This window comes from Halalkalibacter suaedae (assembly GCF_017939705.1).
GTDB lineage: Bacteria > Bacillota > Bacilli > Bacillales > Bacillaceae_D > Halalkalibacter > Halalkalibacter suaedae.
This window is the reverse complement of record NZ_JAGKSQ010000001.1, coordinates 230687-288357: the sequence shown is the minus strand read 5'-3', so window position 1 is coordinate 288357 and position 57671 is coordinate 230687. Positions and strand designations below refer to the sequence as shown.

Annotated in this window: 55 protein-coding genes and 1 other annotated feature (2 of these 56 running past the window's edge); of the genes, 49 read left to right on the top strand and 6 right to left on the bottom strand. The window is 39.2% G+C overall.

The features are described from left to right. The 8 genes from J7W16_RS01385 to J7W16_RS01350 form a co-directional block, all read left to right on the top strand. Nucleotides 1-806, top strand: the 3' portion of a protein-coding gene (locus J7W16_RS01385) for an acetate kinase (protein WP_210595140.1). Its footprint begins 382 nt before the window's first position; the window shows 806 of its 1188 coding nt (coding positions 383-1188); the start codon falls outside the window, past its left edge; the stop codon is at nucleotides 804-806. A gap of 135 nt (nucleotides 807-941) precedes the next feature. Next, the gene (locus tag J7W16_RS01380; RefSeq protein ID WP_210595139.1) at nucleotides 942-1907 is read left to right on the top strand and encodes a 3'-5' exoribonuclease YhaM family protein; all 966 of its coding nucleotides are present in this window, start codon (nucleotides 942-944) and stop codon (nucleotides 1905-1907) included. Continuing rightward, nucleotides 1900-2718, top strand: a complete 819-nt coding sequence (locus J7W16_RS01375) for an EcsC family protein (protein ID WP_346726887.1) — start codon at nucleotides 1900-1902, stop codon at nucleotides 2716-2718. The genes J7W16_RS01380 and J7W16_RS01375 overlap by 8 nt, the downstream gene beginning before the upstream one ends. A 272-nt stretch (nucleotides 2719-2990) precedes the next feature. Further along, nucleotides 2991-4202, top strand: coding sequence for an argininosuccinate synthase (locus J7W16_RS01370; protein WP_210595137.1), 1212 nt, complete (start codon nucleotides 2991-2993; stop codon nucleotides 4200-4202). Further along, nucleotides 4202-5572 (top strand): argininosuccinate lyase, encoded by a 1371-nt coding sequence (gene argH, locus J7W16_RS01365; protein WP_210595136.1) that lies wholly within the window; start codon nucleotides 4202-4204, stop codon nucleotides 5570-5572. The genes J7W16_RS01370 and argH overlap by 1 nt, the downstream gene beginning before the upstream one ends. A gap of 76 nt (nucleotides 5573-5648) precedes the next feature. Further along, the gene (locus J7W16_RS01360) at nucleotides 5649-5798 is read left to right on the top strand and encodes a hypothetical protein (RefSeq protein WP_210595135.1); all 150 of its coding nucleotides are present in this window, start codon (nucleotides 5649-5651) and stop codon (nucleotides 5796-5798) included. A gap of 133 nt (nucleotides 5799-5931) precedes the next feature. Beyond that, nucleotides 5932-6690, top strand: a complete 759-nt coding sequence (locus J7W16_RS01355; protein ID WP_210595134.1) for an SDR family oxidoreductase — start codon at nucleotides 5932-5934, stop codon at nucleotides 6688-6690. A gap of 51 nt (nucleotides 6691-6741) precedes the next feature. Then, nucleotides 6742-7113: a hypothetical protein gene (locus tag J7W16_RS01350; RefSeq protein WP_210595133.1), complete on the top strand. Its 372-nt coding sequence runs from the start codon at nucleotides 6742-6744 to the stop codon at nucleotides 7111-7113. Between the two features lie 81 nt (nucleotides 7114-7194). Here J7W16_RS01350 and J7W16_RS01345 read toward each other — a convergent pair whose 3' ends face one another. Then, a complete protein-coding gene (locus J7W16_RS01345; protein ID WP_210595893.1) occupies nucleotides 7195-8292 on the bottom strand; it encodes a M24 family metallopeptidase in 1098 nt (365 codons plus the stop codon). 1184 nt (nucleotides 8293-9476) lie between these two features. On the opposite strand from J7W16_RS01345, the gene J7W16_RS01340 reads away from it, so the two are divergent. Both J7W16_RS01340 and J7W16_RS01335 read left to right on the top strand, forming a co-directional pair. After that, a complete protein-coding gene (locus J7W16_RS01340; RefSeq protein WP_210595132.1) occupies nucleotides 9477-10160 on the top strand; it encodes a metal-dependent hydrolase in 684 nt (227 codons plus the stop codon). A gap of 181 nt (nucleotides 10161-10341) precedes the next feature. Beyond that, on the top strand, nucleotides 10342-11649 hold the full coding sequence (locus J7W16_RS01335; protein WP_210595131.1) for a DRTGG domain-containing protein: 1308 nt from the start codon (nucleotides 10342-10344) through the stop codon (nucleotides 11647-11649). 64 nt (nucleotides 11650-11713) lie between these two features. On the opposite strand, the gene J7W16_RS01330 is transcribed toward J7W16_RS01335, so the two are convergent. Beyond that, nucleotides 11714-11998, bottom strand: a complete 285-nt coding sequence (locus J7W16_RS01330) for a YtpI family protein (RefSeq protein ID WP_210595130.1) — start codon at nucleotides 11996-11998, stop codon at nucleotides 11714-11716. Nucleotides 11999-12095: 97 nt separating this feature from the next. Between J7W16_RS01330 and J7W16_RS01325 the strand changes: the two genes are divergently transcribed. Continuing rightward, entirely contained in the window at nucleotides 12096-13019 is a 924-nt protein-coding gene (locus J7W16_RS01325; protein WP_210595129.1) for a DHH family phosphoesterase, read from the top strand. A 13-nt stretch (nucleotides 13020-13032) separates the two neighbouring features. On the opposite strand, the gene ytrI is transcribed toward J7W16_RS01325, so the two are convergent. Together ytrI and ytrH are read right to left on the bottom strand one after the other, a co-directional pair. Continuing rightward, nucleotides 13033-13539 carry a sporulation membrane protein YtrI gene (gene ytrI, locus J7W16_RS01320; protein WP_210595128.1) on the bottom strand — a complete coding sequence of 169 codons (507 nt, stop codon included), beginning with the start codon at nucleotides 13537-13539 and terminating at the stop codon, nucleotides 13033-13035. Then, the gene (gene ytrH / locus J7W16_RS01315; RefSeq protein WP_210595127.1) at nucleotides 13536-13874 is read right to left on the bottom strand and encodes a sporulation membrane protein YtrH; all 339 of its coding nucleotides are present in this window, start codon (nucleotides 13872-13874) and stop codon (nucleotides 13536-13538) included. The genes ytrI and ytrH overlap by 4 nt, the downstream gene beginning before the upstream one ends. A 116-nt stretch (nucleotides 13875-13990) precedes the next feature. Between ytrH and dnaE the strand changes: the two genes are divergently transcribed. From dnaE to J7W16_RS01160, 31 genes are all read left to right on the top strand, one after another. Further along, on the top strand, nucleotides 13991-17320 hold the full coding sequence (gene dnaE, locus J7W16_RS01310) for a DNA polymerase III subunit alpha (protein ID WP_210595126.1): 3330 nt from the start codon (nucleotides 13991-13993) through the stop codon (nucleotides 17318-17320). 244 nt (nucleotides 17321-17564) lie between these two features. Continuing rightward, on the top strand, nucleotides 17565-18230 hold the full coding sequence (locus J7W16_RS01305) for a FadR/GntR family transcriptional regulator (protein WP_210595125.1): 666 nt from the start codon (nucleotides 17565-17567) through the stop codon (nucleotides 18228-18230). A gap of 75 nt (nucleotides 18231-18305) precedes the next feature. Continuing rightward, complete coding sequence (accD, locus tag J7W16_RS01300) at nucleotides 18306-19169, top strand: acetyl-CoA carboxylase, carboxyltransferase subunit beta (protein ID WP_210595124.1); 864 nt, start codon at nucleotides 18306-18308, stop codon at nucleotides 19167-19169. Further along, nucleotides 19159-20136 (top strand): acetyl-CoA carboxylase carboxyl transferase subunit alpha, encoded by a 978-nt coding sequence (gene accA / locus J7W16_RS01295; protein WP_210595123.1) that lies wholly within the window; start codon nucleotides 19159-19161, stop codon nucleotides 20134-20136. Before accD ends, accA begins: the two co-directional genes overlap by 11 nt. Before the next feature lie 230 nt (nucleotides 20137-20366). After that, complete coding sequence (pfkA, locus tag J7W16_RS01290; RefSeq protein WP_210595122.1) at nucleotides 20367-21326, top strand: 6-phosphofructokinase; 960 nt, start codon at nucleotides 20367-20369, stop codon at nucleotides 21324-21326. 37 nt (nucleotides 21327-21363) lie between these two features. After that, entirely contained in the window at nucleotides 21364-23118 is a 1755-nt protein-coding gene (pyk, locus tag J7W16_RS01285) for a pyruvate kinase (protein ID WP_210595121.1), read from the top strand. A 74-nt stretch (nucleotides 23119-23192) separates the two neighbouring features. Continuing rightward, nucleotides 23193-23588, top strand: a complete 396-nt coding sequence (locus tag J7W16_RS01280) for an FxsA family protein (protein WP_210595120.1) — start codon at nucleotides 23193-23195, stop codon at nucleotides 23586-23588. 226 nt (nucleotides 23589-23814) lie between these two features. Continuing rightward, nucleotides 23815-24930 carry a citrate synthase gene (gene citZ, locus J7W16_RS01275; RefSeq protein WP_210595119.1) on the top strand — a complete coding sequence of 372 codons (1116 nt, stop codon included), beginning with the start codon at nucleotides 23815-23817 and terminating at the stop codon, nucleotides 24928-24930. A gap of 94 nt (nucleotides 24931-25024) precedes the next feature. After that, entirely contained in the window at nucleotides 25025-26293 is a 1269-nt protein-coding gene (gene icd / locus J7W16_RS01270; RefSeq protein ID WP_210595118.1) for an NADP-dependent isocitrate dehydrogenase, read from the top strand. Between the two features lie 27 nt (nucleotides 26294-26320). After that, on the top strand, nucleotides 26321-27262 hold the full coding sequence (gene mdh, locus J7W16_RS01265; RefSeq protein ID WP_210595117.1) for a malate dehydrogenase: 942 nt from the start codon (nucleotides 26321-26323) through the stop codon (nucleotides 27260-27262). Between the two features lie 185 nt (nucleotides 27263-27447). Continuing rightward, on the top strand, nucleotides 27448-28170 hold the full coding sequence (locus J7W16_RS01260; RefSeq protein ID WP_210595116.1) for a response regulator transcription factor: 723 nt from the start codon (nucleotides 27448-27450) through the stop codon (nucleotides 28168-28170). Then, nucleotides 28163-29932 (top strand): two-component system histidine kinase PnpS, encoded by a 1770-nt coding sequence (gene pnpS, locus J7W16_RS01255; protein WP_210595115.1) that lies wholly within the window; start codon nucleotides 28163-28165, stop codon nucleotides 29930-29932. Before J7W16_RS01260 ends, pnpS begins: the two co-directional genes overlap by 8 nt. Before the next feature lie 595 nt (nucleotides 29933-30527). Continuing rightward, nucleotides 30528-31478, top strand: coding sequence for an FtsH protease activity modulator HflK (hflK, locus tag J7W16_RS01250; protein WP_210595114.1), 951 nt, complete (start codon nucleotides 30528-30530; stop codon nucleotides 31476-31478). Beyond that, nucleotides 31478-32413: a protease modulator HflC gene (gene hflC / locus J7W16_RS01245; protein WP_210595113.1), complete on the top strand. Its 936-nt coding sequence runs from the start codon at nucleotides 31478-31480 to the stop codon at nucleotides 32411-32413. Before hflK ends, hflC begins: the two co-directional genes overlap by 1 nt. A gap of 103 nt (nucleotides 32414-32516) precedes the next feature. Continuing rightward, nucleotides 32517-35162, top strand: a complete 2646-nt coding sequence (polA, locus tag J7W16_RS01240; RefSeq protein ID WP_210595112.1) for a DNA polymerase I — start codon at nucleotides 32517-32519, stop codon at nucleotides 35160-35162. 12 nt (nucleotides 35163-35174) lie between these two features. Beyond that, on the top strand, nucleotides 35175-35999 hold the full coding sequence (mutM, locus tag J7W16_RS01235) for a DNA-formamidopyrimidine glycosylase (RefSeq protein WP_210595111.1): 825 nt from the start codon (nucleotides 35175-35177) through the stop codon (nucleotides 35997-35999). 65 nt (nucleotides 36000-36064) lie between these two features. Next, complete coding sequence (ytaF, locus tag J7W16_RS01230; protein ID WP_210595110.1) at nucleotides 36065-36700, top strand: sporulation membrane protein YtaF; 636 nt, start codon at nucleotides 36065-36067, stop codon at nucleotides 36698-36700. Nucleotides 36701-36716: 16 nt separating this feature from the next. Further along, nucleotides 36717-37313: a dephospho-CoA kinase gene (coaE, locus tag J7W16_RS01225; protein ID WP_210595109.1), complete on the top strand. Its 597-nt coding sequence runs from the start codon at nucleotides 36717-36719 to the stop codon at nucleotides 37311-37313. A 213-nt stretch (nucleotides 37314-37526) separates the two neighbouring features. Next, nucleotides 37527-37907, top strand: a complete 381-nt coding sequence (speD, locus tag J7W16_RS01220; RefSeq protein WP_210595108.1) for an adenosylmethionine decarboxylase — start codon at nucleotides 37527-37529, stop codon at nucleotides 37905-37907. A gap of 680 nt (nucleotides 37908-38587) precedes the next feature. After that, nucleotides 38588-38989: a DUF1499 domain-containing protein gene (locus tag J7W16_RS01215; protein WP_210595107.1), complete on the top strand. Its 402-nt coding sequence runs from the start codon at nucleotides 38588-38590 to the stop codon at nucleotides 38987-38989. A 71-nt stretch (nucleotides 38990-39060) separates the two neighbouring features. Next, entirely contained in the window at nucleotides 39061-39519 is a 459-nt protein-coding gene (gene nrdR / locus J7W16_RS01210; RefSeq protein WP_210595106.1) for a transcriptional regulator NrdR, read from the top strand. A 74-nt stretch (nucleotides 39520-39593) separates the two neighbouring features. Then, entirely contained in the window at nucleotides 39594-41018 is a 1425-nt protein-coding gene (locus tag J7W16_RS01205; RefSeq protein WP_210595105.1) for a replication initiation and membrane attachment family protein, read from the top strand. A 14-nt stretch (nucleotides 41019-41032) separates the two neighbouring features. Beyond that, nucleotides 41033-41962, top strand: a complete 930-nt coding sequence (gene dnaI, locus J7W16_RS01200; protein ID WP_210595104.1) for a primosomal protein DnaI — start codon at nucleotides 41033-41035, stop codon at nucleotides 41960-41962. Nucleotides 41963-42066: 104 nt separating this feature from the next. Beyond that, on the top strand, nucleotides 42067-43176 hold the full coding sequence (mqnC, locus tag J7W16_RS01195; protein WP_210595103.1) for a cyclic dehypoxanthinyl futalosine synthase: 1110 nt from the start codon (nucleotides 42067-42069) through the stop codon (nucleotides 43174-43176). A gap of 202 nt (nucleotides 43177-43378) precedes the next feature. Further along, nucleotides 43379-44239, top strand: a complete 861-nt coding sequence (gene ytxC / locus J7W16_RS01190) for a putative sporulation protein YtxC (RefSeq protein WP_210595102.1) — start codon at nucleotides 43379-43381, stop codon at nucleotides 44237-44239. Between the two features lie 347 nt (nucleotides 44240-44586). Then, nucleotides 44587-46518, top strand: coding sequence for a threonine--tRNA ligase (gene thrS / locus J7W16_RS01185; protein ID WP_210595101.1), 1932 nt, complete (start codon nucleotides 44587-44589; stop codon nucleotides 46516-46518). Nucleotides 46519-46773: 255 nt separating this feature from the next. Then, nucleotides 46774-46892, top strand: a sequence feature (ribosomal protein L20 leader region). Between the two features lie 80 nt (nucleotides 46893-46972). Next, nucleotides 46973-47476: a translation initiation factor IF-3 gene (gene infC, locus J7W16_RS01180; protein WP_210595100.1), complete on the top strand. Its 504-nt coding sequence runs from the start codon at nucleotides 46973-46975 to the stop codon at nucleotides 47474-47476. Between the two features lie 43 nt (nucleotides 47477-47519). After that, nucleotides 47520-47720 (top strand): 50S ribosomal protein L35, encoded by a 201-nt coding sequence (rpmI, locus tag J7W16_RS01175; RefSeq protein WP_210595099.1) that lies wholly within the window; start codon nucleotides 47520-47522, stop codon nucleotides 47718-47720. A gap of 31 nt (nucleotides 47721-47751) precedes the next feature. Further along, a complete protein-coding gene (gene rplT / locus J7W16_RS01170; RefSeq protein WP_210595098.1) occupies nucleotides 47752-48111 on the top strand; it encodes a 50S ribosomal protein L20 in 360 nt (119 codons plus the stop codon). A 74-nt stretch (nucleotides 48112-48185) separates the two neighbouring features. Further along, nucleotides 48186-48455: a DUF1294 domain-containing protein gene (locus tag J7W16_RS01165; protein WP_210595097.1), complete on the top strand. Its 270-nt coding sequence runs from the start codon at nucleotides 48186-48188 to the stop codon at nucleotides 48453-48455. A 197-nt stretch (nucleotides 48456-48652) separates the two neighbouring features. Then, on the top strand, nucleotides 48653-49225 hold the full coding sequence (locus J7W16_RS01160) for a TVP38/TMEM64 family protein (RefSeq protein ID WP_210595096.1): 573 nt from the start codon (nucleotides 48653-48655) through the stop codon (nucleotides 49223-49225). A gap of 24 nt (nucleotides 49226-49249) precedes the next feature. Here the strand turns inward: J7W16_RS01160 and J7W16_RS01155 are convergent, their stop codons facing one another. Then, nucleotides 49250-49633, bottom strand: a complete 384-nt coding sequence (locus tag J7W16_RS01155) for a sigma-w pathway protein ysdB (RefSeq protein WP_210595095.1) — start codon at nucleotides 49631-49633, stop codon at nucleotides 49250-49252. Between the two features lie 154 nt (nucleotides 49634-49787). On the opposite strand from J7W16_RS01155, the gene J7W16_RS01150 reads away from it, so the two are divergent. Next, on the top strand, nucleotides 49788-50276 hold the full coding sequence (locus tag J7W16_RS01150; RefSeq protein ID WP_210595094.1) for a dUTP diphosphatase: 489 nt from the start codon (nucleotides 49788-49790) through the stop codon (nucleotides 50274-50276). A 61-nt stretch (nucleotides 50277-50337) separates the two neighbouring features. Then, a complete protein-coding gene (locus J7W16_RS01145; RefSeq protein WP_210595093.1) occupies nucleotides 50338-51414 on the top strand; it encodes a M42 family metallopeptidase in 1077 nt (358 codons plus the stop codon). Nucleotides 51415-52180: 766 nt separating this feature from the next. Here the strand turns inward: J7W16_RS01145 and sspI are convergent. Further along, nucleotides 52181-52387, bottom strand: coding sequence for a small acid-soluble spore protein SspI (gene sspI, locus J7W16_RS01140; protein ID WP_210595092.1), 207 nt, complete (start codon nucleotides 52385-52387; stop codon nucleotides 52181-52183). Nucleotides 52388-52514: 127 nt separating this feature from the next. Between sspI and J7W16_RS01135 the strand changes: the two genes are divergently transcribed. The 5 genes from J7W16_RS01135 to J7W16_RS01115 all read left to right on the top strand — a co-directional run. Then, on the top strand, nucleotides 52515-53270 hold the full coding sequence (locus J7W16_RS01135; protein WP_210595091.1) for a TrmH family RNA methyltransferase: 756 nt from the start codon (nucleotides 52515-52517) through the stop codon (nucleotides 53268-53270). Nucleotides 53271-53616: 346 nt separating this feature from the next. Further along, nucleotides 53617-54651 (top strand): phenylalanine--tRNA ligase subunit alpha, encoded by a 1035-nt coding sequence (pheS, locus tag J7W16_RS01130; RefSeq protein ID WP_210595090.1) that lies wholly within the window; start codon nucleotides 53617-53619, stop codon nucleotides 54649-54651. A 14-nt stretch (nucleotides 54652-54665) separates the two neighbouring features. Next, nucleotides 54666-57095 (top strand): phenylalanine--tRNA ligase subunit beta, encoded by a 2430-nt coding sequence (gene pheT / locus J7W16_RS01125; protein WP_210595089.1) that lies wholly within the window; start codon nucleotides 54666-54668, stop codon nucleotides 57093-57095. A 148-nt stretch (nucleotides 57096-57243) separates the two neighbouring features. After that, a complete protein-coding gene (gene zapA / locus J7W16_RS01120) occupies nucleotides 57244-57504 on the top strand; it encodes a cell division protein ZapA (RefSeq protein WP_210595088.1) in 261 nt (86 codons plus the stop codon). A gap of 1 nt (nucleotide 57505) precedes the next feature. After that, on the top strand, nucleotides 57506-57671 hold the 5' end (the start) of the coding sequence (locus tag J7W16_RS01115; RefSeq protein ID WP_210595087.1) for a CvpA family protein. The gene runs 374 nt beyond the window's last position; the window shows 166 of its 540 coding nt (coding positions 1-166); the start codon lies at nucleotides 57506-57508; its stop codon lies off the right edge, out of view.

Sequence of the window (57671 nt, the reverse complement as noted above, 5' to 3'; positions counted from 1 at the left end):
GAATTAAAGCATTTAAAGATGTGTTACCAAATGTTCCAGCAGTGGCTGTTTTTGATACTGCTTTTCATCAGACGATGCCAGAAGCATCTTATTTATATAGCTTACCTTATGAATACTATGAGGACTATGGTATTCGCAAATATGGTTTCCATGGTACGTCACATAAATATGTTTCAGAGCGTGCGGCTGAATTACTAGGTCGTCCAATTGAACAGCTACGTCTATTATCTTGTCATTTAGGTAATGGTGCAAGTATCGCTGCAATTGAAGGTGGAAAGTCAATCGATACATCAATGGGTTTCACACCACTTGCAGGTGTAACAATGGGTACGCGCTCAGGTAATATTGACCCAGCACTTATTCCATACATTATGGAGAAAACAAATCAAGATGCATATCAAGTACTTGATACACTTAATAAGAGAAGTGGTTTACTTGGTGTTTCAGGGTTTTCAAGTGACTTAAGAGATATTGTGAGTCAGGCTGAAGCTGGCAATTCTCGTGCTCAGCTTGCACTCGATGTCTTTACTTCAAGAATTCATAAGTATATTGGTTCATACGCTGCACGAATGAGTGGAGTTGATGCGATTATTTTCACGGCTGGAATCGGTGAGAATAGTGATGTGATCCGTGAACAAGTGTTAAAAGGACTTGAATTTATGGGCGTGTACTGGGATCCAGCCTTAAACAAAGTACGTGGAAAGGAAGCATTCATTAACTATCCACATTCACCTGTTAAAGTACTAATCATTCCAACAAATGAGGAAGTAATGATTGCCAGAGATACTGTAAGATTATCTCAGTAGTGTATTCTAAGTTAAAAGGATGTCCTAAAAGGCAAAGAATAGCCACTAGGGACATCCTTTTTTCATTTAAGTCTTGTCATTCCGGACAATATGTATAGCATAGAGTAGAGAGAGAGCTTAAGGGGGGATGATTTGATGCAGTCTATTCTGGATGTTAGTGAGGGAGACGTCGTTACTGATTTCTTTTTTATTCGTGAAAGAGAGATAAAACAAGCATCAAACGGAAGCGACTATGCTACTTTCTTATTAGAACGTAATCTTGAGCACATACAAGCACGCCTTTGGGATATTACCAATGAACAAAAATCGATGTTTGATCGTAAAGTGATCGTAAAGATTGAAGCAACGATGGAAAGATATCGAGGAAAAAGGCAATTACATATTAATCGAATTAGATTAGCAACTGAGGATGATAAAGTAAACGTGACTGAGTTGTTAGCAAGAAAAGGTGTTCAACGAGAGGACCTTTGGCAAGATTTAAGACTTCTAATGGAAGAAATTGAATCAGAAACAATTCGTGCTATTATCAAACAGGTATTTGGGCAGCGATCGTTCCGCGATCGATTTACAACCATTCCTGCATCAAAAATGTATCACCATGCCTATTATGCGGGGCTACTTGAGCATGTTGTTCACACTGCTAAAAGTGCCTACCAACTGCTTCCCCTCTATCCTTATATCAATAAAGATATTGTAATAGCTACTTGTTTGTTACATGATGTTGGTAAAACACAGTTGTTTACAGAGGCAATTGCTCCAGAACACACGACAGTTGGTGAACTAATAGGACACTTACCTCTCAGCCTAGAACTAATCTATGATGCAGCAAAAGAAGCAGGAATCGCAAGGGATAATCCCGAATTATTAAGACTTAAGCACTGTGTCGCTAGTCAGTTTGGTGAAGTGTCTCAAGGCTATGGAAGTGCTGTCTCTCCCAAAACAGCTGAAGCGATCTTTTTCTATCATCTTAAACAAATGAATACGTTACTGCATGGCTTTGATATACTTCAAGAACACGCTCGAGAACCGTGGACTTACTCTCCAATGTTTAAACGGAAATTGTACACGAAAAAAGATAAGGAGGAAGATCATAGTGAGTGACAGATTAAGTGAATTACAAGAATGGGAAGAACGCTATTTTCTAATAGAGAGTAGTGATGTAGCACAATCGTATCATTATTACCATGAACGCATGCTCTCAAAAATTAATGAAGAGAAAAAGGAAAAATGGCTAGCTAAAATGGATAGTTGTTTGGCACATTTACAATCATGGTTATTACAGAGTCGGTCATTTGAAGAAACGAAAAGACGCGTTATTACACATGCAAGAATTTTTGATTCATCGCTTTCTTCTGTAGACGATTTACGAAGATTACCAATAGAAAAACTAGACTATCTGGCTGAACAGTTAATGGCAAAACAACGCTTGTTATCATTTGGTCAAGGTGGATTAACAGGAATGGGTGGTTTATTCCTGTTACTCGCTGATCTTCCTGCACTTGCAATCATTCAATTACGTTCATTACAACATCTCTCTTTTGTTTATGGTTACGATAGTCGACATCCAATGGAGCAGATGGTCATGCTAAAGCTTTTTCATATTGCGACATTACCTAAAGCGTACCAACATTCAGAATGGGACAGGCTTTGGCAGGAGGTTGAAGAGCATCAGCATGATCAAATCTTCTATCAAGGAGATGAAACAGTATTCAACGAGCAATGGCTTCAACAGATGTCTTCTCAGCTAGCGAAAAGCTTTGTTATTACTATGCTGAGAAAAAAATTGATACAGGGCGTGCCATTACTAGGGATCGCACTAGGAGCCGGGATGAATTATCGTTTATCTCAACAGGTTATTGAGGTCGGTCAACATTTCTATCAAAAAAGAAGATTATTAGAAGAAAATGCATAAAAAAGCAGGGTGATCTAGAAGTAAGTGTCTAGATCATCCTTTTATTTATCTGAAAAACGTATTTTTATTAAAATGAAAAAGAAAATTAATTCATAAAAAAAGAATAAAAATGACTTGCCAAAACCAAGCACCCCTGTTAAAGTAATGAATATTAATAAGAAATGTAGTTGGTTTTATACATTATAAAGTGCTAAATATGAGCACCCCTTTTTTTGGATGTGCTTGTATAAAAATAATATTTTAAGTATGAATATTCACTGGGGGAATGAGAAATGAGTAAAGAAAAAGTGGTATTAGCATATTCAGGCGGATTAGATACATCTGTTGCGATTAAATGGTTAGCAGATAAAGGATACGATGTTATTGCTGTAGGACTTGATGTTGGTGAAGGCAAAGACCTTGATTTCGTTAAACAAAAGGCTCTAGACGTTGGTGCAATTGAATCATACTCTATTGATGCAAAGAAGGAATTTGCAGAGGATTTCGTTTTACCAGCACTTCAGGCACATACAATGTATGAAGAAAAGTATCCACTCGTGTCGGCTCTTTCTCGCCCGCTAATCTCAAAAAAATTAGTTGAGATTGCAGAACAGACAGGAGCTGCGGCTGTTGCACATGGATGTACTGGAAAAGGAAATGACCAAGTACGGTTTGAGGTGTCGATTCAAGCTCTAAATCCAAACTTAAAAGTACTTGCACCAGTAAGAGAATGGGGTTGGTCTCGTGACGAAGAGATCGCTTACGCAAAAGCAAATAATGTACCAATTCCAGTTGATTTAGATAATCCTTACTCTGTCGATCAAAACTTATGGGGACGTGCAAATGAGTGTGGAATTTTAGAAGATCCATGGGCAACTCCTCCAGAGGGTGCATATGAGTTAACAGTTTCTATTGAGGATGCACCAGATCAAGCTGATATTGTAGAAATTGGATTTGAACAAGGAGTCCCGGTTTCTATTAACGGAAAATCATATCAATTAGATGATTTAATTCTAGAATTAAATCAAGTTGCTGGTAAGCATGGGGTTGGACGTATTGATCATGTTGAAAATCGACTTGTTGGAATTAAGTCTCGTGAAGTATACGAGTGTCCAGGTGCAATGACTCTAATAAAAGCACATAAAGAATTAGAAGATATTACATTGACGAAAGAGGTTGCACACTTCAAGCCAGTTATTGCTAAGAAACTATCTGAATTAATTTATGATGGGCTTTGGTTTTCTCCACTTCAACCAGCACTTCAAGCGTTTCTAAAAGAAACACAAAAGACGGTCACAGGCGTTGTTCGTGTGAAATTATTCAAAGGTCATGCCATTGTTGAAGGACGTAAATCTCCTTTCTCACTATATAATGAAAAGCTTGCGACATACTCAACTGATGATGAATTTGATCACGGTGCAGCAGTTGGCTTCATTTCATTATGGGGACTTTCTACAAAGGTTAATAGCATGGTTAATAAGGAAAAGAAGGAGGTCACAAACTAGTGTCAAAGCTTTGGGGTGGACGCTTCACAAAAACAGCAGAGGAGTGGGTCGATGCATTTGGTGCATCGATCGGCTTCGATCAAGCATTAGTAAATGAGGATATTGAAGGAAGCATTGCCCATGTAACGATGTTAGGCAAATGTGGCATCCTTCCAGCCGATGAAGTAGAACAAATTAAAGCAGGACTTGGTGTTCTTCGTGAAAAAGCAGCAAAGGGCGAGTTGGAGTTTTCTGTCCAGCAAGAGGATATCCATTTAAATCTTGAGAAACATCTTATCGATGAAATTGGTCCTGTCGGCGGAAAGCTACACACAGGACGAAGCCGAAATGATCAAGTGGCAACAGACATGCATTTATATTTGCGAAATCAAATTAAGGAAATCATGGATGGAGTTAAAAAACTTCAAACTGCGATTTACCAACAAGCGACGGAACATGTAGAAACCATTATTCCGGGTTATACCCACCTACAACGGGCACAGCCTGTTTCGTTTGCCCATCATTTGTTGGCGTATTTTTGGATGCTTGAACGAGACTACGGGCGTCTAGAGGACAGCATCAAGCGTGTTAACATCTCACCACTTGGGGCAGGGGCATTAGCTGGGACGACGTTTCCTATTGACCGTGCTTATTCAGCTGAACTATTAGGGTTTGATGATATCTATCACAATAGTCTAGATGCAGTTAGTGACAGAGATTTTATCGTTGAATTTCTTAGCAACTCTTCCCTCATTATGATGCATCTCTCTCGTCTTTGCGAGGAATTAATTTTGTGGTCAACACAGGAATTTCAATTTGTCGAAATGGATGATACCTTCGCGACTGGTAGCAGCATTATGCCACAAAAGAAAAACCCTGATATGGCAGAGCTTATTCGTGGAAAGACAGGACGAGTATATGGGAACCTCTTTTCATTATTAACAACATTAAAGGGTCTCCCTCTCGCTTACAATAAGGATATGCAAGAGGATAAAGAAGGAATGTTCGATACAGTTGAAACCGTCAAGGGATCGTTAAATATCTTCGCGGGAATGATTGAAACAATGACTGTCAATAAGGATACTATGGAAAAGGCTGTTCACAACGACTTTTCTAATGCGACTGAACTCGCAGATTACTTAGCCACAAAAGGAATGCCATTTCGACAAGCACATGAAGTTGTTGGAAAACTTGTCTTAGTTGCGATCCAAAAAGGAGTCTTTCTACTTGATTTGCCTTTCACAGATTATCAAGAGGCAAGTGAATTGTTTGAAAAGGATATCTATGACGTGCTTGATCCGAAGACAGTTGTTGCCAGAAGAAATAGTGCCGGCGGAACTGGTTTTGATCAAGTGAAATTGGCATTAGCAAAAGTAAAAGAACTTTTATAAGCCTTCTCTCACATAAAATGTCAGGATCTGCCGAATACTAGGTTTGTTGGAATAAACCTAGGAGGAGGCATATGCCATGAAAGAGCATAAATTAACAAGCGGAATTTATGATGCACAGGGAGAAATGGATGTACATCAACAAGTGATGGATTCTTATAGCCATGGTACGTTAGAGCAACGTCATCAAGACGAAATGGATCAACAATACGAAAAAACTAAAAAATAAAGAATGAAACAGAAAAGAGAACACACTCAATGGGAAAAAATTAACCTCCTGAGTGTGTTCTCTTTTTTTACTATCTCCGTAAAACATAGTATGATTTTATCGTAGGTTAGTTTAGAGGAGAGGTGGAACTTGAATGCGGCATGCCTTTATTACTGCTGGGACAAAGGGGATTGGAGTTCAAGTAACGGAATCACTATTATTAGCGGGCTACTCTGTCTCAGTTACATACCGAAGTGATCAAAATGTAATTACTGCACTTCGTGAAAAGTGGAAAGCCTATGACGAGAAACTTCAGTTTATTCAAGTTGACGTGACCAAAAAAGAGCAAATTTACGAAGCAGTGGAGAATGCCTTTGAGAGATTTGGTAGAATTGATATTTTAGTTAATAATGCAGGGCCTTACGTATTTGAACGGAAGAAGCTTGTCGATTATAGCGAAGAAGAATGGTATGAAATGACCGAAGGGAATTTAAGTGCCGTTTATCATCTCTTAAGAAAAATCGTACCAATCATGCGAAAACAACAATTTGGGAGAATTATTACATATGGATTTCAAGGAGCTAATAGTGCTCCTGGATGGATTTATCGCTCTGCCTATGCAGCTGCAAAGGTGGGACTTGTCTCACTGATGAAAACTGTTTCGATTGAAGAAGCGGAATATGGAATTACAGCTAATATGGTTTGTCCAGGAAACATTCTAGGTGAAATGAAGGAAGCGACAATAGAAGAAGCGAGAGTCCATCAAGATCATGAAACACCAATTGGGCGATCTGGAACAGGAGAGGACATAGCTCGTGCTATTTTATTTTTGTGTGACGAGAATGCAGATATGGTGACAGGGACGGTTCTGGAAGTAACAGGTGGTGTTGATGTTATAAATCGTTATCGGTAATTATGTATAAAATTCCATTTTATGTTACATCTTATGAATGAGGTGAGCATAATGAAAAAATGGATATTTCTTGTTGCTGCTTTCATGTTGGTATCTAGTAGTTTGGTGTTAACGTTAGAAGCTCAAGCGAAGGATCCAGCTGCAGCATCAATTAGAGTCATGTTCGTAGAAGAAGGAACGAACTATCAATGGGAATATGCTAGTCCTAGTCGATACAAGTACGGGGAAGAAGAGCATGTTATAACTGGAAACAAAGCAAAAGACAAGGTAAATGAAATTGTCGACTTATTAAAGGTTGATGAAGAAGAGAAGGTTGATGATCTCCTTAAAAGAGCTCAGCAACGCTATCCGAATTTAATACGCATGGATATTCGGTTTATAAATGAGGAAGGCGAATTATTTACATGGGTATGGAATTCATAGTAATCAGTCTTAGTCTAATTGAAGAAAAATAAAGCCCTATTGAACGGACTTCAAGCCTGTTCAATAGGGTTCTGTTTCGTTTTATTTAATCATTTGCAATTCTTTTGGATAGGCTGTTAAGCACTCGTATCCATCAGTAGTAATCAGTACATCGTCTTCAATCCGGACGCCGCCGACACTCGGCACATAAATTCCTGGCTCAATCGTAAAGCACATGCCGACCTTTAACACATCACTGTTATTTTCATTCAGAGAGGGGAGCTCATGAACTTCAGTTCCAAGACCATGTCCAATTCTGTGAGGGAAAAAATCCCCATAGCCGGCATCTGTGATAATCGAACGAGCTTTTCTATCAAGTTCTCCGAGAATTGTACCTTCCTTGCACATTTCGAGTGTATCTAGCTGTGCCTTTAAGACCGTGTTATAGATCTTCTGTTGCTCATCAGAAATTGCCCCAAACCCAACAGTTCTAGTAATGTCAGAACAATACCCTTCTAAAACGACACCTAAATCAAATAGGATAAATTCCCCTTTTTGAATGGTTTTCATACTTGGTTTCCCGTGTGGGTTTGCTGACTGCTCGCCACTTAACACAAGTGTACCAAAAGACATCTCAGAAATACCCTTCCTCTTTAATTCAAATTCAATCATTGATAGGATTTCCATTTCAGTTCGACCAGACTGAAGGGCATGAACTCCGACTTCGACTCCGAAATCAGCCAGCTTTGCTGCTTCTCTAAGAACTGAGATTTCCTTTTCATTTTTGATAAGTCTCAGATCCATGAATATATTGTCAAGCTTTGTCCATTCAGTAAGGGGGAACGCGTTCTTTAGCTGTTCTGCTCTAGAGAATGAAAGTAGCTCTCCTTCAATTCCGAGCATGGTTCCTTGAAATGAAATATCGCTTGTGAACTGCTGAATTTTCTCCCAAGGGTTTTCATGGTCACTGTAGCCAATGATGTCTAACTGCCAACCAGCTTCCTTTGCAAGAGAAACTTCCATATTAGGACATACGAGGCAGGGTTCAGCATTTGGAAAGACCATCAAGCTAACGAGACGTTCGTGTGGTTCACATCGGAATCCAGTAAAGTAAAAAAGATTTGCTTTGCCTTGGATAAATGCCATGCCAATGTCATTTTGTTGTAAGTGTTGTTTGAGGTAGCTTAAACGCTGTTCAATCATCAATTTGTCTCCTTTTAAATGCGATTATCTCTATTTACGATATCATCAAATGTAGAAATAAGAAAGGAAGGTAGATGATTACTAACGAAAGAATAGTTTTCATGGTAAGTCGCTCCGACTACGCTACCGGGATGGGGGGCACGCTTTCCGCAGAAAGGCATGGAACTAACTGGCTTCGCCAGTGGATTTCCATTTGCCCTTTTTTAATGGCCTTTAAGCAATGAGCGAAACCGTTGCATTCTCTTAAGCCTTGCTATGAGTGGGTTTCTCATAGAAGGCGTGCAACGAGTATGAGCGGATTTGGGATAGTTATGAGCGGAATGCACAGAGTTATAAGCCCGATCCTAACTATTATGAGCCGCCTAGCCCGAACTAGAACTTGAGACGTATCTATCTCTTATCATGTTACTGACATCGATGCTGAATCAAGATATATGAATTTAAAGGATAACTTTCATTGAAGTGGATGTTTTTTTATTCAAATATGTACTCTATCATGCAATATGTTACCCAAATTCCAACCAGTTCCTCACGATTCTCTGAAGAAGACACTTCTCGAACCACCGAAATGTTCTGTTCTCATGCGGCTGGTCTAATTATGAGCGGGATGTAGAGGTTTATGAGCGGATTTAGGATCGTTATGAGCGGGATGTACAGAGTTATGAGCCCAATCCCGACTATTATGAGCCTGCCCAGCTTCGATCTAGCAACTGATACGTACGTAACTTTTATTATTTGACTAACATCCGTGTTGAAACTAGATTTATGAAAAAGTGATCATTTTTCATTGAATGCTGGCTTTTTATTCAATATGCACTCTTACACCCGCTATGTTACCCAAATTCCAACCAGTTCCTCAGGCTTTTCTGAAGAAGTCACTTTTCAAGCCACCGAAATGTTCTGTATCTCAAGAGACTGGTCTAATTATGAGCGGGATGTAGAGGTTTATGAGCGGATTTAGGATCGTTATGAGCGGGATCTGCAGAGTTATGAACTTAATCAACATTATTATGAGCCCTATTCTTCCTACAGCAATAGGTCCTTCCATCCTAATGGAAAGAGGAAAATCAACAAATATTAAAGGGTTATCTTTCAGGGATAAGCAGGAAAGAATACGTGAATGAGGAATTATTGTATAATAAGCAGAATAAGAAACTATTTAAATGAAGGAGCAGATACATATGAAAATTAGTTATCATGGTCACTCAGTCGTTCTAATTGAAACAGGAAAGACTAGAATTATTATTGATCCATTTATAACTGGCAATTCTTTAACCGATCTTGATCCTGATACTTTAAAGGTTGATGTTATCTTATTAACACACGGACATAATGATCACGTTGGAGATACAGTTGCACTTGCAAAACGAAATGACGCTCTTGTTGTTGCGACATTCGAACTGGCAACCTATTTAGGTTGGCAAGGCGTACGTTGTCACCCAATGCATATTGGTGGGGCACACCAATTTGATTTTGGTAATGTTAAATTAACTCAAGCTTTCCATGGGTCGTCTTATATTATTGAAGAAGAACAGAAGATCGTTTATACAGGCATGCCAGCCGGAATATTATTTCAGGCTGAGGGGAAGACCATTTTCCATGCTGGAGATACTGCGTTATTTGGAGATATGAAGGTCATTGGAGAGCGGAATATCATTGATGTTGCCTTCCTGCCTATTGGGGATAATTTGACAATGGGACCTGAAGATGCGACAACTGCATCTGAATGGTTACAGGCCAAGCGTGTTGTTCCAATTCATTACAATACGTTTCCTGGAATTGAACAGGATCCAGTCGAGTTCACAGAGAATTTATCAGGCAAAAAAGGTTTATTCCTTAAGAGCGGTGAAAGCATGGAATTGTAATCAAAAGAGTGTTATGAACGTGAAAAGACGTTTCATAACGCTCTTTTTCAGAAGAAAGGCTTATCGCGGAGAGGTTGTACGGTAAGCTAAGAGGGTCATGGGAAGTCCTTGCTCCTTCAATTACATAGACGTATACTATAGTTATATTATTAGAAATTGGAAAAGTATGTGGAGGCTTATATTGGCTACAAAGCATGAACAAATTATAGGCTATATTACAAAGTTACAAATAGGTGAAAAGATTTCAGTTCGGTCAATTGCGAAAGCTCTACTCGTGAGTGAAGGTACTGCTTATCGGGCAATTAAGGAAGCTGAGAATCAAGGACTTGTTAGTACAATTGAACGTGTCGGGACGATTCGGATTGAAAAGAAACGGAAAGAAAATATTGAAAAGCTTACTTATGCCGAAGTTGTAAATATTGTTGAGGGACAGGTATTAGGTGGACGAAAGGGATTACATAAGACACTTAATCGCTTCGTCATTGGGGCAATGAAGCTTGATGCAATGATGCGTTATGTAGAGGCAGGCAATTTACTCATTGTCGGGAATCGTGATCAAGTACATAAGGTCGGTCTAGAAGCTGGAACAGCGGTGTTAATCACTGGTGGCTTTGATACAAGTAGTGAAGTTATTAAGTTAGCTGATCAGCTTGAGTTGCCAATTATCTCAACGAGCTATGACACATTTACCGTAGCTGCAATGATTAACAGAGCCATTTATGATCAATTAATAAAAAAAGAAATTGTATTAGTCGATGATATCCTTATTCCAATTGTAAATACCTTTTATCTGACTATGCAAAATACAGTAGAGAAGTGGCATGATTTAAATAAAAAAACAGGGCATAGTCGTTATCCCGTAATTGATGCCCAGATGAAGGTCCAGGGAATGGTTGCAGCAAAGGATGTGCTTGGAGCATCTAAATCAACCCCAATTGAGAAAGTGATGACAAGTAACCCGATCGTCGTTAAAGAACAAACATCAATCGCTACAGTAGCTCATTTGCTCGTTTGGGAAGGGATTGAGTTATTACCCGTGATTGATCAAGCGAGTAAACTAATTGGAGTGGTTAGTAGGCAAGATGTGCTCAAAGCATTGCAGATGGTTCAGCGCCAGCCGCATGTTGGAGAAACAATTGAAGAAATAGTGACTAGTCGAATTGAAGATCGCTCCTCTGGTGATCGTCTATCATTCATATGTGAAATTATTCCGCAAATGACGAATCAACTCGGATCAATTTCCTATGGTGTGATGACGACGATCGTGACCGAAGTAGGTCGACAAGTGTTACGAAAGCATAAAAAGGGCGATTTAGTCGTTGAGGATATTACATTGTATTTTATTAAACCAGTACAGATTGAAAGTACGCTTCATATCTTACCAAAGGTTTTAGAAATAGGACGTAAGCATGGAAAGATTGATGTAGAGCTATATCACGAGGAAGTTATTGTTGGCAAGGCAATCATGAGAGCCCAGCTTATTGAATAGTTGTTCAAGGTATAAGCCTGCTATGAGATAAATTAGCAGGCTTAATGTATATTTCGTAATTGTATTATTGTTCTAATTGTGGAGTGTAATGGCGATATGCTTTATAGCCATGAATCCCGTTAATTACCCCTAAAACAACAAAGACAATCCCGACGATCCAATCAATTGTAGTTCTAGGTGAGGAAAGTAAGTTTGCTCCAAAGGCAGTCAAGAAAACAGCTAAGGATAGTGTCGTTTTAGTTTCATATATACGTTTAATCAAAGAGTCTGGTGTTCGCCATGTTTTTACTTTGTTATATAGGTAAAAAACAGCGGCAAGAACCACAATAATAATAAAAATTTTTCCCATAAGATCCTCCTGCTTCAGTTGATTCTAGAATCTATTGTAACGTTAGCGAAGAGATTATGCTAGTGAAGGAAATATGAACAGAGAGTGAGGAATGAACATGATTGAAACCATTCACGCGTTAATTGAGCAATATGAGAAGATTATTATCCATCGTCACGAACGTCCAGATCCGGATGCACTTGGTTCTCAACTTGGGCTGGCACAGGTATTAAGAGAGCATTACCCGGAGAAAGTAATTTACGTTGTAGGGGAAGAGGAACCTTCTCTTACTTTCTTAGGTCGAATGCAAGAGGTCGGTGATCACGAATATGCGGAAGCACTTGTGATCGTATGCGACACAGCTAATACCGATCGAATTAGTGATAAACGTTATTCCAACGGAGGTGCTCTAATAAAAATCGATCATCATCCAAACGAAGAGGCTTATGGTGATCTAAGTTGGGTCGACACTTCCTTTAGCTCAACGAGTGAAATGATTGTTCAATTTATCATGACAACTCAAATGGCCATTAGTTCAGAATCTGCGTTATTATTGTATGCAGGCATTGTCGGTGACACAGGTAGATTTAGGTATACGAATACGACTCCTGCGACACTAAAGCGAGCAAGTTTATTAATTGGACAAGGATTTGATCAGAATGCATTTTATTCAAATTTACATAAAAAAGAGCTTAAAATAACCCGACTAGAAGGCTATATTCTTCAACATTTTGTTGTCTTAGAAGAATGTGTCGGTGTGATTAGGCTAACAAAGGAGATCCTCACTACATTCGGGGTGACCTCAGCAGAATCTTCTCAACTTGTGAATGCATTTTCAGATGTGGAGGGCTTGTTAACATGGGTCTTCTTTGTTGAAGAAAATGATAAGATTCGGGTAAGATTACGTTCAAAAGGACCTGTGATAAATACAATTGCTGCACAACATCATGGGGGTGGACACCCAATGGCGGCAGGAGCAACCGCCTATTCATGGGCAGAAACAGAGGAAATTATATTGAAATTAATCAAAGCAACGACTTAACTAGTTTACGATCTTAAGTACTAGATGGGATAATCGTTAATTGTATCTGTGTCTTCGTGTAAAGAAAGATTCCGTCCACTTTCACTTGAAAACGATTTTGATCGATCACAAATACTTTGTTTTCAAGGGTGCTAATTAACAAATCTTTCGTATTAGCCACAGATTCTAGATCCTTCCGTTCAATATGCTGAATTTCCTCTAGTACTTGTTTTCTTAACTCTAGAAGGGTTAGCTGATTAAGCCTTAGACGCCTGTCATTATTGAATTCAATTTCAATTTCTTGGATTGTTAGTTTCTTTTGATTTTCTTCATTTAATTTGCTTTGCTCACTGTTAAGCTCTTCAATTCTCTCTTCAAGGTTTTCGATGATTGCTTGTTGTTCTGACAGCCGAAGTACTAGCTCATTGTATACCTGTCCATATTGGTAAATAAAAAAGGTCCATCCTAGAAGGACTCCCAGGATGCAGCCGGCAAAGAAGCGTTGAAATGTTTTTCGTTCATAGAATGGTGGGATTCTCATGAGGATAACGACTCCCCAACCAGCCATTGAATAAGTGAAGTACCAGCCTGAGCTCCGCATAAGGCGGCGAATATCATAAAACCAGTTTTGAATATATCATCGTGAGTCCCTTCAAATAGCCCGCGTTCGATACTAGTTATTGCATCAAAGGTTCCACCAATGGCGGCAACGATTGCCCATATTTTTAAATTGCCAGCTAAGTTCTGCATGACGGCTAATGGAGGCTTCCCGATTAGAAAGGCCCCAATAGCCCCAATGATAGCTCCTCCTATGATGACACCAAAGGCTACGAAGAAATCGATAATGATTGTGGCTAAAAATTCTCGATTAAGCATGGGACTCATCCTTTCGTCAAAAAACAATTTCACGATTACTACATGTATAAGCGGATATTTCATGATTTATGACAAGCTTTAGAGAAACAATTTAGAGTAGAGGAGGTGTAGTCAAGATGATTCCTATTGATGTAGTAAGTGAATTTAGTCTGTTATCTTCAACTAATCGTATTGAGAAATTAGTTGAAAAGGCAAAAGATTTAGGGTATCAAGCATTGGCACTCTCTGATTACCATGTCATGTATGGAGCTGTACCATTTTATCGGGCCTGTCTTAAGTTTGGGATTGAACCGATATTTGGACTTCGATTAACGATACAGATTAATAACATGAATAAAATGCTTCGCGTCTATGCTAAAAATAAACAAGGCTATGCAAATCTGATGAAGCTCTCAACGCTGATTTGTCATAAAGAAGAAAAGGCTCGTTTCTTAACCAAAGAAGAATTGTTGCCGTATATAGGTGATCTAATTGTTGTTTTACCCTATATCGATGGGCCTATTACTCTCTCTCTAGAAAATGGTGATGTGGCTGAGGCTATTGCTCTTGTTAAAGAGTGGTTCGCTGATTATGAAAATTGCTTTATTGAATTGCAAGGAGATTCTAAACAGGATGATAGGAAGCACCGATATTTATGTGAACTTGCAAACGCAACTGGGTTGACTCTTATAGCCTCCCACCCTGCTTATTTTTTGGAAAAGGATGATGCAGGGGCATACCAAGTGGCTAGATCCATTCGAGAAGGAAAAAAAGCAGATGAATATCCATTATCGAGAAGAGAACAATCGTATTATTTAAAAAGTCCGAAAGAGCTTGAACAGCAATTTGAAGGCAATGAAGAGGCATTAGCAAATACACAATTATTCTCTGAACGCTGTACAGTCAAATTAGATCTTGGTCATATTCAATTGCCCAAATATCCTTCAGGTGAACAAGGGTCGGTTGAAAAGCTAAGAAGATTATGTGAGCAAGGTACTCGAAAACGATTTGATGTAATAACAGAGACTATTCAAGCAAGGTTAGAAGAAGAGCTTTCGGTTATTACTCGAATGGGGTTTAGTGACTATTTTCTTATTGTTTGGGACTTTATGAATTTCAGTAAAAACCAAGGTATTCTAACTGGACCTGGAAGAGGTTCGGCAGCAGGGTCTCTTGTTGCATATGTACTTGAGATTACCGATGTTGATCCATTGAAATATGATTTATTATTTGAACGTTTCTTAAATCATGAGCGTGTTTCAATGCCTGATATTGATATTGACTTTCCGGACCATCGAAGGGATGAAGTTATTGACTATGTCCAACGAAAATATGGGAAGGACCATGTTGCTCAGATTATCACTTTTGGGACACTAGCTGCGAAGGCGGTTGTGCGTGACGTTGGTAAGGCACTTGGTGTGCAGCAATATGTCATTGAACAAATCGTCAAAGAAATTCCTTCGACCCCTGGGACCACTCTAAAGAAAGCAATTGCAGAAAGTGAACGACTCTCTTTGCTGATCGCCCAATCAGAAGAGGCTAAGCAATTATGGGAGTTCTCGATTCGGCTTGAAGGGCTTCCTAGGCACGCCTCGACTCATGCGGCAGGTGTTGTCATTAGCGATAAGCCACTAACGGATATTCTAGCACTACAGTCGGGTTCAACAGGAATATCATTGACTCAAGCAACGATGGATGTTGTCGAAGAATTAGGGCTACTTAAATTTGATTTTCTTGGTTTACGTAATTTAACGCTATTAGAACAAATCATTCGTAACATAGAGACATCAGAGAACAAAGTGATTAGTCTTGAAGACCTGCCACTAGATGATAAGAAAACATTTGAATTACTAGGAAAGGGAGAAACGACCGGTGTGTTTCAGCTTGAATCAACTGGAATGAGAAGAGTGTTAACGAATCTTCAACCGACTGAATTTGAAGATATTGTTGCTGTAAATGCTCTCTACAGACCAGGCCCAATGGAATTTATCCCGTCCTATATTAAAAGAAAGCATCGAGAAGAACAAATTACTTTCTCTCATCCTGATTTGGAAGAGATTTTAATGAATACGTATGGAGTAGTCATTTATCAAGAGCAAATTATGAAAATCTCTTCGAAGATGGCCGATTTTTCTCTAGCAGAGGCAGATATTCTGCGAAGGGCTATTAGTAAAAAGAAAAAGAATGAACTAGAGCAGCAACGAATGGCTTTTATCAAAGGTTCTGAACAAAAAGGGTATTCCAATCATGTTGCATCTGATGTCTTTTCATTAATTGAACGTTTTGCTGATTATGGATTTAACCGAAGTCATGCCGTTGCCTATAGCTTAATAAGCTATAGACTCGCTTATTTGAAGGTGCATTACCCACTAGCTTTCTTTACGGCATTACTATCATCTACATGGCATCAACACGAGAAGCTTGCCCAATTAATTCAAGAATGCAAAGAAGCAGGGTTTGATATTCTACCTCCTTCAATCAACCAAAGTGAGGCGTTATTTTCAATCGAAGGAAAATCAATACGCTTTGGACTTTTGCCAATTGCTCATGTGGGGATGCAGGCTGTAAAGGAAATTCTGATGAAACGAAAGCAAAATAAACTTGATGATCTCTTTCATTTTACTCTCCATGTTGGAGCGGGTGTAACGAAGAAAGTGATCGAAAGTCTTATTAAGGCAGGTGCAATGGATGAATTTGGCGAGGATCGAGCTGTATTACTCTATTCGGTCGATTCTGCCGTTCAATTTGCTCAAAGTGTGAAGCAATTTCAGCAGGAGACAGAAGGATTATTCACCCTGGATGTCCAAGTACCTGACTATGATAAAGGAATCCCCCCTTTTTCAGATCAAGAAAAACTAGAGTTTGAAAAAGAAGCGCTAGGGTTCTATTTGTCTGGGCATCCAATTGAACCTTATTTCGAACAGTTAAAGAAATTAGGGAGGGTGACAATTAAGCAGGCCTTTGTACATTCAGGCCAAATAAGGGTTGCTGGATTATTAGGTGGGGTCAAAAGAATTCGAACTAAAAAAGGAGACCCAATGGGATTTGCCAAGTTGATTGATGAATCGGAGGAAGCTGACCTTACACTATTTCCGATTGCATGGAAGAAGCTCGAACATCAATTAACTGAAGGAGAGCTGTTTTTTGTTGAAGGCCGTACTGATATTTCTAACAAAAGAAGACAAATTATTGTAGACCGTATTATCCCGCTCAATACATTAGGGGGGACCTCGGCTGAGAATGAGCGGTTGTTTTTAAGAATTACTTCGGGGAAAAGTCCAGAGCTACTAAATGAAGTCAAAAAGGTTCTACACCAGCATAAAGGATCGACATCGGTTATTTTATTCTATGAGCAAACTAAGGCAACAAAACACTTATCTGATGAGTATAAAGTGAGTCCAAATGAACAGTGCTTAATTCAATTAAAGCAGTTATTAGGAGAAGAGCATGTCAGATTACGTCGATAAATACTACTTGGCTAGTAGGGAAAAGTTCTATATAATTAAGAATGTTTTCAAGTGGTCAGACCAATTCGAGGATACGAAAGAACGGTTCTAAAAGGGAGAGTATGAAAAGCCATAGAATAGGAAGTGGTATTACATATTCGACATTAGAAAAAGGTTGTTCAGCAATAGTCGTAGAATATACCAAAAACTTGCTATTATTGGCGATAAATCATAATGTAATAGAAAACCGAGGTGATAATGCCCAATGGCAGTTGAACAGCCTAAAGTGTATATTGAAGTTATTAAACAAATTAATGAGATTATTTATGCCGATCAGTTAAAGGAAGGAGACCGCCTTCCGTCTGAAAGAGAACTGAGCGACCGCTTGGATGTCGGACGATCGTCTGTGCGAGAAGCACTTCGAGCTTTAGAACTGCTAGATTTTATAGAAACCCGTCGTGGCGAAGGTACATTCATTAAACCAGTAAACAGTTACCGATTAGTAGATATTCTTTTATCTTTTTTACTTAAAGACGAAAAAGCTGAAAATGATCTTTCTGAAACGAGAAAGATTGTTGAGATTGAGGCATTGAAATTAGCGTGCGAACGAATGACTGATGAAGCGATTGAGCAGTTATCGATGTATATCACTCGTGCTAAGGAAGAATGGCTTCACGGTGAATGGCCAGTTGAAGAGGATTATCTGTTCCATAAGACCATTGTAGAAGGTTGTCAAAATCGTTTACTCTTCAATATATGGATTTCACTCGTTCAATACAATAAAGTAGCGTTGCAGAAATCGTTGCAAAGAGAAGGTCGAGTGCCTATAGCGATCGATGAACATGATGAAATTTATCAAGCGTTACAACGCCGTGATCAGATAGCGGCGGTTGATGCCCTGACGAAACATTTAATGAATAGTCGATTTTAACTATTTGTTCTGTAATAAATAGAGTATAGAAACCATACAATCCAAAAAGTGATAGAAGTCCAGTGAGGTGGAAGAATGCTTAAAGATTTCCTAAAGAAAAAAAAGAGATATGCGACGATTCCCTCTGAACGAGCAAAAAAAGAGGTACCTGAAGGTTTGATGACGAAGTGTCCTTCTTGCCGAACAATTATGTATACAAAAGAATTAAAGAAAAATCTTCTCGTTTGCGACTCATGCGGCTTTCATCATCGAATGACAGCCTATGAGCGAATTGCTAGTTTGTTTGATGAAGACTCTTTCGTTGAAACAAATAAGGACATGCTGAGTCTGAATCCTTTAAATTTCCCTACTTATGAAGAGAAATTAGAAGCAGATCGAACGAAAACAGAACTAAACGAAGCAATTGTGACAGGGTATGGAACGATTAACGGATTTAAAGCAGTGATCGCTGTCATGGATTCAAGATTCCGAATGGGAAGTATGGGTTCTGTTGTTGGTGAAAAAATCACCCAAGCGGTTGAGGAAGCGATTGAACGTAAGGCACCGTTATTATTATTTTCTGCCTCAGGTGGAGCGAGAATGCAGGAAGGTGTTCTAAGTTTAATGCAAATGGCAAAGACAAGTGCAGCCTTGCAAAAGCTAAGTAAAAAGGGGGGACTCTTTTTATCAATTATGACCCATCCAACAACAGGTGGTGTGTCTGCTAGCTTTGCTTCTTTAGGAGATTATAATTTTGCTGAACCGAAGGCGTTAATTGGTTTTGCGGGTAGACGGATTATTGAACAGACAATTAGGCAAGAGCTTCCCGATGATTTCCAAACAGCCGAGTTTCTGCTAAAGCATGGTCAATTAGATCGTGTTATTCCTAGAAACGAGATGAAGGATACGTTAACAAAAATTTTAGATATACATGAAGGAGGTTTCTCTAATGGCAAATGATTTAGGGTTTGAGAAACCAATTATCGAACTGAAAAATAAAATTTCTGAGCTTCGTTCGTTTACTGAAGAAAAAGAAATTGATTTATCGGATGAGATTAGAAAGCTAGAGTCCCGACTAGAGCAGTTGGAAAAGGATATCTATGGAAATCTACAGCCTTGGGAAAGAGTTCAAATTGCAAGACACAATGAAAGACCGACAACTTGTGATTACATTGAGCATCTTTTTACCGATTTCTTAGAAATGCACGGGGACCGATTGTATGGCGATGATGCTGCAATTGTCGGCGGGATTGCCAAGTATAAAGGGAAGCCAGTGACGGTGATTGGACATCAACGGGGAAAAGATACGAAGGAAAACATTTACCGAAATTTCGGAATGCCTCATCCAGAAGGATACCGCAAGGCGTTGCGTTTAATGAAACAAGCAGAGAAATTTCAGCGACCGATTATTTGTTTTATTGATACAAAAGGGGCTTATCCTGGAAAAGCAGCTGAGGAAAGAGGCCAAAGTGAAGCGATTGCTAGAAATTTGTTAGAAATGGCTGGTTTCACTGTTCCGATTGTATGTATTGTTATTGGTGAAGGGGGAAGTGGTGGAGCACTTGCACTTGGTGTAGGTAATCACTTACATATGCTAGAGAACGCCACTTATTCCGTAATATCACCAGAAGGTGCAGCTGCGTTGTTGTGGAAGGATGCATCACTTGCACAGAAAGCAGCGGAGTCAATGAAAATTACAGCACCCGATTTAAAAGAGTTAGGAATCATTGATGAAATTATTAGTGAGGTCAAGGGTGGTGCACATCGACATATTGCTGAACAAGCGAAAAAAATTGATGTGACATTAGAGCAATCTTTGGCTGAGCTATCCAAATTAAGTGAAGATGAACTTGTTGAACAACGTTATCAAAAATACAAAAAAATCGGACAATATACACATGTAAACGATGCCATACCTATTATATAAAGAAAAACTACATTCTCACTTGAGAATGTAGTTTTTCTTTTGGTAGTATCTGTATTGTGTTTATTAAGTTAAAGTGGTATTTTTAAACTCGGGTACGATGTTAAATTTAATGGTAGTGAGAATTAATTTAGGGGTATTATGATATATTGAGGGTAAAAGTACACATGCTATTAAAGCGAAGCATGGAACTTTTCTAACATATAATAAATCTAATGAGGAGGAATGTCATTATGAAACGTATTGGAGTTTTAACAAGCGGCGGTGATTCACCCGGAATGAATGCTGCAATTCGTGCAGTAGTAAGAAAAGCGATTTACCATGGCCTAGAAGTGTATGGGATCTATTATGGGTATGCTGGTTTAATGGCTGGGGATATTAAAAAAATGGAACTTGGCTCAGTAGGAGATATAATTCACCGTGGTGGAACGATGCTATATACAGCACGCTCTGAAGAATTCAAGACATTAGAAGGTCAAAAAAAGGGTATTGAACAGCTAAATAAGTTTGGTATTGAAGGTTTAGTGGTTATTGGTGGAGATGGTTCTTATCGCGGAGCCCAAAAATTAACTGAACATGGCTTTCCAACGATTGGCGTCCCTGGGACAATTGACAATGATATACCAGGTACCGATTTTACGATTGGATTCGATACAGCACTTAATACAGTGATTGATGCGATTGACAAAATTCGTGATACTGCAACATCTCATGAACGTACATATGTTATTGAAGTCATGGGACGCCATGCAGGAGATTTAGCTTTATGGTCAGGACTAGCGGACGGAGCTGAAACAATTGTTATTCCTGAGGCTGACTATGATATGAAAGATATTATTGGTCGTCTTAAACGCGGTCAAGATCGAGGTAAGAAGCACAGTATTATTATTGTTGCAGAAGGTGTTGGTAGCGGGTTTGAATTTGGTGACCGAATTAAACAAGAAATGAACCTTGAAACGAGAGTAACGGTTCTAGGTCATATTCAACGCGGTGGTTCACCAACAGGATTTGACCGAGTGTTAGCGAGCCGTCTAGGTGCAAAGGCTGTTGATCTTCTTATGGAAGGTAAGGCTGGTGTAACAGTAGGTATTGAGCGAAATGAACTTGTTTATCATGATATTGATGAAGCTCTTTCAAGAAAACATGCAATTGATTTGGAAATGTACAAGCTATCACAAGAATTATCAATATAATATAAAAACTAGGATAAGAAGAAAGTAGGAGGCATTTATGCGTAAAACAAAAATTGTCTGTACAATAGGACCTGTAAGTGAATCGGTTGAAAAACTTGTTGCGTTAATAGAGGCTGGAATGAACGTTGCTCGTTTGAATTTTTCTCACGGAGATTTCGAAGAACACGGTAACCGAATTAAAAACATTCGAATTGCTTCAGAGCAGACTGGAAAGAAAGTAGCGATTCTTCTTGATACAAAAGGACCTGAAATTCGCACACAAACACTTGAGGGTGGAGTTGCAGAGTTAAGAACAGGTGAAGAGCTAGTCGTCTCAATGACAGAAGTAGTAGGTAATAATAAGAAGATTTCTGTTACATACCCTGGTCTAGTTAATGATGTGCATCCAGGTTCTAAGATTTTGTTAGATGATGGCTTAATTGAGCTAGAAGTTACTGAAATTAGAGATAACGAGCTTGTCACTAAGGTAATGAATGACGGCACGTTGAAGAACAAGAAAGGGGTTAACGTACCTAATGTAAGTGTTAACCTACCAGGAATTACAGAAAAGGATACAGCAGATATCAAATTTGGTATTGAGCAAGGTGTAGATTTCATTGCTGCATCATTCGTAAGACGTGCATCTGATGTTCTTCAAATTCGTGAATTGCTTGATACAAATGATGGTAGTGAAATCCATATTATTCCTAAGATTGAAAACCAAGAAGGTGTCGATAATATCGATGAAATCTTAGAAGTGTCTGACGGCCTAATGGTTGCACGTGGAGATCTAGGGGTTGAAATTCCGGCGGAGGAAGTACCTCTTGTACAGAAAGAGTTGATTAAGAAGTGTAATACAGCTGCTAAACCTGTTATTACTGCAACTCAAATGCTTGACTCTATGCAACGCAATCCACGTCCAACACGTGCTGAAGCAAGTGATGTTGCTAATGCGATTTTCGATGGAACGGATGCTATTATGCTTTCTGGTGAAACAGCTGCTGGGGACTACCCAGTTGAGTCAGTTCAAACGATGCATAATATAGCTACACGTACGGAGAAAGCATTGAACTATGAAGCGATCTTAAGAAAGAAAACAAAGGAAGCTAATACATCAATTACGAGTGCGATTGGTCAATCTGTTGCACATACTGCTTCGAATTTATCGGCAGCTGCAATTTTATCAGCTACAGAAAGTGGTCATACTGCTCGAGTTGTATCGAAATATCGTCCGCTTTCACCGATTATCGCTGTGACAAGTAGTGAAAAGGTTGTTCGTAAGTTAAATCTAGTTTGGGGGGTAACTCCTGTTCTAGGTAAAACGGCAGCATCAACTGACGAGATGTTTGAATCAACGGTTGACTATGCACTTCAAAATGGTTCGATCAAGCAAGGTGACCTGGTTGTCATTACTGCTGGTGTACCAATTAATGAAACGGGAACAACAAATATCATGAAGGTTCATGTTATTGGCGAAGTAGTAGCAAAAGGCCAAGGAATTGGTGGTCGAACTGCGGCTGGTCGTGTTGTCATTGCTAAGAATGCTGAAGAAGCAAATGCAAAAACAACTGAAACATCAATTCTAATTACTTTCAGCACAGACAAAGATATGATTCCTGCGTTCGAAAAAGCGGCAGCAGTTATTACTGTTGAAGGTGGATTAACTTCACATGCAGCTGTTGTAGGATTAAGCTTAAGTACACCAGTGATCGTTGGTGTAGAAGAAGCACTTGATTTATTTAAAGAAGGCGAAGAGATTACTGTTGATAGTTCACGCGGTAATATTTACAGAGGTCACACGAGTGTACTATAATTAGAGAGAGGAGAAGGGAGTCCCCTTCTCTTTTTCTTTTTTTAAAAAGATTCTATACAAAAAAGGAGCATGAGATGTTTAGATTATTGCTGATACTTATCATTCTTGTCCCAGCTCTAGAGATCGCTCTTCTAATCGTTTCTGGAAATACATTAGGTGTCTGGCCAACCATTGCTTTAATTATTGGTACAGGTGTTCTAGGAGCTTGGCTTGCTAAGAAGGAAGGACTACAGACGATTAAATTAGCTCAGTTACAGATGCAACAAGGGCAGCTGCCAAGTGGAGTTATTCTAGACGGTGTATGTATCCTAGTAGGCGGTGTTGTGCTACTAACTCCTGGTTTTATAACCGACGCGATTGGTTTCTTTTTGCTAATTCCTCAAACGAGAGCGACGGCTAAAGTTTTGTTAACAAAATTGATAAATCGTATGATCAAAAATGGAAATTTCATTATTATGAATAGAAGATAAACACCTAATAAATGACTCACAAGTGTATTTCTAAATCCGAGTTAATAAATTGGTAAAGAAGTTTAAGCTAAAACGTTCACAAAAGTGTAATTAATCGTTATAATGAAACTTGTGAGTCATTCTTTTTACATAAGACAGCTACTTGCATAAATGCTTTTTTAGATTGTAATGAAATGTAAGCATTTACTAGTTTAGAACAATACAATAGAGAAAAGGAGAGGTTAATTTGAGTACAACTCGTGGTCTAGAAGGTATTGTAGCAACAACATCAAGTGTAAGCTCTATAATCGAAAGTGTCCTTACCTATCAGGGATATGATATTGATGATTTAGCAGATAATGCGAGTTTTGAAGAGGTTATTTACCTCTTATGGAATGGACGATTACCAAAAGAAGCTGAACTGAGTCAATTAACTTCGGAACTAGCAAATCATGCAGAAGTACCTAAAGAGGTTATTGACCAAATGAAAACTTATCCAATTGGAAAGGTTCATCCAATGGCTGCTTTACGCACGGCAATTTCAAGTCTGGCATTATTTGATGAAAACGCAGACGTTATGGAAGAACAAGCGAATCATCTTAAGGCAATCAAGATTCAAGCACAAATCCCTACGATTGTGACAGCGTTTTCTCGAATCCGCGAAGGTCTAGAACCAGTAAGTCCACGTAAAGATTTGGGCTTTGCTGCTAATTTTCTATATATGCTAACTGGAAATGAGCCTGATGATATCTCAGTTGATGCGTTCAATAAGGCATTAGTGTTACATGCTGACCATGAGTTAAATGCCTCTACCTTTACTGCTCGAGTCTGTGTTGCCACGTTGTCTGATGTCTATTCAGGTATTACTGCTGCTATTGGTGCATTAAAAGGTCCTCTTCATGGGGGAGCTAATGAAGCGGTAATGAATATGCTCTTAGAAATTGATAAGGTTGAAAATGTTGAACCTTATATTCGAAAAGCATTGGACAACAAAGAAAAAATTATGGGCTTTGGACATCGTGTTTATAAAAAAGGTGATCCACGTGCGAAGCATCTAAAAGACATGTCTAAGCGTCTAACAGAAATCACTGGTGAAACAAAGTGGTATGAAATGTCGACAAAGATTAACGAAATTGTGACTGGTGAAAAGGGTCTTTTGCCAAATGTCGATTTCTATTCTGCTAGTGTGTATCATAGTTTAGGTATTAAGAGTGATCTTTTCACACCAATCTTTGCTGTTAGTCGTACTTCAGGCTGGTTGGCTCATATTTTAGAGCAATATAGTAATAACCGTCTGATTCGTCCACGAGCAGAGTATGTTGGCCCACAAAAACAAAGCTATGTTTCAATTGATCAACGATAATAGCGTATGATGGGGGTATTGCCCCCATATACATAGATTTTTTCACGTTCCATTAGAAAGAAAGTTTTTTAAAACAATTAGGAGGTCATGCGTAATGTCAAACGGAGAAACAATTAAAGTAAACAATGGTGTTCTTGATGTTCCAAATAACCCAATTATCCCTTATATCGAAGGTGATGGAATTGGTCCTGATATTTGGAAAGCAGCTTCACGTGTATTGGATGCTGCAGTTGACAAAGCATACAATGGGGAAAAGAAAATTGTTTGGAAAGAAATCTTAGCTGGTGAAAAAGCATTTAATGAAACAGGTTCATGGCTGCCAGATGAGACTCTTGAAGCTGTTCGTGAATACATGATTGCAATCAAAGGTCCATTAACTACACCAATTGGTGGAGGGATCCGCTCACTAAATGTGGCACTTCGTCAAGAGCTAGACCTTTATACTTGCTTACGTCCAGTTCGTTACTTCCAAGGTGTACCTTCACCTGTTAAACGTCCTGAAGATACAGATATGGTTATCTTCCGTGAGAACTCTGAAGATATCTATGCAGGAATCGAGTTCCAAGAAGGTTCTGATGAAGTGAAAAAACTGATCGATTTCCTTCAAAATGAAATGGGAGCAACAAAAATTCGTTTCCCTGAAACATCTGGTATCGGAATCAAGCCAGTATCTAAAGAAGGAACTGAACGCTTAGTTATCGCTGCTATCCAGTATGCTTTAGATGAAGGACGTAAGAGCGTAACGCTTGTTCATAAAGGAAACATCATGAAATTTACTGAAGGAGCGTTTAAGAACTGGGGCTATGAAGTAGCTGAACGTGAATTTGGTGATAAGGTATTCACGTGGGCACAATACGATAAGTTAGTTGAGTCTGAAGGTAAGGATGCTGCAAATAAAGCACAAGATGCTGCTGAAGCTGCTGGCAAAATTATCATTAAAGATTCAATTGCAGATATCTTCTTACAACAAATTTTAACTAGACCGAAAGAGTTTGATGTTGTTGCAACAATGAACTTAAACGGAGATTATATTTCTGATGCATTAGCTGCACAAGTTGGTGGTATCGGTATCGCTCCAGGTGCAAATATTAACTACGATACAGGACATGCTATTTTTGAAGCGACACATGGTACAGCACCTAAGTATGCTGGACTTGATAAGGTGAACCCTTCTTCTGTTCTTCTTTCAGGTGAATTAATGCTTCGTCACCTTGGCTGGAATGAAGCAGCAGATTTGATCATGGCTTCAATGGATAAAACAATTGCAAGTAAAGTAGTTACTTATGACTTTGCTCGTCTAATGGATGGTGCTACAGAAGTTTCTTGCTCAGGTTTTGCTACAGAATTAATCAACAACCTATAATTAAGCTATAGTGGAGGAGATTAAATCATGGCAATAAAGCGTAGAAAGATTTCCGTTATTGGTGGCGGCTTCACTGGTGCGACAACTGCTCTAATGGTCGCACAAAAAGAACTAGGCGATGTTGTCCTTGTTGATATTCCACAGATGGAAGGCCCGACAAAAGGCAAAGCCCTTGATATGCTTGAAGCGACTCCGGTAATCGGTATTGATTCTACAATCATCGGAACATCAAGTTACGAGGATACGAAGGACTCAGATGTGGTTGTTATTACGGCAGGAATTGCACGTAAGCCAGGGATGAGTAGAGATGATCTTGTAAATACCAATGCGGGCATCATGAAAGCTGTAACGAAGGAAGTTGTTAAGTATTCTCCGAATTGTTATATCATCGTATTAACAAACCCTGCTGATGCGATGACATATACAGTATTTAAAGAATCAGGCTTCCCGAAAAACAGAGTTATGGGTCAATCTGGTGTATTAGATACAGCTCGTTTTCGCACATTTGTGGCTCAAGAGTTAAATCTTTCCGTTGAAGACATAACTGGGTTCGTTCTTGGAGGCCATGGTGATGATATGGTTCCACTGATTCGGTATTCATTTGCCGGTGGTATACCTCTTGAGAAGTTGATGCCTAAAGAGCGTCTCGATGCAATTGTCGAGCGTACTCGTAAAGGCGGCGGTGAAATTGTCGGACTATTAGGTAACGGAAGTGCATACTACGCTCCAGCAGCATCTCTTACACAAATGGTCGAAGCTATTATTAAAGATAAAAAACGTATTTTGCCAACAATTGCTTATCTTGAGGGTGAATATGGTTATGAAGATCTTTATGTTGGTGTACCGACCATTCTCGGTGGAGACGGAATTGAGAAGATTATTGAATTGGATTTAACAGAGGATGAAAGAGAAGCCCTCGCAAAATCTGTTGAGTCTGTTAGAAATGTAATGTCAGCACTCCCAGAATGATCATGATTTTAAACCCTCTTTTTTCACTATGAAAAAAGAGGGTTTTATTTAATCTGAAAAAGAAATAGTAGAATACATTCAAAATTGCTATAATTGATTAAAAGAGATAAAAAATGGGATGGACGTTCTGGATGGATAATCGTTACAATTGACTCACATTGAGTAAATGTGTTTGGAGGAGAACCATGACAAAACGCTTATTAGTTGTAGATGATGAAGAATCGATTGCAACCTTATTGCAATTTAATTTGGAGCAAGCAGGTTTTGAAGTAGTTACAGCTTCTGATGGAGCAGAAGCACTGAAATTAGCTGAATCAAAACCATTTGATTTAATGGTGCTTGATCTAATGATTCCTGAGGTAAATGGATTAGATGTTTGTAAGAGACTTCGAGAGAATAAGATACATCTACCGATTCTGATGCTGACAGCTAAAGATGATGAGTTTGATAAAGTTCTTGGTTTGGAGCTAGGGGCAGATGATTACATGACAAAGCCTTTTAGTCCAAGAGAAGTGGTTGCTAGAGTAAGAGCGATCCTTCGAAGAGTAAGTCAATTAAAAATCGTTGATGATGATACAATAAGTGTTGAAGCAAATGTCATTACATGTGGTGACGTTCACATTTATCCAGATAATTACGAGGTTCATTATCAAAATCAATCACTTGATTTAACGCCAAAAGAATTTGAACTACTTCTCTATCTTGGTAATCATAAAGGACGCGTATTAACGAGAGACCAATTATTAAATGCCGTTTGGAACTATGAGTTTGTAGGTGACACAAGGATTGTTGATGTTCATATTAGCCACCTTCGTGAAAAGATTGAACCAAATACAAAGAAACCAATCTACATCAAAACAATACGTGGCCTAGGATATAAACTTGAGGAGCCGCAGTTTGATGCATAGACTTCGTTTTAAATTAGTCCTATCCGTTCTAGCAATTACAATGCTAGTCATGGCTGGTCTAGGTTTTGTCACTGGTCATATTTATGGAGATCATTACGAGAACAATATGAAGGACCGACTTGAAAAAGAGGCACATTTGGCTTCAGACCTCGTATCAAAAGACGGAATTGATCCAATACTCTCGCAACGTCAAGCTGAGATCATCTCTGATAGGCTTGATGCTAGAGTTACAATTATCGCCTTAGATGGAACCGTCGTTGGTGAGTCTTCTACGGACCCGATATTAATGGAGAACCACCTAGATCGACCTGAAATACAAGAACTGATCAATGGGAACGATGGCTCCAAAATTCGTTATAGTACTACGGTTGAAGACGAGTTGCTCTATTATGCTGTAGGGGTTAAACAAGATAACGAAACGATTGGCTATTTTCGGTTAGGCTTATCAACTGATCGTATGTCAGAAATGACTCAATCAATTTGGACGATCATTAGTATTTGTTTTACATTAGCTTTTGTTATTATCGTATTTATCACGTATCGATTAGCAAACCAAATGATTGAACCTATTGAGAATGCGACCTCTGTTGCTATTGAACTTGCAGAAGGTAATTTTAAAGCAAGGACCTTTGAAGGGAATCAGGATGAAATTGGTCAATTATCTAAATCAATCAATGTTTTAGCTTATAATTTGGAGCAATTAACTAGGCGCCATCAAGCCCAAAAGGAACGCATGGAGACATTAATTGAAAATATGGGAAGTGGCCTAATTCTGATAAATACTAGAGGGGATATTTCCCTTATTAATCGCACGTGTCAACTTATTTTTGAGGAAAACACAGAACTTTGGGTAAATCAATTGTATCATGATGTCATTAGGCATAAAGAGCTTATTAAGATCATACAGAACGTCTTTATAACTGAAAAAAGACAAAGAAAACAAATCAGTTTTCCTGTTCTATTAGAAATTCGTCATTTCGATGTGTATGGTGCTCCTGTTGTTAGTGATAGTGGAAAACTAAAAGGGATTGCTTTAGTCTTACATGATATTACCGAGTTAAAAAAGCTCGAGCAAGTTAGAAAAGATTTTGTTGCAAATGTCTCTCATGAGTTGAAAACACCTGTTACCTCAATAAAAGGATTTACAGAAACTCTTCTTGATGGGGCGATGCATACAGAGGAGCTTAGAGGGAAATTTCTTGGTATTATTTATAAAGAGAGTGAGCGCTTACAAGGGTTGATTCATGACTTGCTTGAATTATCAAGAATTGAGCAACAATATTTCAAGCTTAATTGGCAACAAACGAATGTCAAAGCCATTATAGAAGATGTAGTTGTCTTGTTAAGAGATAAAGCTAACGAAAAGAAGATTGACCTAGAGTTAATCACAAGTGGGGATTGTTCAATTAAAGGAGATCCGGAACGAATCAAACAAATTGCAATCAATTTGATTAATAATGGCATCACCTATACCCAAGCTGGAGGGAAGATTCTAGTCACATTAGATGGGGATTCAGATGAGAATGTGATGTTGCAAGTACGTGATACCGGAATTGGAATTAGTGAAAGTGAGCTTCCGCGAATTTTTGAACGTTTTTATCGGGTGGATCGTGCAAGAAGTCGAAACTCAGGTGGAACTGGATTAGGACTTGCGATTGTAAAGCATCTCGTTGAAGCACATCATGGCAGAATTAGTGTTGAAAGTGAGCCAGGAAAGGGCACAGCCTTTTCTATTTTCTTTAGTCGCTCCTTTGAGGAATAGGTCGAATTTGTTCGGAATTTACACAATATTTACAATAGGTTCATTCTAGCTTAAATATTGTATATTAAAATGAATTACGAACGGTTTTATCTATCCCATGGCGAATGATGATTCATCCCTTCATTCTGCCGTAGGTTACATCCCCATTATGAACGAAGGCATTAATTGCTTTCGTTCTTTTTTTCAATGGTTTAGAAAACCCCTGGCTATGTCGGGGGTTCAAAAGAGCTTCTAGCCGCAGAGCAAACAGGCTGGGACATAACTAAAGTGTCTAACTGAAATACCGAACAAAGCAATCACATAGCGGATGAAATATACGTAGACTCCTGCGGGATGAAAAAGCCAAGGGTGAGACCCCACAGGCGTAGCCGAGGAGGCTCACCGGCTTCCCGCGGAAAGCGAAGTATATTTCAGGAGCGGTTTACTTTCGCCAGCTATCATTGTTCGGATTTTCTTTTAGTTAAATCACTTTTGTCCCAGCCTGTTTTGATTTATGAAAGCATGATCTTCATTTCTCAGTATTATAATGATAAATGAAACCGATCGATTCATTTATTCGTATATGTTTACAAATAGGTAAGGAAAGGGTGATTTGATGACGATAAAGCAATTATTAGTAGGATTTATCTCCTTAGTTGGTATTGCGATTTTAGCACTTTTCCTCATTACGGGCTGGTATACCGTTGATGAGTCAGAGCAGGCGGCTTTAATTACCTTTGGTAAAGTAGAGGAAACCATTACTGAGCCAGGCTTGAAATTTAAGATGCCTTGGCCGATTCAACGAGTCGTTATTTTATCAAGAGGAACATATAATCTCCAAGTCGGTTATGAAGAAGAAGGCGGAGAAGTGGTTGAATTTTCGGATGAGGCGAAAATGATTACAGGGGATGAGAACATAATTTTTGCTGATTTAGCTGTTCAGTGGAGAATTACTGACCCTGAGAAATATCTATACAGTACAGAAAAGCCAGAACAAATTCTTCATGATGCGACCTCAGCAACATTACGTGGTGTAATAGGGAGCTCTAAAGTAGATGATGCCTTGACTGACCAACGTCCTGCGATTGAAGCAGAGGTTTTTGAAAAGCTAGTTACCTTGCTAGAAGTCTATGAAATTGGAATAAGCATCCAGGATGTAAAGCTTCAAGATGTTGAATTACCGACAGAGGAGGTAAGGCGTGCTTTCACTAAGGTGACAGATGCACGGGAAGAGCGACTAACGAAAGTCAATCAAGCTGATCGATATCGTAATCAATTAATTAACGAAGCAAAAGGGGAAATTGATGCGATTATGTCTAGAGCAGAAGGTACACGTACCGAACGAATCGAGAATTCTCGTGGAGATGTTGCTAAGTTTAATGCTCTTTATAATGAATATTTGGTAAATCCTGAAGTGACGAGACAGCGTCTTATTCTTGAGACATTAGATAGTGTTTTACCAGATACAGAAATCTACATTATGGATGGAAATGATACTGTTAATTACTTACCTATTCGTCCGCTTGAAAGACAGCAGCAGACGACAGCGGAAGGAGGAACAAATTAATGAGTGATGATAATATTGTCGATTTAAATGAAAAAAGACGTCCAAGTGATGAGTGGCGAAGATATGGGAAGCTTGTTGCCGTGGCGATTATTTTGATTGTGATTGTTGCAACATTATTAAGTAATCTGTTTATTGTAGAGCAAGGACAATACAAGATTGTGCGTCAATTTGGCGAAGTGGTTCGAATTGAAGATGAACCCGGACTAAGCTATAAGATCCCCTTCATTCAGTCTGTGACTACATTGCCTAAATATCAAATGATTTATGATATTCCACCTGCTGAAATTAATACAAAAGATAAAAAGCGAATGTTAGCCGATCACTATGCAGTTTGGAGGATTGAAGATCCACAACTCATGATCTCAAACGGGGTAACGATTGAAAGAGTTGAAGCGATTATGGGTGAACAAATCTTCTCTGCGATTCGGGCTGAGCTAGGTCAGCTTAATTTTGAAGAAATTATTAATGAAAAAGATACGTCTAGAGGAAGCTTTAATGATTTAGTTCGAGAGCGTGTAAATGACGCCCTTGCTAGTGGTGATTATGGAGTATATTTAACTGATGTAAGAATGAAGCGAACAGATTTGCCGAAAGAAAACGAAGAAGCGGTATATCGCAGAATGATTTCTGAACGCGAAACGAAGGCACAGGAGTATTTATCACAAGGGGATGCAGATGCTAATCGAATTGAAGCAAATACTGATCGTGAAGTAAAGGAAATGGTTGCTAAAGCGAATGCAGACGCAAATGAGATTATAGGTGAGGGTGAAGCAGAGGCTGCTCGAATCTATAATGAAACCTTTGGCCAAGATCCAGAATTCTATCAGCTGTATCGAACATTGCAGTCATATGAAAAGACAATTAACGGAGAAACGGTCATTGTCCTACCAGCAGATTCGCCATATGCGAGGATCTTAATGGGCTACACAGAATAATATTTGTTTGAGGGAACCAAAGAGCCATGTCGCTCTAAATCAGGTTTCCTCTTTTTTCATCTTTTTAGCAGGCTATGCTACAATATATGTACATAGTTAGACAATGAGAGGAGCAGTTAATTTGAATAAGCTCGTATTAATAGATGGAAATAGTATAGCCTATCGTGCTTTCTTCGCCCTGCCTTTATTAAACAATCAAAAAGGTGTATACACAAACGCAGTATACGGTTTTTCAACGATGCTATTTAAGATTATTGAGGAGGAAAAACCGACACATATGCTTGTCGCTTTTGATGCTGGAAAAACAACATTTCGTCACAAAACATACAGTGAATATAAGGGAGGACGCCAAAAGACTCCACCTGAATTATCAGAACAATTCCCATTAGTTAGGGAGCTTCTAGATGCATTTAACATATCTAGATATGAGGCAGAGAATTATGAAGCCGATGATATTATTGGAACCTTGGCAAAACAAGCTGGTGAAAAAGAAGATTGGGAAGTGAAGATTTATTCAGGTGATAAAGACTTACTGCAATTAATCTCAGACAAAGTAACCGTTATTCTTACGAAAAAAGGAATTACAAATGTTGAGGCATATGATATCGCTCATCTAGATGAAGTATATGGAATTACCCCTAAACAAATCATCGATATGAAGGGGTTAATGGGCGATAGTTCAGATAATATCCCTGGAGTTCCTGGTATTGGTGAGAAGACAGCATTGAAGCTTTTGAAGGAATTTGGAACCGTAGAAGAGGTCCTTTCGTCAATTGATCAAATTTCCGGGAAGAAAATGAAAGAGCGATTAGAAGAAAATCGTGAACAAGCATTGATGAGCAAAGAATTAGCAACAATATTTGTTGACGTTCCGCTTGAAGAATCATTCGATCAGTATACATTTGGTGATTATGAAACAAATAAGGTTGTAGGTTTACTAAAAGAACTTGAGTTCACTTCATTGCTTTCGAAGTTCGATCAAGAATCAGCTGTGGAGGAGGAGGTAGAAGAAATTTCTTTTTCTATTGTTGATCAGATTACGGACAAGCATCTCGCCAACGAATCCTCTGTCATTGTAGAAGTATTAAGTGAAAACTATCATCAAGCTACTATTGAAGGAATAGCAATTGTGAATGAAAATGGTCGTTTTTTCATAAAAACGGAAACAGCATTAGAGTCAACTGCATTTGTTGAATGGGCCAATGATGAAACGAAAAAGAAATGGGTATTTGATGCTAAACGTTCTGTTGTTGCCCTTGGCTGGAAAGGAATTATGTTCGAAGGTGTTGAGTTTGACTTACAAATGGCCTCGTATTTACTTGACCCATCCCTTGCAACTCATGATATTCATGAAGTCGCATCAAGACAAGGAAAATCAATTGTTCAGGCAGATGAATTCATTTACGGTAAAGGGGCAAAGCAAAAGGTTCCCGAGATCGATAAGCTAGCTGAACATCTTGTTCGAAAAGCAGAAGCGGTCTATCAGCTAAAGCCAGTATTTGAAAAGGAACTCCAAGAAAACGAACAAGAAAAGCTCTATACGGAACTAGAAATGCCTTTATCGATTGTGCTTGGACATATGGAGAAAAATGGGGTAAAGGTTGATAAACAGCAGCTTGAGCAAATGGGTGAGGATCTAAATAATCGACTTCAGGAATTAGAGCAGAAAATTCATTCATTAGCTGGCGAGGCATTCAATATTAACTCACCAAAGCAATTAGGAGAGATTCTCTTTGTGAAACTTGGCTTACCACCTCTCAAGAAAACAAAGACAGGTTATTCAACATCAGCTGATGTACTTGAAAAATTGGCTGAAGAGCATGAAATCGTTGAATACATTGTTCATTACCGACAATTAGGTAAATTAAATTCGACATATATTGAAGGGCTACTTAAGGTTATTAAAGATGAGACGAACAAAATTCATACGAGATATAATCAAGCACTGACACAAACAGGACGCTTGAGTTCAACAGACCCTAATTTGCAAAATATCCCGATCCGACTGGAGGAAGGAAGAAAAATCCGTAAAGCCTTTATTCCTTCAGAACCGGGTTGGAAAATGATTGCAGCCGATTACTCCCAGATTGAATTGAGAGTCCTTGCTCATATTGCAGGGGATGATGGATTAATCGAGGCGTTCCAGCATGATATGGATATTCATACGAAAACGGCAATGGATGTCTTTCATGTTAGCGAAGAGGAGGTCACATCCTCGATGCGAAGAGGTGCGAAAGCTGTTAACTTTGGTATTGTTTATGGTATTAGTGATTTTGGTCTCTCGCAAAATCTAGGCATCACAAGAAAGGAAGCTGGACAATTTATTGAAAGATATTTTGAAAGCTACCCTAAGGTTAAGGAATATATGGATTCGATCGTCGAAAAGGCTAGAGAAAATGGTTATGTCTCCACTTTGCTTCATCGTAGACGCTACCTTCCCGATTTGACGAGTCGTAATTTTAATAAGCGTAGCTTTGCTGAACGTACAGCAATGAACACACCGATTCAAGGAACCGCTGCTGATATTATTAAGAAGGCAATGGTTCATATGGCTGACAAAATGGACGAACGCCAACTGAAAAGTAAAATGCTATTACAAGTGCACGATGAATTAATCTTTGAAGTACCTGAAGAAGAACATGATGAAATGTTGGAATTGATTCGAGATGTCATGGAAAATGCAGTTGAACTACATGTACCGTTAAAAGTAGATGTTTCTTCTGGGGATACATGGTACGACGCAAAGTAAGGAGAGAGGTACATGCCTGAATTACCTGAGGTTGAAACAGTAAGGCGTACATTACGTCAACTTGTATTAAACAAAACAATTAAGGATGTTGAGGTCAAATGGGCTAATATTGTGAAAAAGCCAGATGATCCCGAGCAATTCAGACTGGCTTTGATTGGACAAACAATTCATGAAGTTGAAAGAAGGGCTAAGTTTCTTTTGTTTGTGTTAGATGATATCACTTTAGTCTCTCATCTACGAATGGAAGGAAGATACGGTCTATTTCAAGCTGGCGAGGATCTAACTGCACATACCCATGTCATTTTCAGTTTTACTGATGGGACTGAGCTTAGGTATCAGGATGTTCGTAAGTTTGGGACGATGCACCTTTTTAAAAAGGGGACTGAGCAGAATTCCATGCCTTTGTCTCAGCTAGGTGTTGAACCATTTTCAGAAATGTTTACAGTTGATGTATTAAGAGGAGCATTTCAAAAGACAACAAGAAATGTCAAAGTCGTGTTATTAGATCAGAAAACTGTTGTAGGTCTTGGTAATATTTATGTAGATGAAGCGTTGTTTCGTTCAGGGATTTTACCAAATAGAGAAGCGGCATCGCTGAACGATCAAGAAGTCGTGCTTCTTCACAAAGCAATCATTAACACATTACAGGAGGCTGTTGACTTAGGTGGCAGCTCTGTCAAATCGTATGTGAATGGCCAAGGCGAGATGGGGATGTTTCAGCAGCAACTAGCTGTTTATGGTCGAAAAGGTGAGGATTGTCCTAATTGTGGAACACCTGTGACAAAGACGGTTGTCGGAGGAAGAGGAACACATTTTTGCACGAACTGTCAAAAATAACAGTACTTTAGATAAGCCCTAACCATATACTATCGTAACGTTCTAAATGGAAGGGGCTTATAACGATGGTTGGAATTCTTTCCCTACTCGCACTTGCCTTGGCCGTTAGTCTTGACAGCTTCGGGGTAGGATTAACATACGGTTTAAGAAAAATGAAATTACCGATACGATCATTGTTATTTATAGCCGGTTGTTCGGCTACATCAATATTAATTGCAATGGTGTTCGGAAACTTTATCCAAACGTATTTGTCTCCTGCAGTTTCAGAGATGATTGGTGGTATTATTTTAGTCCTAATCGGTGCATGGGCTACTTATCAAGCAGTCAGACCTGCTGAAAATAAGGAAATAACTAAAGAAGATGAAATTATTTTAAATTTTGAGATCAAGGTATTAGGTGTAGTAATTAGGATTCTGCGAAAGCCGATGACTGCTGATTTAGATCATTCGGGGACAATTACTGGTAGAGAAGCGATCTTACTCGGTATTGCTCTGTCACTCGACGCTTTTGGTGCAGGTATTGGAGCTGCCTTAATTGGCTTTTCTCCGTTTTTAATGGCCTTAAGTGTTGCATTAATGAGTGCATTATTTGTTTCACTCGGAATGAAGAGCGGGCGTAAGTTTGCAGATTCTAAATGGATCAAGAAATTTTCGTTCATTCCTGGGCTACTTCTGATCATTCTTGGTATAAGTAGTTTCTAAATAAAGGAGATCGACAATGTTAATAGGCTTAACGGGCGGTATTGCTAGCGGGAAATCAACAGTTAGTCGAATGATTAAATCACTGGGTCTCCCAGTGATTGATGCTGACGTAATTGCGAGAGAAGTGGTTGAACCAGGAACGGAGTGCTTGAAACAGATTGTTTCTCATTTCGGTTCTGAGGTCCTCGACAGCGATGGGGTTCTTAAGAGGAAGAAGCTTGGTGAAATTATTTTTTCTGATCAAAAAAAAAGAGATGTCTTAAATCAAATTGTTCACCCTGCTGTTCGAAAGCGAATGAATGAACAGAAGGAGCACTATCTTGCTAGCGGTTTTCAAACGATTGTATATGATATCCCTCTACTATACGAGAGCAATCTTTTTCACCTTGTTGAAAAAGTATTGCTTGTTTATGTTGACGAGGACACTCAGCTTTTTAGATTGATGGAAAGAGATAACATCAACAAGGAAGCCGCATTATCACGAATCTTATCACAACAAGCTTTAATTGATAAAAAGGCTCGTGCAGATGCGATTATTGATAACGGTGGATCTATTTTGGAGACAGAGAATCAGCTACATGCGATTTTAAAAAACTGGGACATTCCTGTATAGTTATGTTAGTAGCTGAAAAAGCTAACCATATTGTTAAGTTCACGAGCCAATGTGAAGAATCACTTACAACTTGGTTACATTCCATTTTTTTGAAAGTATATTGGTTAGATTGCAAAACGGGTTAGACCCTTTTTGGACTAACTTCCCCCATGTGATTTAACGTATTACATGCTGTTAAAGGCATGAATTTTTCTGTGAAGGGGGACTCAAAGTATGGACACGATGGGGCGTCATGTCATTGCTGAACTTTGGGGATGCAATGTTGATAAATTAAATAATATCAGTTTCATTGAACAGGTTTTTGTTGATGCTGCACTCAAAGCTGGAGCAGAGGTGAGAGAAGTTGCCTTTCACAAATTCGCTCCCCTAGGAGTAAGTGGAGTTGTAATTATTTCGGAATCACACCTAACGATCCATAGTTTTCCTGAACATGGTTATGCAAGCATTGATGTGTATACTTGTGGTCATTTGGATCCAAACATCGCATCGACGTATATCGCCGAAGCTCTTGACTCAACAACAAGTGAAGTCATCGAGGTACCAAGAGGGATGGGACCCATTAAAATTATGAAATCAAAGGTTCAAACATTGTAGCAAAGAGGCCGGTCAAATATTAAACGAAAATCCGAACAAGATAGCTGATGTAAACCGCTCCTGAAATATACTTCGCTTTCCGCGGGGAACCGGTGAGCCTCCTCGGCTACGCCTGTGGGGTCTCACCCTTGGCTTTTAGATCCCGCAGGAGTCTACGTATATTTCATCCGCTATGTATTGATTTGTTTGGTATTTTAGTTAGACCTTAGACAAAACGTCTTTGAGAAATGATTCTCAAGGGCGTTTTTGAGCTTTTTAATTGGTTTCCCATTTTTAATGGCCAATATTCTTGACATAGAATGATCTATTTTTCCTCGCAATTGTTAGTACAAAGGCGGTTTAAGAGGAAGGAGAATTCTATATTTTCTTGAACAAAGCGTACGGGATGGGAGGGCCGATTCCTGCAGGAGGAAGGGCAGGTGGAAATCCACCGGAAGAGCCGGTTAGTTCCACGCCCGCCTGCGGAAAACGTGCCCCCATCCCGGTAGCGGAGTCGCAGCATCTTACCATGGCCATGCTGGCAACTTACCCTTACATAATTGTCGACTGCCTAGCTATGGGAAAGTTAAGAGGATTTAGTATACGTCGATTCTACAAATCTTTCTATACTGATTGTCTAACAGCTTGAATAGTAATTATGGTATGATAGAGATAAGAACATAGGGGAAAGGGACGATTTCATGGGATTGCTAGATAATGTTAAACGATTCTTTAGTATTAGAACTGAAACGACTGAAGAGCATAATGTGAAGGACCTACAAACACGTTATTATAAAACAACAAAGGATAAAGCAATGCAAGCACTTGAACCGATCTTAGTTCAATCGGGCTGGGAAATTGCTAGATCTGAAGTCGAGCGTGGAGAAATTGTTGCGAAAATGAAGAAAGGCAAGCGAAAGATGCTTGTGTTAACCATTATTACAGTTAAACCATTCAAAACAGCAATTGACTTATCATGTTCAACTGATACGTCCCTTCCTACTGATTTAGGTCACAGTCAAAAAGTTGTCTTAGATATGTACAAGAAGATAGATAAGGAACTCACATATATTGGATCTGGATTAGGGAAAGAACTATTGTAGTACACTTGTCTTATTTCATCTTTTTTTATATGATTATGACAATGCTAGTTTAAATTAGTGGAGATGATTTCATGCGATGTCCAGCTTGTCAATATAATGGAACGCGTGTGCTCGACTCAAGGCCAAGCCATGAAGGACGATCAATTAGACGCCGTCGTGAGTGTGAGGACTGCAACCATCGGTTTACAACATTTGAAATGGTTGAGGAAGTTCCGCTTATTGTCGTTAAAAAAGATGGTACACGACAGGAATTTGACCGAGATAAACTATTAAGAGGCTTGATTCGTGCATGTGAAAAAAGACCGGTACCATTAGAAACACTAGAACAGATTGTAAACGGAGCAGAACGTGAGCTTCGTAACTTAGGGAAGAATGAAGTGGAAAGTCATGATGTCGGTGAGCTAATTATGGAAAGATTAGCGGATGTTGACGATGTGGCTTATGTTCGATTTGCTTCTGTTTATCGACAATTCAAAGACATCAATGTGTTTATAAAAGAATTAACAGAGCTTATGAATAAGAGTGAGTAACGAAGGAGCTTAAAGCAAAATAATGCTGCAAGCTCTTTTTACTCTTTCTACACCAAGAGAAAGAAGGGATAAAGATGACTTGGCATTGGAAGCAACTTCTACCAGTTGATCGCTTTTCTGTTCGTACAAGCCAGTATATAACAGAGTTGGACCAGCTAACATTAACGTTGCTCTATCAGCCGTTAATTGGGGCGATTGCCAATAGCTTTTATGGAACCCTTTTAGCTCAGTTGGAGAAAGATCAGTATTGGAGTCGTGAACAAACGCATAGACAGCTGATGCTGCTTCTCGGGACTTCTTTAGAGGTTATTTTTGAAGAGCGAAAGAAGCTTGAGGGTATTGGGCTATTGAAGACGTTTAAGCGTAAGGATGATGAAGGTACAACCTATCTATATGAACTTCAGCCGCCGATGACACCAAAACAGTTTTTTGAAAATGATGTGTTAAGTGTTTATCTTTTCAACCGGCTTGGTAAGACCCATTATAGGCAGCTTCGTGAACGATTTATCCTTGATGCAGTTGATAAGGATGAATATACGGAAACGACGTATGCATTTGATGAAGTCTTTGCATCCCTACATCATTCTGAAATGGTTTCCAACCTGAAATCAGAAACGAGTAATGCCCTAACGATTGATTCAGGGCAAGAACTTATAACAAAAGCATCATCATCATCTCTTACTTTTGATCATGATTTTGACTTTGATACACTAGAAAAAAGTGTCTCAAGATCGGTTAATCCAAGCGAAATTTTTACTACAGAAGTAAGACAAGCTATTAGCAGGTTAGCTTTTGTCTATCGAATTGAGCCACTTGAAATGAGCAGTATTGTTCTTCAAGCACTCTTGCATGATGACCAATTGAATATAGAAGAATTACGGAAAAAGGTTCAAGAATGGTACAAGATTGAACATGGAACGGAGCCACCTGCCTTAGCTATGCGGACCCAGCCAGTTGTTCATCAACAAATGAATGGGAAAGTACCAACGACTGACGAGGAACGGACAGTTCAGTTCTATGAAACAACACCACCATTGTCCTTGTTAGAAATAAGATCTGACGGTGCTAAGGTTGCGTTGGCCGATGTGAAAATTATTGAATCATTAATGATGGATCATAATTTAAATCCTGGCGTAATTAATGTCCTGCTTGATTTAATGCTATGGAGTCATGATATGAAGCTTTCAAAGGCACTAATCGATAAAATTGCCGGGCATTGGTCACGAAAAAAAGTAAAGACGGTGCCAGAGGCTATGAAATTAGCTCTTCAGGAACAAAACAAAAACAAGCCTAAACAGTCGACAGCATCATCATACAAGCGGCAACCAGGAAAAACAGGAGCTGTCCGTCGGGATAAATTACCTAAATGGCTATTAGCTGAGAAGGAAAAAGATAAATCAGTTGAAGTCCCAAAGAAATCAGAACCGACAAATGATGAAGAGGCGAAAGAAAAAAGCTTTGCACAATTACTTGAAGAGCGCAGGAAAATGAAAAAGTAAGGGGGACTAGAGGGATGGAGTCATTACAATCATCACTTAAGCAATGGACAAAAAATAAGAACATTCAACAGCAGCTAGATGAAGCAAGAACAGCATTACTACAAGATCCATTTGTTAGTAAGGCACTGCAGCAATTTGATGAAGTGTCAGAAGAAATGGTTGAACAAGGTCTTATGAAACTCTATGAATATAAAAAAGAGCTTCATCATTGTTCAGAGTGTCCTGGTCTCTCTAAATGCCCAAATATGATGCAGGGGTATCAACCTAAGTTAACTGTAGTAAGAGGTACATTGGATCTATCCTATCAAGCCTGTTCTAAGAAGGAACAGCATGATAAGGAAAAACAAGAGAGACAATTAATTAAGTCATTCTATGTTCCAAAAGAAATCCTTTCTGCGACCTTCGATTCACTTGATGATATTTCAGAGAGAGAGGAAGCGAGTCGAAGAGCACTGTCCTTTGCGATGGAAGCAAGACCAGGTGAGGACGGCGATGGTCTTTATTTTTATGGGAAGTTTGGCGTCGGCAAAACCCATTTAATGGGTGCGATTGCCAATGAACTTAGAGAAAAAGGCATCCAAACCTTTTTAGTGTACACTCCTGACTTTTTTAGAGAAATGAAACAATCGATTGGAGATGGATCCTTCCAAAAGAAATTAGATATGGTCAAACAAGCCGAAGTGTTGATCCTTGATGACATTGGGGCTGAAACGATTTCTGGTTGGATTCGCGACGATGTTCTTGGAGCAATTCTTCAGCATCGTATGCTTGAAAAATTGCCTACTCTTTTCACATCGAATTATGATTATGATGAACTTGAAGATCACTTATCTTACTCAGATAAAGGTGGAATTGAAGAGCTAAAGGCGAAGCGAATTATGGAGAGAATTAAACATTTTACAACATTCGTAACTGTTGAAGGTGACAATCGTCGTCGTAGATAAAAGATTTGTAGTTTTTGCCATCAGGATTGTCTTCTCTTTCCGGGATGATTGAACTGTGATAGGATGATACTATCCTATATTGATAGAGTACGGAGGTTAATTATATGAGTATAGATGCAATTTTAGAGCGTGCTGTGAACGGGGAGCGCTTGTCTATGGCTGATGCTGTCGCTCTTTATGAGAGTGATGAAGTAGAGAAAATGGGCGAGGCTGCTGATAAGGTAATGAAAAAGTGGCATCCAGATCCAGTCGCTACGTTTATCATTGGACGTAATGTCAATTATACGAATTTCTGTGATACGTATTGCCGTTTTTGTGCTTTCTATAGAGCACCTGGTCATAAAGAGGGTTATGTATTAAGTAATGATGAAATCTTTAAGAAAATTGAAGAAACGCTAGCTGTTGGTGGAACAGAAATTTTGATGCAAGGTGGAACAAATCCGGATTTACCACTTAGTTATTATACAGACTTACTTCGTGAAATTAAGGAACGTTACAATATCTGGATGCATTCATTTTCTCCAGCTGAAGTCTGGAAGATTGCTGAAGTTTCCAATCTTTCTGTAGAAGAAGTTCTTCGTGAGCTTCACGAAGCTGGCTTAGATAGTATGCCAGGTGGGGGTGCAGAAATCCTGACCGAGGAAACTAGGCTTAGAGTTAGTCGTCTTAAGGTTACTTGGGAGCAATGGATTGAAGCAATGAAGGCAACGAAGAAAGTTGGCATGCACGGTACGGCTACGATGGTTATCGGATTTGGAGAATCATTTGAAGAACGTGCCCTGCATCTTCAGCGAGTTCGTGATGCTCAGGATGAAACAGAGTGTTTCACTGCCTTTATATCATGGTTACTTCAGCCGGAAAATACGGGGATGCATCGTACGAAGAAATTAACGCCAACCGATTATTTAAAGAATGTCGCGATTTCTCGTTTATTCCTAGATAATATTCCGAACTTTCAAGCGTCATGGGTAACGATGGGACCAGAAGTTGGGAAGTTATCATTACAATACGGATGTAATGACTTCGGTAGCACAATGATGGAGGAGAATGTTGTTTCTGCTGCTGGGGCGACTCATAAGGTTAACACAAATGAAACGTTAAGACTCATTCGTGAAGCTGGAAAAATACCTGCACAGCGCGACACTGGTTACAATATTCTAAAAGTATTTAATGATGAAGAAATTGCTGAAAATGACTTTGTTATGCAGAATTAATAGGACGCTCTGGCCACTGGCCAGGGCGTTTTTTCTGATTGTTTGAAAGCTTTGATTGTATTAGTTATTTATTCGTGGCAAAACGAAGAAATAATAATCATTTTTTTAAAACATCTACATAGGATGAAAGTAGAGCCTGTCTGAGTATGGACGAGAAGTAAAACGAAGAAGGGTGTTCGTTATATGTAAGGGGGAGTAAGCGTTGATAGCAATCCATTTTGAACAAGAACATGATTGCAAGCAATTATTAGAACAACTGCAAGCGTATATTTGTAAATACGCAAATTATGGTCTAGGTGGTGCTGTAAAAGCAGAAGGGGACGATACGATTCTACTCAACTATGAACATAACGAGATTAACTTTTATGATTCGTTTCATCCTCTACTCGCATCGGTATTGACCGATTATGTAATTAGTACGAAAGAAGAGGAATGGCTCCTGGACATTATTGAAACAATGTTTTACTTTAAGGATGTAGAAGAGCAAAAGCAAATTCTTGCGATGGCAACCTCAATACTCGAAGGTGATCGAGAGGATCTCCCTCAAATGAAACCTTTTTTTAATCGTAGAGCCTATATCTATGATGCGTTTGCAAAACACTTAGAAGAGGAAACAACCTTTTACTATGAACCATTTTTAACCTTTCGACTTCGTGATTATGGGGAAATTCTGATTGATTGTGTTGAAATGGCAATTGATGAGTACATGCTTGAGCAGGAATATCAGAATATGATTGAAGAGTTTCGTCAACATGTTCAGATGAACCGTGCCAAGATTGATGTCTTGTATATTGTTCATAATGAAAACTTTACGTTCTATGATGAGCATTTCCGTAAGCTAACGAGAGAAGAGATTCTCTTTTATTTGCAAGATGATCTTATATTTGAACAAGAGGTTGAAGTAGATGATATGGTAATTAGTCCTCTTGTAAGTATGGCACCGGGAGTTGTTCATGTCTTTACAGATGATCCGGATCATGGTGTCGTTCTTTCGATCCAATCTATTTTTCAAGAACGCTTGAAGCTCTATCCATTAAAGCTATATGAAAAAGAATGGCAATAAAAAATGTCGATTGTTACTTGATTTTCTATCTCGTGCTCCCTATAATACTACATAGCAGAATTAAATGATCAAGAGTGATGACGAGGACACGAGACGGATCGAATGTTTTCAGAGAGAGAGGCAAATGGTGAGAGCCTCTTAACAGGACAACGGACTTACCACCTCAGAGCAGCATTGGGGAAACATCCTAGGATGGATTAACTAATGCCGGCATGCAGCCGTTATTGTATTGAGCCACTGCACTGCAGTGGGAACAAGGGTGGAACCACGAAACCACACTCGTCCCTTCTATATGGAGGGATGGGTGTTTTTTTATGAAAAAAATTAGTACTAAGGAGTGGACAAGTATGGCAGATGTGAAGATTACATTCCCTGATGGAGCAGTGAAAGAGTTCCCTCAAGGAACAACAACAGAAGAGATTGCAGCTTCAATTAGCCCAGGCTTAAAAAAGAAGGCAATTGCGGGGAAATTTAATAATACATTGATTGATTTACGAACTCCAATTAATGAAGATGGAGAAATTGCTATTGTCACACAAGCATCAGAGGAAGCATTGGAAATCGTTAGACACAGTACGGCACATGTTATGGCACAAGCAATTAAACGTTTATTTAAGGATGTGAAACTTGGTGTAGGTCCTGTTATTGAGGGTGGCTTTTACTATGACATTGATACACCTGAATCACTCACACCAGAAGATTTGCTGAAGATTGAAAAGGAAATGAAGAAGATTGTCTCAGAGAATCTTGAATTTAATCGAGTTGAAGTAACAAGAGAAGAAGCGATCAAACGTTATCAAGAAATTGGTGATGAATACAAGCTAGAATTAATTGATGCGATACCAGAGGGCGAAATGCTTACGATCTATGAGCAAGGTGAATTCTTTGACCTATGTCGTGGGGTCCATATTCCATCAACAAATAAAATTAAAGAATTTAAACTACTTAGTCTTGCTGGTGCTTACTGGAGAGGTGACAGTAAAAACAAAATGCTTCAACGAATTTACGGAACGGCCTTCTTTAGCAAGGAGGATTTACAGGAACATCTTCGTTTGCTAGAAGAAGCGAAAGAACGTGATCACCGTAAATTAGGAAAAGAGCTTGGGATTTTTGCTTTATCTCAAAAGGTCGGTATGGGACTGCCACTTTGGTTACCAAAGGGTGCTACTGTGCGTCGTATCATTGAACGCTATATTGTTGATAAAGAAGAACGTCTTGGCTATCAACATGTGTATACACCAATTCTAGGTAGTTCAGAGCTTTATAAAACATCTGGACATTGGGATCACTATAAGGATGATATGTTCCCTGTCATGGAACGTGACAATGAAGAGTTCGTGCTCCGCCCAATGAACTGCCCACACCATATGATGGTGTACAAGCAAGATATGAGAAGCTATCGTCAATTACCGCTCCGAATCGCGGAACTTGGCATGATGCACCGTTATGAGATGTCAGGAGCGGTATCTGGTTTGCAGCGTGTACGTGGAATGACGCTGAACGATGCTCATATTTTCTGTCGTCCAGATCAAATTAAGGACGAATTTTTAAGAGTGGTTCATTTAATCCGTGAAGTCTACAAGGACTTTGGTATTGAAAATTATAAGTTCCGCTTATCTTATCGTGACCCAGAAGATAAGGAAAAGTATTTTGATGATGATGCTATGTGGGAGAAGGCTCAAGGCATGCTTAAGGATGCAATGAATGAGCTGGATGATGTTGAATATTATGAAGCTGAAGGCGAAGCGGCTTTTTATGGTCCTAAATTAGATGTTCAAGTCAAAACAGCTTTAGGAAAAGATGAGACACTATCAACTGTACAATTAGACTTCCTATTACCAGAACGCTTTGATTTAACGTATATTGGTGAGGATGGTCAGCATCATCGTCCGGTTGTTGTTCACCGTGGGGTTGTTTCAACAATGGAGCGATTTGTTGCCTTTTTACTTGAAGAATATAAGGGTGCCTTTCCAACTTGGCTTGCACCTGTTCAAGTGCAAATTATTCCAGTATCACCAGATGTACATTTAGACTATGCAAATAAGGTAAAAGACCAACTTCAAGCTGCCGGTGCTCGCGTTGAAATTGACGAAAGAGATGAGAAAATCGGTTATAAAATTCGTGAAGCACAAATGCAAAAAATCCCTTATATGCTTGTGCTCGGGGATAAAGAAATGGAAGCAGATGCTGTTAATATCCGTAAGTATGGCGAACAAGACTCTGCCTCAGTTGCTTTGGCTGACTTCATTACTCAAATGCAAACTGAAGTAAGAAAGTAAAATCAGGGCTAAAAGATTCGAGGTAGTCACAATGGCTTCACACGTTGTACGCCTGTTAGGGGAAATCAACTCATAGCAAGTTTAAGCCAATGACGGTTCCCCTAAGATCCATAACGTATCTTTTCAATGGTCCAATAAATAGATATTGCTTTTCTACAATAGAGAAGGTACACTATTATAGTCGATAACTAACAGGTGTTGACACCTTCTACCGATTATGATAAAGTTAATCAGTAATCAATTGAATATTACGAACAAGGCAAGAAGAAGCGCCCGCTTCTCACCTGATTGACGGATTGTTGACAGGTATGATGAGTTTCATTTTAGATGACACAACAAGTGTGGGCGTAGTATGCCCACACTTATTTTTTGTTTAAAAGAGGGCATCGGGAAACCGAGGTTGCTTTAGTTTGTTAAAATCCTTTGGAGGTGGCTCATTATTAGTAAAGACAATATGTTGGTCAATGAAGGGATTCGTGCACGTGAAGTTCGTCTTATTGGAGCAAATGGAGATCAAATTGGGATTACGCCAAAACAAGAAGCACTTGAAATGGCTCAAAATGTCAACCTTGACTTAGTTTGTGTATCCCCAACTGCGAAACCACCCGTGTGTCGTATCATGGACTACGGTAAATTCCGTTATGAGCAACAAAAGAAAGACAAGGAAACTCGTAAAAAGCAAAAGATCATCAATGTTAAAGAGGTTCGTTTGAGCCCGACAATTGAAGATAATGACTTTAATACGAAGCTTCGTAACGCTCGTAAGTTTCTTGAAAAGGGAGATAAGGTAAAGGCAGCGATTCGTTTCCGCGGACGTGCAATTACTCACTCTCAGATCGGAAGAAAAGTACTTGAGCGTCTTGCAAAAGAGTGTGAAGACATCGCAGTAGTTGAATCAATGCCTAAGATGGAAGGACGAAGCATGTTCTTAATGCTCGCTCCTAAAGTTGAAAAGTAATTACTGCTGATAGCTTGAACAAGATTAAAGGAGGACCTGAGTTATGCCAAAAATGAAAACTCACCGTGGCGCTGCTAAGCGTTTTAAGAAGACTGGATCTGGGAAGCTTAAGCGTTCGCACGCATTCACTAGTCACTTATTCGGAAACAAGTCTCAAAAGCAAAAGCGTAAGTTACGTAAAGCTGGAATGGTTAGTTCTGGTGATTTCAAGCGTATTCGTTCAATGTTAACGTACAAAAAATAATTGATCTGTTCGGATTAAGGAGGGAACTTCGATGCCAAGAGTAAAAGGCGGTTATGTCGCTCGTCGTCGTCGTAAGAAGGTTTTAAAATTAGCAAAAGGGTATTACGGTTCTAAACATACGTTATTTAAGTCAGCACAAGGTCAGGTAATGAAGTCATTACTTTATGCTTACCGTGATCGTCGTAATAAAAAGCGTGATTTCCGTAAGCTTTGGATTACACGTATCAACGCAGCAGCTCGTATGAATGGTCTTTCTTATAGCCGTTTCATGCATGGCTTAAAGCTTGCTGAAATCAATGTTAACCGTAAGATCTTAGCTGATCTTGCAATCAACGATGAGCAAGCATTTGCTCAACTTGCTGATAAAGCAAAAACAAGCTTAAATGCTTAATTGATAAATAAAAGGAAAGTACGACGTCATGTCGTACTTTTTTTTTTGAAAAATAATTTTTAGGGGGAATCGCTGTGGCATGGTATGTGTATGTTCTTTTGATTAATGTAATAGGATTTAGTGTAATGGGCATAGATAAACAACGTGCAAAAAAAGGCCAGTACCGCATTTCAGAAAGGACATTATTTCTTTTTGCGTTGATTGGTGGAAGCATTGGTGTGTTCACTGGGATGAACCTTTTTCGTCATAAAACGAAGAAAAGAAGTTTTTCATTAGGGCTACCTATGATCATCATTGCCCAAATCATTAGCGTAACCTTCATCATCCTGTCCACTTCTGCATAGGATAGAGTGGAGGCGTATGAATAGTGCCTTTAGCAGATTTGAGAAAATGGTTCCATACGTTGTTCTCCTACTAGAAAAACGTAAACAAACGAGCTTTGGACAAAGCAAATGGTTCCTCTCATGCTTAAAGGCAGCTGAAAAAAGTAAAGAAGTATCCCTTTTCAAGTGCCCTCGTTATAGAGTGGAGGCGAAAATACATGCAAGAGTATCTTGAACGCTCACAGTACTTCATTGAACAATCAGGGTGGCTGGCTCCCCTTTTTTTCATTATGCTTCATGTAGTAAGACAAGTTTTATTTATTCCTGTTTTGCTTGTTTGTTTAGTTGGTGGCTATATATTCGGTATCTTTTATGGTTCTCTTTATTCAATAATTGGATTGTCCCTAGTAAGTATGGTGTTTTATTACATCATTTATCTGTTTCCTCGGTTTAGAAAGAAATTAAGCCGATTGCAACATAAATTTGTAAAGGATACAACTAGATTAAATCTAGCTCAATTAATGGTCATGCGCGTGATGCCGTTGGTGCATTTTCATCTAGTTTCTTTGTATGTAATTGAAACGACGAAATCCTTTAGACAATATTCAAAGAAGTCGATCATTCTTAGCATCCCTCCAGCGATTATTTACACAGCATTTGGTGGCATGATCCATGAGTTACCTCTACAAGGTACGGTGTTTTTTGCTTTGTTTTTAGTGTTGTTATTTTTCGGGTTAAGAAAGAAGCGAACAACGATTGAGTGGGAGGCATTTTTTCAAAAAAAAGACTAGAAGATCACGTGAGTCGATGATCTTCTAGTTTTTTTTAAGAAATTCTTTAATTGGACTTTTCCATTCGACTTTTGTACTTGGGTATCGAACCTGGACATCGTCAGTAATAAATGTGAAATCCTCTTTAGTTAGGCCAGCTAATTTCTCTGGGTGTTTGACCCAAATGTAGACCGTCACAATATCAAACGAATCATTTGTTGTTCCTAAATACTTTTCGCCCTCGAACATTACACCTTTATACGTGAGTAAGAAATTTTTTCGGACATCCTTATCATCATCATAGAAAAAGTATTGTTTTTTTTCGTGAGCCTGTTCAAGTTTTCGGCGTGGGTGAAATAGGTATTTAAAGGCACTATACGTTAGAATGAGCAAGGCAATAAGAATTAAGATTCTAAATACATAAATCATAGACAGTCCTCCTTATGAGGTGTTACATTTTAGTTTACACAAAGAAAAGATGAAAGCAAAGAGACTTGTATTGTACAATACGTATGAAGAATACTTGTGGTTGCATTTTTATTTAAAAAAATAGTTATTTTTTTTGAAGAGAGGAGGTAATGACATGGATGTACAAGCAATGTTCCATATTCAGCAGGAGCTTAATGATCGAATTATTGACGAGCACAAACTTCAAGGAAAATCTTTATTTGCAGAAAAAATGCTTGCCTTCTTTGTCGAGTTAGGTGAACTTGCCAATGAAACAAGATGTTTCAAATATTGGAGCAAAAAAGCAGGCTCCGAAAAGGAAATTATTCTAGAGGAATACGTTGATGGTCTTCATTTCGTCCTTACACTTGGCCTAGCCTTAGGACATACAAATGTTACGTTAGATTATAGCAATGATGCACCTAGAACAACAACGGAACAATTTTTGTATGTGTTCAACTGTGCTCATGAATTGGAGCAATTTCAAACGAAGGATGCCTTTCAAAAATTATTCACTGCATTTCTATCATTAGGAGATCAATTGGATTTCACGATTACTGAAATAGAAGCAGCTTATTTGGAGAAGAATAAAGTTAATCATCAGCGTCAGGATGAAGGATATTAGTTTGAGTAGCGAAATAGTTTTCGGTATACTGTAGAAGTAGAATGAAAGGGAGCGATACATAATGGATGAACGTTTACAAATGCTTAAAGATTTGACAGATGCTAATGGTATTCCAGGGAATGAACGCGAAGTACGTGAGGTCATGGCTAAATACATTACTCCATTTGCTGATGAGGTAACGACAGATGGTCTTGGTAGTTTAGTTGCAAAAAAGGTTGGAAAAGCCGATGGTCCAAAAATCATGATTGCTGGCCATTTAGATGAAATTGGTTTCATGGTAACGAGCATCGATGATAAAGGTTTCCTACGCTTCCAGACCGTTGGTGGTTGGTGGGAGCAAGTTATGCTCGCACAACGTGTAACGATTATGACGAAAAACGGTAATATTCCTGGGGTTGTTGGCTCAAAGCCTCCGCATATTTTAACTCCAGAAGCACGTAAAAAGCCGACAGATAAAAAGGATATGTTTATTGATATCGGTGCATCAAGTAAGGAAGAAGCGATTGAATTCGGCGTACGCCCAGGAGATTCAGTTGTACCTGTTTGTGAATTTACTGTCATGAAGAATGAGAAATACTTAATGGCAAAAGCATGGGATAACAGAATTGGTTGTGCTATCGCAATTGATGTGTTACGAGAGCTTAAAGGAGTAGAGCATCCAAATACGGTGTATGGTGTAGGAACCGTGCAAGAGGAGATAGGTCTTCGCGGGGCTCGTACATCTGCTCATTTAATCCAACCAGATATTGGCTTTGGTGTTGATGTGGGTATTGCTGGTGACACTCCTGGAGTGACAGAGAAAGAAGCATTAGCCAAAATGGGTGAAGGTCCACAAATCGTTCTTTATGACTCATCAATGGTCTCACATAAAGGACTGCGTGATTTTGTAACAGACACTGCTGATGAAAATAATATTCCATATCAGTTTGATTCAATGGCTGGTGGAGGAACAGATTCTGGTGCAATTCATTTAACTGCAAATGGAGTACCTGCTCTTTCGATTACGATTGCAACACGCTATATTCATACCCATGCAGCGATGCTTCACCGTGATGACTATGAAAATGCAGTGAAGTTGATTGTTGAAGTCATTAAGAAGCTTGATAAAGACACTGTAGCGAAAATTACGTTTGATTGATTTAAGTTTAAATAGGATATAGGAAGCTTGTCGACAAATTCTCTATAAGAGGCCGTCGACAAGTTTTTTTTGTAAGTGAGATTAGTCTAGAGTCATAATAAGACGCTTCGATCCCGCTACCGGGATGGGGGGCACGCTTTCCGCAGGAGGGCGTGGAACTAACCGGCTATGCCGGTGGATTTCCACCTGCCCGTCTCATCCTGCAGGAGTCGGCCCTCCCATCCCGTCCGCTTTGTATGAAGTGAAATGAGAATTGGTTTCCTTTTGTTGTTAGTCCGAATAATAAAAATGAATGGATCCTCATTCCCCTAAAAGAATGAAAAGCTGTAACAAACAGGATTAAGTGGATCCTGGTTCCCTCAAAGGTCACAATATCGATAAAATATAAAGTTGAAAAGGGCTATACCGGAATGAGGTTCAGACGTTATGTTTCAAAATTTATTTTAAAATACAATAAAGGAAAGTGAATCCACACAAAATAGGAAGGCATATAAAGAAATCGATAAGACAGGACCACATATTTAGTACACCATTCCCTTGTTTGGGCAACAGCTGCTATTTTTATTATTAAAATAACGAGACTGGGACATAACAAAGTGTTTAACTGAAATACAGAATAAAGTATTACGTAGCTCTTGAAATAAGTCTCTCGTAGAAAGCTGATTATATTTCAGGGGCGTTTTATACCATTATTCGGATTTCTATAGTTAAATCACTTTAGTCCCAGCCTCGTTATTCCGTATGCTTTCGATGACAACAAGCCGATTTATTGTAGTCCTTGACTAATTTGTTCGCAAAGCTGTTCTTTTTGTTGATCTGTCGCATGTTTCCAATATACTTCAAACATTACACCTAATCCTGGAAGCATTTTTTCTTCACCGCGTGAGACGGCATCGCTAATTGTTGCTTCGACCTCTTGTTCCGAGCTACCTTGAATATTGGCCATAATGGCACCGCGTAGATTAAAACCCATAGTTATCGCACTCCTTTTATGTGGTAATGAATGGTTCTATCGCTAGTATGTCTCAGCCTTTACTGGATTATGTTAAAAAAAATCGGTATGATGTCTTAAGGATAGTAGATGAAAAAAGGAGTTAGGGATGAAACGAATTGATTCGATTAAAAATGAACGTATAAAGGCATGGAAGAAATTACATACGAGAAAAGGTAGAGAGAAAGCTGGTATGTTTATGGTGGAAGGTCATCATTTAATAGAAGAAGCTCTCAAGTCGCCGATTGTTGTTCAAGTTGTCCTTATGACAGAGGAGATAGTGGCACCTAGTAATGAACTGATTAATGGTTGTGAAATGATTGTTGTTAGTGATCAAGTGATGAAAGAGATCTCTGAAACGGAAAGTCCACAAGGGATAGCAGCGATCTGTGAACTGCCAGTATCTCCTGCTATTGATACGCTTGAAGGACGCTATTTATTAGCAGACCGTGTCCAAGATCCAGGAAACCTTGGAACGATGATCCGTACCGCAGACGCTGCTGGAATGACAGGGGTTGTTTTAGGAGAAGGTAGTGTTGATCTTTTTAATAGTAAAGTTATTCGATCATCACAAGGATCGATTTTTCATTTACCAGTAGTAAAAGGTGATTTGCTCGTCTGGATCCAGTGGTTAAAGGAAGCGGGGATTCCTGTATTTGGAACAGCATTAGAGGGAGCTAGCTCATACTCAGCTATCGAACCTCAAGAACAATTTGCGTTAATTGTCGGGAATGAAGGAGAAGGTGTAAGTCAGGAAATACTTGACCGAACAGACCAGAATCTATATGTTCCAATTTATGGCCATGCAGAATCACTAAATGTCGCAGTGGCAACAGGCGTTCTTCTGTATTATTTAAGGGGCTAACAACGGTTGCAACGATTCAAAACTTTCTCTATAATGAAAAAGCAAAGATAAGTGGATATTGTAAAAATGCAACGAAAGAGAGTAGTACGCCCATAACCGCCTTACAGGGAGAAGATGTCCTAGACTGCAAGCATCTTCATGGTAGGAAGGACTGAATTCACTCTGGAGCAGACACTGGATCACAGACGTAGGTTTGTGAAGGTGTTCCGGTTAAACCGTTAAGACAATGAAGAAACATTGTGATCACTCTGATTGCATGTAACTAAGGGTGGTACCACGAGTCTTCGTCCCTTTTGCGGGAGCGAAGGCTCTTTTTTATGTGGAAAAAGAAAAAAGGAGGATCCAAATGAAAGAACGTTTAGAGGAATTACGAGACGAAGCATTAGCTAAAGTGAAGGCTGCTGAAGATGTGAAGTCATTGCAAGAAGTTAGAGTTGCCTATCTTGGTAAGAAGGGGCCGATTACCGAGGTTCTACGTGGTATGGGCAAATTATCAGCTGAAGAAAGACCAGTGATTGGTCAAATGGCAAATGACGTTCGTGATGCGATCAAGGTTGAGGTAGATGCAAAGGAAGTGCTGCTTGAGCAAGCAGCAATTGAGCAACAGCTTGCTGAAGAAAGTATTGATGTGACATTACCTGGCCGTCCGGTCAGTTCTGGTTCAAGACATCCGTTGACAATTGTCGTTGAGGAAGTAGAGGATGCGTTTCTTGGACTTGGTTTCTCTGTTGCTGAAGGACCAGAAGTAGAGGTTGACTACTACAATTTCGAAGCATTGAATCTTCCGAAGGATCATCCGGCTCGTGATATGCAGGATTCGTTTTATTTCACAGACGAATTACTGCTTCGCACACATACTTCGCCGGTACAAGCACGTACGATGGAGAAACATGAAGGGAAAGGGCCAGTAAAGGTTATTTGTCCTGGGAAAGTGTTCAGACGTGATGACGATGACGCGACCCATTCACATCAATTCATGCAAATTGAAGGTTTGTATGTTGATGAACATGTTCGGATGAGCGATTTAAAAGGCGTGCTAGAGCAGTTCGCTAAAGCATTTTTCGGGGAAGATCGAGAAATTCGCCTTCGTCCCAGCTTCTTTCCTTTTACAGAGCCTTCAGTTGAGGTAGATGTATCTTGTGGAATGTGTGCTGGTAAAGGCTGTCGTATTTGTAAGCAATCTGGCTGGATTGAAGTGCTAGGAGCAGGAATGGTTCACCCACGTGTTCTTGAAATGAGTGGGTTTGACTCAACGAAATATAGTGGATTTGCATTCGGTATGGGAGCTGAGCGACTAGCCATGCTGAAATATGATATTGATGATATTCGTCATTTCTATACAAATGATGTGCGTTTTCTTGCACAATTCAAACGGGCGTAAAGGAGGATATGTAAATGCTTGTCTCATATAAATGGTTACAGGAATACGTGGATATTCAAGATGTTAGTCCACAGGATATTGCAGAAAAAATGACACGTGGAGGAATTGAAATTGATTTCATTCACAAGTTAAATAAAGGGATTTCAGGCGTAGTTGTCGGTCATGTTAAGGAATGCAATCAGCATCCAAATGCTGATAAGCTTAATGTCTGTCTTGTTGATATTGGTGAAGAAGAACCAGTTCAAATCGTATGCGGGGCACCAAATGTAGCTGCAGGCCAACTTGTAGCTGTAGCGAAAGTTGGAGCGATCCTACCAGGAAACTTTAAAATAAAAAAGGCAAAGCTCCGTGGCGAGGTTTCGCAAGGGATGATTTGTTCTTTGCAAGAATTAGGGATTGAGAGCAAACTCGTGCAAAAAGAATTTGCTGAAGGCATTTATGTGTTCAGTGAAAAGGTCGAAGTTGGAAGTGATGCATTAGCAGCACTGAACCTAGACGATGAGGTACTAGAGCTTGATTTAACACCTAATCGCTCTGATTGTTTGAATATGATTGGGGTAGCCTATGAAATTGCTGCACTGTATGAAAGAGAAGTAAGATTACCAGAGCTTAACATAAAGGCAAATGAAGAGCAGGCGTCTGATTATATTTCTGTAAAAGTTGATGTACCTGATGATAATCCTTATTATGGTGCAATTATGATAAAGGATATCAAAGTAGGACCTTCACCACTTTGGCTTCAAAATCGTTTAATCGCTGCGGGAATTCGTCCAATTAGTAATGTTGTCGATGTAACGAATTATGTACTCTTAGAATACGGTCAACCATTACATGCGTTCGATTATGATCGTTTCGGTTCAAAGCAAGTCGTTGTTCGTCGGGCTCAAGATGGTGAGAAAATGGTTACATTAGACGATCAGGAGCGTACGTTATCGAGTGAGCATCTTCTTATTACAAATGGACATGAACCTGTTGCGATTGCTGGTGTGATGGGCGGAGCAACATCTGAGGTTCATTCAGGTACAACGACTGTATTATTAGAGGCTGCTTATTTCAAGCCGACAACCATTCGTAAATCGTCTCGGGAACTTGGGCTACGAAGTGATGCTAGTGCTCGTTATGAAAAGGGTGTTGATCCGAATCGCGTCCTTGAAGCCGGAAAACGAGCGGCGAGTCTAATTGCTGAGCTTACGGGAGGCACAATTGTTTCTGGAGTCGTTGAACAGGATCAACTTAACGTTGAACCTGCAACAGTTGAGCTTGAGCTTGCGAGAATGAATAACCGACTAGGAATGAATGTCACGATTGATGAAGTGAAAAGATTCATGGATCGTTTAGGATTTACGTATGAACAAACAGAAGATACAACTCTTCTTGTTACAGCACCGACACGCAGAGCTGATATTCAAATTGAAGAAGATTTGGTTGAGGAGGTTGCTCGCCTATACGGGTATGATCATATCCCAACAACCTTACCATATGGTGCAACAACACAAGGTGCACTCACTGATTATCAAAAGAAGCGTCGTCGTGTACGTCGTGTCTTAGAACAATCGGGGCTATCACAAGTCATTACGTACTCATTAACAAGCCCTGAAAAGGCAAAAGGCTTTGCAGGACAATCCGAAGGTCTACTTGATGTTCGGTTAGCTATGCCAATGAGTGAAGATCGAAGTACGATGAGAACGAGCTTAATTCCGCACTTGTTCGATGTCCTCAGCTATAATTTCAATCGCAAAAATCAAGATGTCCATGTATATGAAATTGGTTCAATCTTCTTAAGTGAGGAAGAAACATTAACGAAGCAACCGAAAGAAAAGGAAATGGTTGCTGGAGCTTTGACTGGTTTGTGGCATGAGCACTCTTGGCAAGGAGAGAAAAAGACGGTTGATTTCTTTGTCGTTAAAGGAATATTAGAAGGCTTGTTCTTAGAGCTTGGTCTGAGTGAGTCTGTCCAATTTAAGCAAGTTCAAAAGACTGATATGCATCCTGGTCGTACAGCAATGATTACTTTGAATGAAAAAGAGATTGGATTTGTTGGTCAGGTTCATCCAGCAAAGCAGAAGGAACTTGATTTAAAAGAGACGTATGTGTACCAGTTGGATTTGGAATCAATCCTATCATTTGAAACAAATTCTGTTCTTTATCAGTCATTACCTCGTTTTCCGGCAATGGTTCGTGACATTGCATTAGTGGTTGACAAGGAGCGTTCAGCTAAAGAAGTAGAAGATGTTATTTTACAAGCTGGTGGGGACTTGCTAAAGAACGTCCGTGTGTTTGATTTATATGAGGGAGAGCATATGGAACAAGGTAAGAAATCGTTAGCATTTTCACTTACTTATTTAGATGTTGAACGAACGTTAACTGATGATGAAGTAACGAAAATACATCAGCAGGTGTTAGAGCAGCTTGAAGAAAAAATTGGAGCTAGCTTAAGAGGGTAATTGGCTTTAATTGTTCCTTAGAGAGTGAAAAAAGGTTAGGAACCTTTTTCACTCTCTTTTTATTTCCATCTTTACTAGTTCGTGTTATGATAGAAGGTAGGATTTTGTCAGAGATTAGCAGAATGAGATGAGGAGGCTTTTCGAGTCTATGCAGAATGAAAAGCAACGGATAACTGTAACGATTTATAGTCAACAATATACGGTTGTCGGGCAAGAGCCTCCGGCACATGTGAAGAAAGTGGCAAAAGTTGTTGATCAGAAAATGAAAGAAATAAAGAAATTAAACCCATATTTAGATACAACAAGGCTTGCTGTCTTAACAGCTGTCAATGTAGTAGATGATTATATGAAGGTTTTACAAGAATTAGAAGAATTGAAACAGGAACGGAGAACGACAGGAGACGAGTGACATGCTTAGTTTTATTCTTATACTTATATTGATTGGTAGCTTTTTCATTGGGCTACGAAGAGGGTTTATACTACAGATCATCCATCTAATTAGCTTTGTAGTTGCTATTTTCGTTGCTTATACATATTTCAGAGAGTTAGCATCCTACATCCGTCTTTGGATTCCAT

Coding starts and splice junctions, on each gene's coding strand:
- J7W16_RS01150 (WP_210595094.1), top strand. CDS start 49,788: ATGGATGTACAAGCAATGTTCCATATTCAGCAGGAGCTTAATGATCGA.
- J7W16_RS01355 (WP_210595134.1), top strand. CDS start 5,932: ATGCGGCATGCCTTTATTACTGCTGGGACAAAGGGGATTGGAGTTCAA.
- hflK (WP_210595114.1), top strand. CDS start 30,528: ATGACGATAAAGCAATTATTAGTAGGATTTATCTCCTTAGTTGGTATT.
- J7W16_RS01205 (WP_210595105.1), top strand. CDS start 39,594: ATGACTTGGCATTGGAAGCAACTTCTACCAGTTGATCGCTTTTCTGTT.
- sspI (WP_210595092.1), bottom strand. CDS start 52,387: ATGGGTTTTAATCTACGCGGTGCCATTATGGCCAATATTCAAGGTAGC.
- mutM (WP_210595111.1), top strand. CDS start 35,175: ATGCCTGAATTACCTGAGGTTGAAACAGTAAGGCGTACATTACGTCAA.
- J7W16_RS01260 (WP_210595116.1), top strand. CDS start 27,448: ATGACAAAACGCTTATTAGTTGTAGATGATGAAGAATCGATTGCAACC.
- ytrH (WP_210595127.1), bottom strand. CDS start 13,874: ATGCTTAATCGAGAATTTTTAGCCACAATCATTATCGATTTCTTCGTA.
- polA (WP_210595112.1), top strand. CDS start 32,517: ATGAGAGGAGCAGTTAATTTGAATAAGCTCGTATTAATAGATGGAAAT.
- J7W16_RS01350 (WP_210595133.1), top strand. CDS start 6,742: ATGAAAAAATGGATATTTCTTGTTGCTGCTTTCATGTTGGTATCTAGT.
- J7W16_RS01160 (WP_210595096.1), top strand. CDS start 48,653: ATGCAAGAGTATCTTGAACGCTCACAGTACTTCATTGAACAATCAGGG.
- dnaI (WP_210595104.1), top strand. CDS start 41,033: ATGGAGTCATTACAATCATCACTTAAGCAATGGACAAAAAATAAGAAC.
- J7W16_RS01380 (WP_210595139.1), top strand. CDS start 942: ATGCAGTCTATTCTGGATGTTAGTGAGGGAGACGTCGTTACTGATTTC.
- ytaF (WP_210595110.1), top strand. CDS start 36,065: ATGGTTGGAATTCTTTCCCTACTCGCACTTGCCTTGGCCGTTAGTCTT.
- pfkA (WP_210595122.1), top strand. CDS start 20,367: ATGAAACGTATTGGAGTTTTAACAAGCGGCGGTGATTCACCCGGAATG.
- thrS (WP_210595101.1), top strand. CDS start 44,587: ATGGCAGATGTGAAGATTACATTCCCTGATGGAGCAGTGAAAGAGTTC.
- nrdR (WP_210595106.1), top strand. CDS start 39,061: ATGCGATGTCCAGCTTGTCAATATAATGGAACGCGTGTGCTCGACTCA.
- J7W16_RS01340 (WP_210595132.1), top strand. CDS start 9,477: ATGAAAATTAGTTATCATGGTCACTCAGTCGTTCTAATTGAAACAGGA.
- pheS (WP_210595090.1), top strand. CDS start 53,617: ATGAAAGAACGTTTAGAGGAATTACGAGACGAAGCATTAGCTAAAGTG.
- speD (WP_210595108.1), top strand. CDS start 37,527: ATGGACACGATGGGGCGTCATGTCATTGCTGAACTTTGGGGATGCAAT.
- J7W16_RS01360 (WP_210595135.1), top strand. CDS start 5,649: ATGAAAGAGCATAAATTAACAAGCGGAATTTATGATGCACAGGGAGAA.
- J7W16_RS01135 (WP_210595091.1), top strand. CDS start 52,515: ATGAAACGAATTGATTCGATTAAAAATGAACGTATAAAGGCATGGAAG.
- pheT (WP_210595089.1), top strand. CDS start 54,666: ATGCTTGTCTCATATAAATGGTTACAGGAATACGTGGATATTCAAGAT.
- J7W16_RS01215 (WP_210595107.1), top strand. CDS start 38,588: ATGGGATTGCTAGATAATGTTAAACGATTCTTTAGTATTAGAACTGAA.
- pnpS (WP_210595115.1), top strand. CDS start 28,163: ATGCATAGACTTCGTTTTAAATTAGTCCTATCCGTTCTAGCAATTACA.
- dnaE (WP_210595126.1), top strand. CDS start 13,991: ATGATTCCTATTGATGTAGTAAGTGAATTTAGTCTGTTATCTTCAACT.
- J7W16_RS01305 (WP_210595125.1), top strand. CDS start 17,565: ATGGCAGTTGAACAGCCTAAAGTGTATATTGAAGTTATTAAACAAATT.
- mqnC (WP_210595103.1), top strand. CDS start 42,067: ATGAGTATAGATGCAATTTTAGAGCGTGCTGTGAACGGGGAGCGCTTG.
- infC (WP_210595100.1), top strand. CDS start 46,973: ATGTTGGTCAATGAAGGGATTCGTGCACGTGAAGTTCGTCTTATTGGA.
- mdh (WP_210595117.1), top strand. CDS start 26,321: ATGGCAATAAAGCGTAGAAAGATTTCCGTTATTGGTGGCGGCTTCACT.
- coaE (WP_210595109.1), top strand. CDS start 36,717: ATGTTAATAGGCTTAACGGGCGGTATTGCTAGCGGGAAATCAACAGTT.
- J7W16_RS01145 (WP_210595093.1), top strand. CDS start 50,338: ATGGATGAACGTTTACAAATGCTTAAAGATTTGACAGATGCTAATGGT.
- rplT (WP_210595098.1), top strand. CDS start 47,752: ATGCCAAGAGTAAAAGGCGGTTATGTCGCTCGTCGTCGTCGTAAGAAG.
- zapA (WP_210595088.1), top strand. CDS start 57,244: ATGCAGAATGAAAAGCAACGGATAACTGTAACGATTTATAGTCAACAA.
- icd (WP_210595118.1), top strand. CDS start 25,025: ATGTCAAACGGAGAAACAATTAAAGTAAACAATGGTGTTCTTGATGTT.
- J7W16_RS01155 (WP_210595095.1), bottom strand. CDS start 49,633: ATGATTTATGTATTTAGAATCTTAATTCTTATTGCCTTGCTCATTCTA.
- J7W16_RS01370 (WP_210595137.1), top strand. CDS start 2,991: ATGAGTAAAGAAAAAGTGGTATTAGCATATTCAGGCGGATTAGATACA.
- J7W16_RS01325 (WP_210595129.1), top strand. CDS start 12,096: ATGATTGAAACCATTCACGCGTTAATTGAGCAATATGAGAAGATTATT.
- pyk (WP_210595121.1), top strand. CDS start 21,364: ATGCGTAAAACAAAAATTGTCTGTACAATAGGACCTGTAAGTGAATCG.
- ytrI (WP_210595128.1), bottom strand. CDS start 13,539: ATGAGAATCCCACCATTCTATGAACGAAAAACATTTCAACGCTTCTTT.
- accA (WP_210595123.1), top strand. CDS start 19,159: ATGGCAAATGATTTAGGGTTTGAGAAACCAATTATCGAACTGAAAAAT.
- rpmI (WP_210595099.1), top strand. CDS start 47,520: ATGCCAAAAATGAAAACTCACCGTGGCGCTGCTAAGCGTTTTAAGAAG.
- accD (WP_210595124.1), top strand. CDS start 18,306: ATGCTTAAAGATTTCCTAAAGAAAAAAAAGAGATATGCGACGATTCCC.
- J7W16_RS01330 (WP_210595130.1), bottom strand. CDS start 11,998: ATGGGAAAAATTTTTATTATTATTGTGGTTCTTGCCGCTGTTTTTTAC.
- hflC (WP_210595113.1), top strand. CDS start 31,478: ATGAGTGATGATAATATTGTCGATTTAAATGAAAAAAGACGTCCAAGT.
- J7W16_RS01280 (WP_210595120.1), top strand. CDS start 23,193: ATGTTTAGATTATTGCTGATACTTATCATTCTTGTCCCAGCTCTAGAG.